Source organism: Streptomyces sp. NPDC002926, from assembly GCF_053591755.1.
In genome coordinates, this window is record NZ_JBSFUK010000001.1 from 1 (window position 1) to 55,885 (window position 55,885).

At 70.2% G+C, this 55,885-nt stretch carries 47 protein-coding genes and 1 tRNA gene; 17 read left to right on the forward strand and 31 right to left on the reverse strand.

What is annotated here, in order from left to right; translation table 11 throughout:
- Window positions 1-27: 27 nt before the first annotated feature.
- Together ACWDZ6_RS00005 and ACWDZ6_RS00010 are read right to left on the reverse strand one after the other, a co-directional pair.
- Window positions 28-1,188, reverse strand: coding sequence for a hypothetical protein (locus tag ACWDZ6_RS00005; RefSeq protein ID WP_451501016.1), 1,161 nt, complete (start codon window positions 1,186-1,188; stop codon window positions 28-30).
- Entirely contained in the window at window positions 1,118-1,996 is an 879-nt protein-coding gene (locus ACWDZ6_RS00010; protein ID WP_451501017.1) for a phosphatase PAP2 family protein, read from the reverse strand. The genes ACWDZ6_RS00005 and ACWDZ6_RS00010 overlap by 71 nt, the downstream gene beginning before the upstream one ends.
- A gap of 188 nt (window positions 1,997-2,184) precedes the next feature.
- Between ACWDZ6_RS00010 and ACWDZ6_RS00015 the strand changes: the two genes are divergently transcribed.
- Complete coding sequence (locus tag ACWDZ6_RS00015; RefSeq protein WP_451501018.1) at window positions 2,185-2,781, forward strand: histidine phosphatase family protein; 597 nt, start codon at window positions 2,185-2,187, stop codon at window positions 2,779-2,781.
- A 135-nt stretch (window positions 2,782-2,916) separates the two neighbouring features.
- Here ACWDZ6_RS00015 and ACWDZ6_RS00020 read toward each other — a convergent pair whose 3' ends face one another.
- On the reverse strand, window positions 2,917-4,308 hold the full coding sequence (locus ACWDZ6_RS00020) for a tetratricopeptide repeat protein (protein ID WP_451501019.1): 1,392 nt from the start codon (window positions 4,306-4,308) through the stop codon (window positions 2,917-2,919).
- A 239-nt stretch (window positions 4,309-4,547) separates the two neighbouring features.
- On the opposite strand from ACWDZ6_RS00020, the gene ACWDZ6_RS00025 reads away from it, so the two are divergent.
- On the forward strand, window positions 4,548-5,003 hold the full coding sequence (locus ACWDZ6_RS00025; protein WP_451501020.1) for a hypothetical protein: 456 nt from the start codon (window positions 4,548-4,550) through the stop codon (window positions 5,001-5,003).
- A 79-nt stretch (window positions 5,004-5,082) separates the two neighbouring features.
- Window positions 5,083-5,958 carry a spermidine synthase gene (locus ACWDZ6_RS00030; RefSeq protein ID WP_451501021.1) on the forward strand — a complete coding sequence of 292 codons (876 nt, stop codon included), beginning with the start codon at window positions 5,083-5,085 and terminating at the stop codon, window positions 5,956-5,958.
- Here ACWDZ6_RS00030 and ACWDZ6_RS00035 read toward each other — a convergent pair.
- Window positions 5,955-6,491, reverse strand: coding sequence for a hypothetical protein (locus tag ACWDZ6_RS00035; protein WP_366730759.1), 537 nt, complete (start codon window positions 6,489-6,491; stop codon window positions 5,955-5,957). The genes ACWDZ6_RS00030 and ACWDZ6_RS00035 overlap by 4 nt on opposite strands.
- A gap of 78 nt (window positions 6,492-6,569) precedes the next feature.
- Here ACWDZ6_RS00035 and ACWDZ6_RS00040 point away from each other — a divergent pair, with 78 nt between their 5' ends.
- The 3 genes from ACWDZ6_RS00040 to ACWDZ6_RS00050 all read left to right on the forward strand — a co-directional run bounded on the left by ACWDZ6_RS00040 (window position 6,570) and on the right by ACWDZ6_RS00050 (window position 10,445).
- Window positions 6,570-7,316 carry a response regulator transcription factor gene (locus ACWDZ6_RS00040; protein ID WP_451501022.1) on the forward strand — a complete coding sequence of 249 codons (747 nt, stop codon included), beginning with the start codon at window positions 6,570-6,572 and terminating at the stop codon, window positions 7,314-7,316.
- Complete coding sequence (locus tag ACWDZ6_RS00045) at window positions 7,313-8,713, forward strand: sensor histidine kinase (protein ID WP_451501023.1); 1,401 nt, start codon at window positions 7,313-7,315, stop codon at window positions 8,711-8,713. Before ACWDZ6_RS00040 ends, ACWDZ6_RS00045 begins: the two co-directional genes overlap by 4 nt.
- Window positions 8,714-8,957: 244 nt before the next feature.
- Window positions 8,958-10,445, forward strand: coding sequence for a glycoside hydrolase family 18 protein (locus ACWDZ6_RS00050; RefSeq protein WP_451501024.1), 1,488 nt, complete (start codon window positions 8,958-8,960; stop codon window positions 10,443-10,445).
- 86 nt (window positions 10,446-10,531) lie between these two features.
- Here the strand turns inward: ACWDZ6_RS00050 and ACWDZ6_RS00055 are convergent, their stop codons facing one another.
- Window positions 10,532-11,947, reverse strand: a complete 1,416-nt coding sequence (locus ACWDZ6_RS00055) for a S41 family peptidase (protein ID WP_451501025.1) — start codon at window positions 11,945-11,947, stop codon at window positions 10,532-10,534.
- 159 nt (window positions 11,948-12,106) lie between these two features.
- On the opposite strand from ACWDZ6_RS00055, the gene ACWDZ6_RS00060 reads away from it, so the two are divergent.
- Together ACWDZ6_RS00060 and ACWDZ6_RS00065 are read left to right on the forward strand one after the other, a co-directional pair.
- The gene (locus ACWDZ6_RS00060; RefSeq protein ID WP_366730755.1) at window positions 12,107-12,553 is read left to right on the forward strand and encodes an HAD family hydrolase; all 447 of its coding nucleotides are present in this window, start codon (window positions 12,107-12,109) and stop codon (window positions 12,551-12,553) included.
- A gap of 124 nt (window positions 12,554-12,677) precedes the next feature.
- Window positions 12,678-13,631, forward strand: a complete 954-nt coding sequence (locus ACWDZ6_RS00065) for a trypsin-like serine peptidase (protein ID WP_451501026.1) — start codon at window positions 12,678-12,680, stop codon at window positions 13,629-13,631.
- Here ACWDZ6_RS00065 and ACWDZ6_RS00070 read toward each other — a convergent pair.
- From ACWDZ6_RS00070 to ACWDZ6_RS00085, 4 genes are read right to left on the reverse strand one after another with little or no spacing between them, the layout of a single operon-like run.
- Entirely contained in the window at window positions 13,608-15,035 is a 1,428-nt protein-coding gene (locus ACWDZ6_RS00070; protein WP_451501027.1) for a GH1 family beta-glucosidase, read from the reverse strand. The two genes, ACWDZ6_RS00065 and ACWDZ6_RS00070, sit on opposite strands and share 24 nt — an antisense overlap.
- Before the next feature lie 46 nt (window positions 15,036-15,081).
- Window positions 15,082-15,927 carry a carbohydrate ABC transporter permease gene (locus tag ACWDZ6_RS00075; RefSeq protein WP_451501028.1) on the reverse strand — a complete coding sequence of 282 codons (846 nt, stop codon included), beginning with the start codon at window positions 15,925-15,927 and terminating at the stop codon, window positions 15,082-15,084.
- A 9-nt stretch (window positions 15,928-15,936) separates the two neighbouring features.
- The gene (locus ACWDZ6_RS00080) at window positions 15,937-16,977 is read right to left on the reverse strand and encodes a carbohydrate ABC transporter permease (protein ID WP_451501446.1); all 1,041 of its coding nucleotides are present in this window, start codon (window positions 16,975-16,977) and stop codon (window positions 15,937-15,939) included.
- Between the two features lie 8 nt (window positions 16,978-16,985).
- A complete protein-coding gene (locus ACWDZ6_RS00085) occupies window positions 16,986-18,305 on the reverse strand; it encodes an ABC transporter substrate-binding protein (RefSeq protein WP_451501029.1) in 1,320 nt (439 codons plus the stop codon).
- 224 nt (window positions 18,306-18,529) lie between these two features.
- Between ACWDZ6_RS00085 and ACWDZ6_RS00090 the strand changes: the two genes are divergently transcribed.
- Window positions 18,530-19,579 (forward strand): LacI family DNA-binding transcriptional regulator, encoded by a 1,050-nt coding sequence (locus tag ACWDZ6_RS00090; protein WP_451501030.1) that lies wholly within the window; start codon window positions 18,530-18,532, stop codon window positions 19,577-19,579.
- Window positions 19,580-19,756: 177 nt separating this feature from the next.
- Here ACWDZ6_RS00090 and ACWDZ6_RS00095 read toward each other — a convergent pair.
- From ACWDZ6_RS00095 to ACWDZ6_RS00110, 4 genes are all read right to left on the reverse strand, one after another.
- A tRNA-His gene (locus ACWDZ6_RS00095) sits at window positions 19,757-19,829 on the reverse strand.
- Window positions 19,830-19,898: 69 nt separating this feature from the next.
- A complete protein-coding gene (gene orn, locus ACWDZ6_RS00100) occupies window positions 19,899-20,546 on the reverse strand; it encodes an oligoribonuclease (RefSeq protein ID WP_366730748.1) in 648 nt (215 codons plus the stop codon).
- 10 nt (window positions 20,547-20,556) lie between these two features.
- Window positions 20,557-21,774 (reverse strand): helix-turn-helix domain-containing protein, encoded by a 1,218-nt coding sequence (locus tag ACWDZ6_RS00105; RefSeq protein ID WP_366730747.1) that lies wholly within the window; start codon window positions 21,772-21,774, stop codon window positions 20,557-20,559.
- A 386-nt stretch (window positions 21,775-22,160) separates the two neighbouring features.
- Entirely contained in the window at window positions 22,161-22,424 is a 264-nt protein-coding gene (locus ACWDZ6_RS00110; protein WP_366730809.1) for a hypothetical protein, read from the reverse strand.
- Window positions 22,425-22,991: 567 nt separating this feature from the next.
- Here ACWDZ6_RS00110 and ACWDZ6_RS00115 point away from each other — a divergent pair.
- Window positions 22,992-23,513 carry a universal stress protein gene (locus tag ACWDZ6_RS00115; protein ID WP_326655207.1) on the forward strand — a complete coding sequence of 174 codons (522 nt, stop codon included), beginning with the start codon at window positions 22,992-22,994 and terminating at the stop codon, window positions 23,511-23,513.
- A 248-nt stretch (window positions 23,514-23,761) separates the two neighbouring features.
- Window positions 23,762-24,334 (forward strand): acetate uptake transporter, encoded by a 573-nt coding sequence (locus ACWDZ6_RS00120; RefSeq protein ID WP_366730746.1) that lies wholly within the window; start codon window positions 23,762-23,764, stop codon window positions 24,332-24,334.
- Between the two features lie 140 nt (window positions 24,335-24,474).
- Here the strand turns inward: ACWDZ6_RS00120 and glmS are convergent, their stop codons facing one another.
- From glmS to ACWDZ6_RS00135, 3 genes are all read right to left on the reverse strand, one after another.
- The gene (glmS, locus tag ACWDZ6_RS00125; protein WP_326650049.1) at window positions 24,475-26,292 is read right to left on the reverse strand and encodes a glutamine--fructose-6-phosphate transaminase (isomerizing); all 1,818 of its coding nucleotides are present in this window, start codon (window positions 26,290-26,292) and stop codon (window positions 24,475-24,477) included.
- A gap of 46 nt (window positions 26,293-26,338) precedes the next feature.
- Complete coding sequence (locus ACWDZ6_RS00130; RefSeq protein ID WP_389175674.1) at window positions 26,339-26,626, reverse strand: hypothetical protein; 288 nt, start codon at window positions 26,624-26,626, stop codon at window positions 26,339-26,341.
- A 66-nt stretch (window positions 26,627-26,692) separates the two neighbouring features.
- Complete coding sequence (locus ACWDZ6_RS00135; protein ID WP_451501031.1) at window positions 26,693-27,577, reverse strand: DUF4429 domain-containing protein; 885 nt, start codon at window positions 27,575-27,577, stop codon at window positions 26,693-26,695.
- A 225-nt stretch (window positions 27,578-27,802) separates the two neighbouring features.
- On the opposite strand from ACWDZ6_RS00135, the gene ACWDZ6_RS00140 reads away from it, so the two are divergent.
- Complete coding sequence (locus ACWDZ6_RS00140; RefSeq protein WP_451501032.1) at window positions 27,803-29,404, forward strand: beta-N-acetylhexosaminidase; 1,602 nt, start codon at window positions 27,803-27,805, stop codon at window positions 29,402-29,404.
- Window positions 29,405-29,589: 185 nt separating this feature from the next.
- Here ACWDZ6_RS00140 and ACWDZ6_RS00145 read toward each other — a convergent pair whose 3' ends face one another.
- From ACWDZ6_RS00145 to ACWDZ6_RS00190, 10 genes are all read right to left on the reverse strand, one after another.
- The gene (locus ACWDZ6_RS00145; protein WP_451501033.1) at window positions 29,590-31,371 is read right to left on the reverse strand and encodes an IucA/IucC family protein; all 1,782 of its coding nucleotides are present in this window, start codon (window positions 31,369-31,371) and stop codon (window positions 29,590-29,592) included.
- Window positions 31,368-31,940 carry a GNAT family N-acetyltransferase gene (locus tag ACWDZ6_RS00150; protein WP_451501034.1) on the reverse strand — a complete coding sequence of 191 codons (573 nt, stop codon included), beginning with the start codon at window positions 31,938-31,940 and terminating at the stop codon, window positions 31,368-31,370. The genes ACWDZ6_RS00145 and ACWDZ6_RS00150 overlap by 4 nt, the downstream gene beginning before the upstream one ends.
- Complete coding sequence (locus ACWDZ6_RS00155; RefSeq protein ID WP_451501035.1) at window positions 31,937-33,244, reverse strand: lysine N(6)-hydroxylase/L-ornithine N(5)-oxygenase family protein; 1,308 nt, start codon at window positions 33,242-33,244, stop codon at window positions 31,937-31,939. Before ACWDZ6_RS00155 ends, ACWDZ6_RS00150 begins: the two co-directional genes overlap by 4 nt.
- Window positions 33,228-34,733 (reverse strand): pyridoxal phosphate-dependent decarboxylase family protein, encoded by a 1,506-nt coding sequence (locus ACWDZ6_RS00160; protein WP_451501036.1) that lies wholly within the window; start codon window positions 34,731-34,733, stop codon window positions 33,228-33,230. The genes ACWDZ6_RS00155 and ACWDZ6_RS00160 overlap by 17 nt, the downstream gene beginning before the upstream one ends.
- Before the next feature lie 146 nt (window positions 34,734-34,879).
- On the reverse strand, window positions 34,880-35,800 hold the full coding sequence (locus ACWDZ6_RS00165) for a siderophore-interacting protein (protein WP_451501037.1): 921 nt from the start codon (window positions 35,798-35,800) through the stop codon (window positions 34,880-34,882).
- Window positions 35,801-35,802: 2 nt separating this feature from the next.
- Complete coding sequence (locus ACWDZ6_RS00170) at window positions 35,803-36,837, reverse strand: ABC transporter substrate-binding protein (RefSeq protein ID WP_451501038.1); 1,035 nt, start codon at window positions 36,835-36,837, stop codon at window positions 35,803-35,805.
- Window positions 36,838-37,035: 198 nt separating this feature from the next.
- On the reverse strand, window positions 37,036-38,196 hold the full coding sequence (locus ACWDZ6_RS00175) for an acyl-CoA dehydrogenase family protein (RefSeq protein ID WP_366730737.1): 1,161 nt from the start codon (window positions 38,194-38,196) through the stop codon (window positions 37,036-37,038).
- Between the two features lie 2 nt (window positions 38,197-38,198).
- Window positions 38,199-39,140: a hydroxymethylglutaryl-CoA lyase gene (locus ACWDZ6_RS00180; protein ID WP_326650039.1), complete on the reverse strand. Its 942-nt coding sequence runs from the start codon at window positions 39,138-39,140 to the stop codon at window positions 38,199-38,201.
- Window positions 39,137-41,149 (reverse strand): acetyl/propionyl/methylcrotonyl-CoA carboxylase subunit alpha, encoded by a 2,013-nt coding sequence (locus tag ACWDZ6_RS00185; RefSeq protein ID WP_451501039.1) that lies wholly within the window; start codon window positions 41,147-41,149, stop codon window positions 39,137-39,139. Before ACWDZ6_RS00185 ends, ACWDZ6_RS00180 begins: the two co-directional genes overlap by 4 nt.
- Window positions 41,150-41,157: 8 nt before the next feature.
- Window positions 41,158-42,774: a carboxyl transferase domain-containing protein gene (locus tag ACWDZ6_RS00190; protein ID WP_351447846.1), complete on the reverse strand. Its 1,617-nt coding sequence runs from the start codon at window positions 42,772-42,774 to the stop codon at window positions 41,158-41,160.
- A 121-nt stretch (window positions 42,775-42,895) separates the two neighbouring features.
- Between ACWDZ6_RS00190 and ACWDZ6_RS00195 the strand changes: the two genes are divergently transcribed.
- Together ACWDZ6_RS00195 and ACWDZ6_RS00200 are read left to right on the forward strand one after the other, a co-directional pair.
- Entirely contained in the window at window positions 42,896-43,489 is a 594-nt protein-coding gene (locus tag ACWDZ6_RS00195; protein WP_326650036.1) for an SACE_7040 family transcriptional regulator, read from the forward strand.
- A gap of 101 nt (window positions 43,490-43,590) precedes the next feature.
- Window positions 43,591-44,370 (forward strand): phosphatase, encoded by a 780-nt coding sequence (locus tag ACWDZ6_RS00200; protein ID WP_351447852.1) that lies wholly within the window; start codon window positions 43,591-43,593, stop codon window positions 44,368-44,370.
- Here the strand turns inward: ACWDZ6_RS00200 and ACWDZ6_RS00205 are convergent.
- The 4 genes from ACWDZ6_RS00205 to ACWDZ6_RS00220 form a co-directional block, all read right to left on the reverse strand.
- Window positions 44,340-45,341: a cation diffusion facilitator family transporter gene (locus ACWDZ6_RS00205; RefSeq protein WP_451501040.1), complete on the reverse strand. Its 1,002-nt coding sequence runs from the start codon at window positions 45,339-45,341 to the stop codon at window positions 44,340-44,342. The two genes, ACWDZ6_RS00200 and ACWDZ6_RS00205, sit on opposite strands and share 31 nt — an antisense overlap.
- Before the next feature lie 20 nt (window positions 45,342-45,361).
- Window positions 45,362-46,234 carry an acyl-CoA thioesterase II gene (gene tesB, locus ACWDZ6_RS00210; RefSeq protein ID WP_451501041.1) on the reverse strand — a complete coding sequence of 291 codons (873 nt, stop codon included), beginning with the start codon at window positions 46,232-46,234 and terminating at the stop codon, window positions 45,362-45,364.
- A 19-nt stretch (window positions 46,235-46,253) separates the two neighbouring features.
- The gene (locus tag ACWDZ6_RS00215) at window positions 46,254-47,411 is read right to left on the reverse strand and encodes an acyl-CoA dehydrogenase family protein (protein WP_451501042.1); all 1,158 of its coding nucleotides are present in this window, start codon (window positions 47,409-47,411) and stop codon (window positions 46,254-46,256) included.
- Window positions 47,412-47,575: 164 nt separating this feature from the next.
- Window positions 47,576-49,114 (reverse strand): PucR family transcriptional regulator ligand-binding domain-containing protein, encoded by a 1,539-nt coding sequence (locus tag ACWDZ6_RS00220; protein ID WP_451501043.1) that lies wholly within the window; start codon window positions 49,112-49,114, stop codon window positions 47,576-47,578.
- 124 nt (window positions 49,115-49,238) lie between these two features.
- Between ACWDZ6_RS00220 and ACWDZ6_RS00225 the strand changes: the two genes are divergently transcribed.
- Genes ACWDZ6_RS00225 through ACWDZ6_RS00235 form a run of 3 tightly spaced genes read left to right on the forward strand, consistent with a single transcriptional unit; the run spans window position 49,239 to window position 53,397 of the window.
- Window positions 49,239-50,708: a sodium:solute symporter gene (locus ACWDZ6_RS00225; protein ID WP_389175703.1), complete on the forward strand. Its 1,470-nt coding sequence runs from the start codon at window positions 49,239-49,241 to the stop codon at window positions 50,706-50,708.
- A gap of 41 nt (window positions 50,709-50,749) precedes the next feature.
- Window positions 50,750-51,718, forward strand: coding sequence for an agmatinase (speB, locus tag ACWDZ6_RS00230; protein WP_366730729.1), 969 nt, complete (start codon window positions 50,750-50,752; stop codon window positions 51,716-51,718).
- A complete protein-coding gene (locus ACWDZ6_RS00235; RefSeq protein WP_389175705.1) occupies window positions 51,715-53,397 on the forward strand; it encodes a thiamine pyrophosphate-binding protein in 1,683 nt (560 codons plus the stop codon). Before speB ends, ACWDZ6_RS00235 begins: the two co-directional genes overlap by 4 nt.
- Window positions 53,398-53,543: 146 nt before the next feature.
- Here the strand turns inward: ACWDZ6_RS00235 and ACWDZ6_RS00240 are convergent, their stop codons facing one another.
- Window positions 53,544-55,577, reverse strand: coding sequence for a TerD family protein (locus ACWDZ6_RS00240; protein ID WP_451501447.1), 2,034 nt, complete (start codon window positions 55,575-55,577; stop codon window positions 53,544-53,546).
- Window positions 55,578-55,885 lie beyond the last annotated feature (308 nt).

Sequence of the window (55,885 nt, forward strand, 5' to 3'; positions counted from 1 at the left end):
CCTCCCCCACCCCCCGCTTCTCCTTTTCTACGCCCCCCCCCCCCGCCCCGCGCCCGGGCCCTGCGGCCCCGTGGTCCCGCCCCCCACCGCCGGATCGTGCGCCGGATCGTCCTCCGGGGCTCCGGCGGCGGTCTCGCCGGAAGGCACGGCGGCGGCCGAGCCCCGTGCCGCCGCCAGCACTTCGCCGATCGTCGTCAGTCCGCCCAGCTCGCCGCGCACCCCGCGCCCCAGCGCCTCCACGGCTCCGGCTTCGCGGGCCCGGTCGCGGCAGTGGAAGGCCAGCTCGCAGGCGGCCAGGCACTCGGGCGCATACGCCGCGGACACCGACTCGACCGCCGCCGTCAGCTCATCGGCCGGGCGCTCCAGGTCGAAGGTGGTGCCCTCGGGCAGCGCGGCGGCGATGTCCTCGATCCGCGTCAGCCGGGCCAGCTGGCGGCGGGTCACCGAGAGCTGCTTGCGCACGTCGACGACGGACGCCGTCGGCAGGTTCGAGAAGTCCTTCGGGCAGACCAGCAGAATGCTGTGCGCGACCCGCGCGCCGTCCGTCAGCGCGGCGACCCGCTCCAGCGCCAGTACGTACACCGCGGCCTGTCGCGCCGCCGCGCCCACCTTCGCCGCGTCCGCCGAGCCGTCGATCATGGGGAAGGACTTGATCTCGACGACCGTCCACCGTCCGTCGGGGTGCACGACCACCGCGTCAGGCTCCAGATAGGCGGGGGAGCCCGCGACCTGCAACGCCAGCATCGGGTGGTCGAGCAGCGTCCACTCACCGGCCGCGGTGGCCTCGCGCAGCGCCAGTGCCGTACGTGCCGCGCGGCCCTCGGGACCGGCCGCCGACAGATCGGGCACCCGGATCTCCGCCGCGGTTTCCACGCCGAGGAGTCGCGTCAGTTCCTTGCCGCCGTCGGCCTTGACCTTCGCCTCGAAGGCGTTGCCGCGCATGAAAGCGAACTGCGACTGCCCGAACGCGGCAGGAGACCCCAGCGCGGAGGCGAGCGCCGCCTTGTCCACCCCGGCGCCGTCCAGCAGCGCGCGGCGCTTGCAGCCGGGGTTGGCGGCGAGGGCGGCCAGCGCCCGGGCGTCGAGCGGATGGGGCTGGGCGGCGGGGCCGCGCAGCTCAGCGAGCCGCTGCCGGAGTGCTGTCGTCGGCGCCTGCGGGGGAGGTCCGCTGCCCAGGGATTCGCTCACCCGCGGAAGTCTCGCATCCGGCACTGACAATCGGGGACTTCGAGCCGGAAGCGGCGGCGGTGAAGCGCGTACGCATCCGGTCGGCGAGGCGCAGCGCGGGGCGGGTCAGCAGCAGGCCGATGCCCATCACGGCGCAGCCGGCGACCGCGTCCAGGAAGTAGTGGTTCGCCGTTCCCATCACCACGAACGTGGTGAGCAGCGGGTAGGCGACGCCGAGGAACCTCATCAGCGGCGTACGGCCGTGCCGCCACAGCATCACCCCGCACCACAGGGCCCAGCCGACGTGCAGACTCGGCATCGCCGCGTACTGGTTGGTCATTGAGCCCATACCGCGCGGCGCACTCGCCTCGCCACCCCACCAGCCGTACGAGCTGTACTGGGCCATCGTGTCGACGAAGCCCTGGCCGGCGTCGAGCAGCCGCGGCGGGCAGGTCGGCAGCAGCGTGAAGCCGACGAGCCCGAGGAGCGTGGAGAGCATCAGCCATGTGCGGGCGGCCCGGTAGCGGGCGGGGCGGCGCCGGAAGAGCCAGACCAGGATGGCCGGAGTGACCAGATAGTGCAGGGAGGCGTAGGCGAAATCGGCGGGAACGCCGAGGGCCGGGGTGTTGCTGAAGAGGCGGTTGAGCGGGTGTTCGGCGTTGAGCAGGAGTGCCTTCTCGGCCCGGAGTATCGCCAGACCGTGCTCGACCGCGGCTGCCTCGTTGCCGCGTGCGAGCAGCCGGCCGGCCGAGTAGGCGGCGTAGACCACGACGATGAGCATCAGTTCGGTCCACCAGCGGGGCCGATGACGAGGCGCGGTGTGCGGCATCCGAACCGATCTCCATTGTGTGTTCAGGCGGCGGTCGGCCGCCGCTCAACCGTACGGTGTACAAGAAGGCGCGCGTTCATCGGGTACCCGACCTCTACGAGGACGTCGAGATCGCTCGGGAGGTTGCCCTGCGTTCAGGTGCGCGATGATGGAACGCCACCGAATGTGAACCTCAGGGAGAGCCCTTCATGGCACCGCGCATCCTGCTGGCCAGGCACGGCCAGACCGAATGGTCCCTGCTGGGCAAGCACACCGGCAGGACGGACATCCCTCTCATCGACGAGGGCCGGCGCGGTGCGAAGCTGCTGGGCGAACGGCTGCACCGGGCGCCGTGGTCGGGCATGGAGGGTGTCGAGGTCCGCACCAGTCCACTCGTACGGGCCAGGGAGACCTGCGCGCTCGCGGGCTTCGCGGACCGGGCCACCGACTGGGGGGCGCTCATGGAATGGAACTACGGGGCGTACGAGGGCCTGACGCAGGCGGAGATCCAGGCGGACCGGCCCGACTGGTTCATCTGGCGCGACGGGGTCCCGGACGGCGAGACACTGGCCGACCTCGGCGCCCGCGCGGACAAGGTCGTCGAATGGGCGCGCTCGGCCGACCGAGATGTGCTGGTCTTCGGGCACGGCCACATCCTGCGGGTCCTCGGCGCCCGCTGGCTGGGCCTGGACCCGTCCTTCGCGGCCCGTATCCGCCTGGACCCGACGAGCCTGTCGATCCTGGGCTGGGCCTACGGCTCCCCGGCGGTGGACCGCTGGAACGACACGAGCCACCTGGAGGTCTGAGCCGCGGGCGGGGCCCCTGCGCCACTCCTTGCGACGAGGCGCAGGGGCCCCGGCCCTGTGCCCCGCGACGAAGTCCCGGCGCCCCGCCCCACGACCGGGGCGCCTGCGCCCACGCCCCGCGACGAGGCCTCTGCGTCATGCCCTGCGGAGTGTCTCCGCATGCCGGTCCAGGAACGCCCCTACGCCTTCCGCACGCCGCTGCGGCAACAGCACCCTCGCCGTGTCCGACAGCATCGACTGGATGCGCGAGGACTGCACCCCGTCCAGCAGGTCCAGCACCTGGTGGCCCGCCTCCGCCGCCTCGTCCGGTGCGCCCGCCCGCGCCAGGTCCGCCGCCAGTTCCGCCCGGTACAGCGCCAGGTTGCGCGTGAAGCGGCGGTCCTGGAGCGCCGCCGCCCGGCGTGCGTGGCGGGCCGCCCGGGACCATGCGCCGAGCGCTGCCCAGCACTGTGCCTGGAGCGCCTCCAGCTCCGGCTCCCCGAAGAACGACATCCACTCCGGGTCCGCGTCCGAAGCACCCCGGTCGAAGTACGAGTGCGCCCGGGACAGCGACTGCTCGCAGCCCGCGCGCTCGCCGAGCCCCGCCCAGCCGCCCGCCTGGCGAAGCGAGAGCAGCGAGAGCAGTCGTGGCGAGGCCAGCTGCCGCGCGGCGCGCTCGCCCGCCTGCGCCGAGCGCACCGCCTCCCGGTACCGCCCCGCGTCCCGCGCCAGGAACGACGTATTGCAGAACGCGTGTGCCTCCAGCGCCGGGTCGCCCGCCACCCGCGCCGTCGCCAGCGCCTCCGCGTAGTGCGAGCGGGCATCGTCGAAGCGGCCCGAGTCATGGGCCAACCAGCCCACCGAGATGGCGAGTTCACCCGCTCCGGCGTGCAGTCGGCCGGCGGTCGAGGCGCGGGCCGTCGTCCCCGCGTCGAGCAGCGCGTACGCGGCCCGCAGCGGCTGCGCGGCCCGCCGGTAGAGACCGTCCGCGCCGTGCCGGTCGTCGAGCAGCCTGATCCGCCGTACCGCCTCTTCGACGGCGCTCACCTCCGCCTCGCCGACTCGCCGCTGATCGGGCACGGAACCGGAGATGCCGGGGCCGGGCCTGCCGGGTGCGGACCCGAGTCCGAACCCGAGGGACGCGGCCGCCACCGTGGCGGAGCCGCTCGTCATGAATGCGCGACGCAGCACGTCGCTCTCCTCGTCGATGTCGCTGTCACTGTTGCCGTCGAAGGGACAGAAGGGTTGATCCGGCGCATGCGGCCGGCGCCGGCCGCCCCGCACCTGTTCCCGCGCAGTGAAGCCGAGATCCGACAGCGTCAGACCGGGGAACATGTGCAGGAACACCCGCTCGTACGCGTAGTTCGGACAGCGGATCTCGCCGGCCTCGACGCGCCCGATGTAGCGGGCGTCGCACGAGACCTGCTCGCCGATCTCCCGAGCGGCCTTGCGTACCGCCGCCGCGAACTCGCCGGGTGAGCGTTGCCCGCGCAGCCCGCGGAAGGCGAGGTTGGGAACTGCCCGTGATGCCTGTGACGACGACGCCATGGCCGAGCCCTCTCTTGGTGCAGCCGTGTTCCGGCGGAGCAAGAACGTACCTGCTGTGACAGGCCGCGCACACAGAGTTTGGCTACAAAAGGGATATCTCCACCACGATCTGCCATGAACTGCCATCCTTTGCGGCGGCGTGCCGCCGTTGCCCTTGACGCGTACGGGCGTTGAACCATTCGGAGGCCCGCTACGTGTCTCCACTCGAGCGAGGAGGGATCCCCTTGTTGGAGGTCGGCATGGAGACCAGCGTCAACGGCGCCCCAAGGACGACTGAGACGACGGCGACGACTGCTCAGCACAGGCCCACCCAGGACAGCAGCGCACCACCCGGGGACGGCGCCGTCGCCGGACCCTGTGATCTGGTGACCGTCCCCGCCCGGCAGGGCCTCGAGGCGGTGGACATCCTGCGCCGGGCAGACGCTCCGGCCGTCGGCCCGGTTCTTCATGACGGCGCCTGCGACACTCTCGGCTTCCTCGTGCCACCCGGCACCGCAGACGGCTGGGACATGCCGGGCAGCGCCTGTACGCAGACGTCGGGACGCGGTCTGCGGATCCCGGCCGAGCCACCGGTCACCGGCAGCGGCTGGCTGCTGCCGCCGGACGACGCCGATCCGGTCACCGACCCCGCGGTCCTTCGCGAGGCGCTCGGCGAGGCGGCCCGCCTCATCGAGGCCGCCGACAACTGCAGCTGAACCACGGCCACCGCCGAGGCGTCCTTCCCGCTGAGCCCTGCGCGGGCAGCCCACCCGGATCGGTGCCGATAATGGGCTGATGGCAAAGAGCAAGCGGCGCGGCCGTACGGGCGGGGGCGGCAGCCCCGAACCCGTCGTCGAGCAGGTGGACGGCGGGCTGGCCGAGCTGATACCCGACCGCGAGCGCCCCCGTGCCTGGACGCTGGTCCTCGGTGGCGCGCCGCAGTCCCATGTCGACCTCGACGACCCCACGTATCTCTCCTTCGAGTACCAGCGCCGCCTCGGCCACATCGCCGATCTCGTCGCCCCGCCCGGCCGCCCTCTCCAGGTCGTCCATCTCGGCGGCGGAGCCTTCACGCTCGCCCGCTACATAGCCGCCACCCGCCCCCGATCCACCCAGCAGATCGTCGAGTTGGACGCGGCGCTGGTCCAACTGGTCCGCAGACAGCTGCCGCTGGATCCCGGTGCGCGCATACGGGTCCGGTCCTGCGACGCCCGCGTCGGCCTCGGGAAGATCCCCGACGGCTGGGCGGACCTGGTCATCGCCGATGTCTTCAGCGGCGCGCGCACGCCCGCCCATCTGACCAGTACGGAGTTCCTCGCCGAGGTGCGAAGGGCCCTGAAGCCGGGCGGGCACTACACGGCGAACCTCGCCGACGGTCCGCCGCTCGCCCATATCCGCGCCCAGGTCGCCACCGCCGCCACCGTCTTCCCCGAACTCGCACTCGCCGCGGACCCGACCGTGCTGCGCGCCCGCCGCTTCGGCAACGCCGTGCTGCTCGCCTCGGACGTACCGCTGCCCGTCGCCGAACTGACCCGCCGCGTCGCGAGCGATCCGCACCCCGGCCGGGTCGAGCACGGAAGGGCACTCGCCGACTTCACGGGCGGCGCGGCCGCCGTCACCGACGCGAGCGCCAAGCCCTCACCCGTACCGCCACCGGCCGTGTTCCGCTAGCGCTCGTCGAACTCGACCATCGGCGGATGGCCGTTCCAGGTGCAGAACACCGACGCCTCGCGGCCGTTCTGAGTGAAGGTCACCCGGATCCACTCCGGCTGCTTCCACACCTGCATCTGCCAGGCCGCGTCCGGGGTCGCCGAAACCAGCTCCGCCGAGACCTCGCCGATGTCGAAGACGACCCGGCCGCCGTCGACTGTGTAACTCTTCACATTCCCGGATGCCGGCGTCGAAGAGGGCGACGACGACGGCGGCTTCGCCCTGCTCGGCTTCGGGGCGGGAGACGTGGCGGACGGCTTACGGCTCTTCTCCGGCGCGGACGGGTTGGACGCCGAGGGAGTCGGCGGCCGTTGCGTGGAGGAGGACTGCGGCCTCGCTCCCTGCTGGGTGGCGCTGTCCGCGCTGATCGGCAGCGCGCGAGGCCGGTCGTACGCCGTCCCGGACATGACGGTATGAACGCCCCACCACGACAGCGTCACCGCCGCGCCGGTGGACAGCGACCACGCCATGGCATGTACGAGTCCTCGGTGCATCCCGGCCATACTGCACCACGCGCCCCACGTCTGTCCTTAGGGGGACCCTGGTCCTCCGAATGGCGTACGGTGCCGCCCATGGCAAGTGTGCTCGTGGTCGAGGACGACCAGTTCGTGCGCTCCGCCCTCATCCGGCACTTGACCGAGGCCTCCCACACGGTACGGAGCGTCGGCACGGCCCTCGAGGCGCTGCGCGAGGTGGCCCATCTCCGCTTCGACGTGGTCATTCTCGACCTCGGACTGCCCGATCTGGACGGGGCCGAGGCGCTGAAGATGCTGCGCGGTATCACCGACGTGCCGGTCATCATCGCCACCGCGCGCGACGACGAGGCGGAGATCGTCCGGCTGCTCAACGACGGCGCCGACGACTACCTCATCAAACCCTTCTCGGTGGAGCATCTTTCGGCGCGCATGTCCGCCGTACTGCGCCGTTCGCGCGCCGCCGCCGGAGAGGCCCCGCCCTCGCGCGTCATCCAGGTCGGCGGGCTCTCCATCGATCCGCTGCGCCGTCAGGCCGAGCTGGACGGTGCCGCCCTCGACCTGACCCGCCGCGAGTTCGACCTGCTGGCCTTCCTGGCCGGGCGGCCCGGTGTGGTCGTACCGCGCAAGGAACTCCTCGCCGAGGTCTGGCAGCAGAGTTACGGCGACGACCAGACCATCGACGTACATCTGTCGTGGCTGCGGCGGAAACTGGGCGAAACGGCGGCCAGGCCCCGCTACCTTCACACCCTGCGCGGAGTCGGCGTCAAGCTGGAGCCGCCGATCGGACCACAGCCGGGCGGTCAGCAGCCGGGCGGAGCACAGCCGAACGGACACCGGCCATGAGATGGGCGCTCGTCAAGGTCTCCCTGGCCGTCACGGCAATGGTCGTGGTGGCCTTCGCCGTGCCGCTGGGGCTCGTTGTCCAGGAGATGGCCAGGGACAGGGCCTTCTCCAACGCCGAGCGGCAGGCCGCCGCCATCGGCCCCACCCTCTCCATCACCGCCGACCGCGATCCCCTGGAACGGGCAGTCATGTCCACCCAGGCCGGTGCGGCCGGGCGGATGGCCGTGCACATCCCGGCCGCCCCCGATGCGGGCAGCCCGCCGGTCAACATCGGCACCCGCCGGGCCGCACAGGACGACCTGGAGACCACGCAGCGGCTCGGCCGGGCCTCCATCACCGAGGTCACCGGCGGCTCCGCGCTGCTCCAGCCGACCGCCATCAGCACCGGCCAGATCGCCGTCGTCGAGGTCTTCGTGCCCGAGGGTGAGGTCTCCAACGGCGTCGACACCGCCTGGCTGGTGCTCGCCGGCGTCGGCATCGCGCTGATAGTCGGCTCGGTCGCCGTCGCCGACCGGCTCGGCGTCCGGATGGTGCAGCCCGCCCAGCGGCTCGCGGGCGCCGCGCACGATCTGGGCGAGGGAAAGCTCGGCGCGCGCGTCCCGGAGGAGGGGCCGACCGAGCTGCGCTCCGCCGCCATAGCCTTCAACTCCATGGCCGATCAGGTGGTCCAGCTCCTCGCCAACGAGCGTGAGCTGGCGGCCGATCTGTCGCATCGGCTGCGTACGCCGCTCACCGTGCTGCGCCTCAACGCGGCCTCACTCGGCGAAGGCCCGGCCGCCGACCAGACCCGGGCCGCTGTTGCCCAGCTCGAGCGCGAGGTCGACACGATCATCCGTACGGCGCGGGATGCCAAACCACAGACCGCGGCAATCGGTCCCGGTGCCGGCTGTGACGCGTCGGAGGTCGTCCGGGAGCGGATGGACTTCTGGTCGGCGCTCGCGGAGGACGAGGGCCGCAAGGTGCGGGTCGCGGGTGTCGACCGTCCCGTACGCATCCCCGTCGCGCGTCCCGAACTGGCCGCCGCGCTCGACGCTCTGCTCGGCAATGTCTTCCGGCACACGGCCGAGGGCACGGCGTTCTCGGTCGACGTACACAACGGCGAGGACGCGGTGATCGTCCTGGTCTCGGACGCGGGTCCCGGCATCGCCGACCCGGAGGCGGCGATGGCCCGCGGCAACAGCGGCGGCAGGGACGGCTCGACGGGCCTCGGTCTGGACATCGTGCGCAGGGTCGCGGAATCGACGGGCGGGGACGTACGGATCGGCAGCTCGGTGCTCGGTGGCACGGAGATACGGATCTGGATCGGGCTCGACGGCCGGGAGGGCGCGAGCGGTGAGCGCAGGCGCGGCCACCGCGGGACGGTCAGGCGCCGCAAGCGCGTGGGCCTGGCGCGGTGACCGGGATGCGTGACCGGGATGCGTGACCGCGAGGCGTGACCTCGATGCGCGACCGGGCCCGTCCGGGCAGCCGGTTCCGCCCCTGACGACCAGCCGAGTGGTCTCGACCATTAATCCGTTCCGATGCCTCCCTTAAGGGCGTCCTAAATAGCTCAACCTCCGCCCCGAACCAGTCATTTGTCCGTTTCCGGGTCGCTAGCGTGCTGCCACACCCCCCACTCCCGTAACGCAGAGGCAGGCAGCAATGGGCAGCACCACGCACCGGCGCAGGGCGAGCGGCAGGACCAAGGCGGTCGGCGCGATCGTCGCGGCCGCGGTGATCGGTGGCGCGGCGTTCGCGCTCACCGGCACGGCCCAGGCCGCCGCGGTAGGCGCCGCGTACACCAAGACCAGCTCCTGGAACGGTGGATACACCGGCCAGTACGTCATCACCAATGACACCGGCAAGGCACAGTCGGGGTGGACGCTCGAATTCGATCTGCCCACGGGGACCACGATCGGTTCGCTCTGGAACGGTGAGCACACCGTCAAGGGACAGCACGTCACCGTGACGCCCGCGAGCTGGAACAAGGAGCTCGCGCCCGGCAAGTCGGTCACCGTCGGCTTCGTGACCTCCGCGAGCGGTACGGCGACGGCCGGCGACCCGACCTCCTGCACGATCGACAAGGTCAAGTGTTCGGTCGACGACGGCGCGACGCCGCAGCCGAGCGGCAGGCCCACCGAGAACCCCACGCCCACCCCGACGGCGACCGCCACACCCACGCAGAAGCCCACCCCCACAGCCACGCCCACCAACCCCACCCCGACGCCGACCGCGACTCCCGGAGGCGGCACCGCGTCGGGCGCCGGCTTCGCGCCGTACGTCGACACCTCGCTCTACCCGGCGTACGACCTGGTGGACACCGCGACCAAGGCCGGGATCAAGGAGTTCAACCTCGCCTTCATCACCTCCGGCGGCAGCTGCGCCCCGCTCTGGGGCGGAGTCACCGACCTCGCCAGTGACAAGGTGGCCTCCCAGATAGGCGCGCTGCGCGCCAAGGGCGGCGACGTCCGGGTCTCCTTCGGCGGCGCGGCGGGCTCCGAGCTCGGGCTCAAGTGCACCTCCGCCGACGAGCTCGCCAAGGCGTACGGCAAGGTCATCGACGAGTACAAGCTCACCAAGGTCGACTTCGACATCGAGGGCGCGGCCCTGCCGGACACCGCCGCCAACACCCGCCGCTCGCAGGCGATCGCGCAGCTGCAGAAGTCCCACCCGGGGCTCGATGTCTCCTTCACGCTTCCGGTCATGCCCGAGGGTCTGACCCAGCCCGGCGTGGATCTGATCGCCGACGCCAAGAAGAACGGCGTGAAGGTCGACGCGGTCAACATCATGGCGATGGACTACGGACCGGCGTACAGCGGTGACATGGGCGACTACGCGATCCAGGCCGCGACCGCGACCCAGGCGCAGATCAAGGGCGTGCTCGGTCTCTCCGAAGCCGCCGCGTGGAAGACCGTCGCCGTCACGCCGATGATCGGCGTCAACGACGTCGCGACCGAGATCTTCAAGGTCGACGACGCCACTCAGCTGGTCGACTTCGCGAAGTCGAAGGGCCTCGGCTGGCTGGCGATGTGGTCTGCGGCCCGCGACAAGGCGTGCCCGGGCGGCGCGAAGAACACCGCGGACGCGACATGCAGCTCGATCGTCCAGGAGCCGCTGGCCTTCACGAAGGCGTTCGCCGCCTTCAAGTAGGCACCACGGATCCACCCGCCCCCCACCCGCGCGTCCCGGCCGGCCTTCCCCCACCCCGGCCGGGACGCGTGCCCTTGCGGTGTCAGTCAGCGGCCGAGTACGGCGACGGCCCGGTCGAAGGCCGAGTCGCGGCCCTTGGCGAACTCCTCCTCGGTGAAGACCGGTTCGGGCAGCTGCGGCGGGATTCCGGGGCCGTCGAACGTGCCGCCCGAGCGGGTCAGGAACTCCTCGTTCGGCAGCCGGATCTGCCAGCCTCCGGGCAGCTCGCGCTCCATCGCGTCGGAGAACACGCCCTGCGTGTTCTCGCCGATCCGTACGGTCCGGCCGGGCCGCTCCATCAGCGCCTGGACGAAGGTCTCTCCGGCACTGATGGTCGAGCCTCCGGTCAGCACCGCGACCGGGCCGGTGTACCGGGGTGCGGCCGCGGGCCGTACGTACTGCGGCTGCGGGCGGGTGAACCGGCTCGCGTCGGAGGGGTCGTTACGGGCCCGCTTGGCGTAGGCGAAGTACGGGCGGCCGGTGAGGCGCCCGGCGAGCTGGAGCCCGAGTGAGTCGGAGCCGCCGCCGTTGATCCGCAGATCGATGATCAGGCCGCGCAGCCGGGCGGTGCTCGCGCGGGTGAAGACCGTGTCCAGGGTCTCGTCCAGCACGGCGCTGTTGGCGGCGAAGTCGTTCGCCTCGGCGTAGCCGCCGAAGCCGGATATACGCAGGTATCCCTGGCCGCCGGGCAGTTCGGCGTATCCGATCCGGCCGCCCGCGAACTTCCTGAGCTCGGCGCCCAACAGATCGCGCTTCTCGATGTACGAGGTGACCTTGGTGTCCAGCTTCTCGCCGGGCATCTCGGTGCCGGGCCGGGTCGAGCCGAAGCGGCCGGTCTCGCCGGCGAGCACGGCGACATGCGCGTCATGCAGCGGCGAGACCATCTCCCGGAAGACCGCGAAGAGTTCGGCGTCGGTGGTGCGTGGGCCGATCTGGGGGCGGTAGCGGTCCCGGACCGCCTGCCAGTCGATGCCCTTGGCAGCGAAGAAGGGGTAGTTCTCCTCGAAGGTCTGCCAGAAGACGTCGAAGGCGGCCACCGGCCCGCCGGGCGTCTCCTTGAGGCAGTCGGCGGGCAGAGCGGCGATGCGCCGCAGACCGCGGTCGCCCGGTGAGCCGTCGATATGCATCGCGGCCCGGTCGGGACCGCCCGTGGACCGTACGGTGAAGACATCGCCGTGGGCGTTGGCGTACCGGGCGGTTCCCGCCTGCCCGCCCGCGCGCCCGGTCGCAACGCCCTTGATGCAGCTGACGCCGGTGACCTGGTACTCCTGCAGCCGGCTCCCGTCCAGCGAGAACACCTCGCCGTAGCCGTCGACCTGCCACACACCGACGGGCGGCTGCGGCGGTTGCGACGGCCGCGCGCCGGCGGGGGCGAGCGGCAGGGCCACGCTCGCGGTCACGGCCAGCAGCGCCGCCGCCGCGATCGTCCTGCAGATGGTGCCCGAACCACTCCTGAGCTGCATGATGGTGCCTTCCCCTTACGTCGTCCCACGTCGTCGATCACGTACCACCACGATCGACCGTCCGACCTGCCGGGGACATCCCGCTGTCCGGTCACTCCGGGGTGGGGAAAACCCCCACGACTTTTGAGTGATGCGGGGCGGCACTTCGTACTGATGGGCATGAGCGACACGGTTGCCCCGATCACTCCCATCACCGCAAAAACCCGCCAAGTCCCGCGCAGGGCCGCTTTCTTCGACGTGGGAGGCACGCTGGTGCGGCGGGCACTGTGGAACGAGCCCGGCCTCGCCGCGTATGTGCGGCACGCGGTGGCGGGCGATCTGATGGTGCTGGTCTCCAGCTCTCCGCTGCCCGTGGTGGCGCCACTGGCCGCGCGCCTGGGCGCGGACGAAATGCTGACGTGCATGCGGGGCCGGGGGAAGGGGTACGCCGCGCGCACGCTGATGCGGGAGTACGGCTTCGACCCGGCGGACTGCTCGGCGTACGCGGACGAGGCGGCCGACCTCGCCCTGCTGACCGAGGTCGGCAATCCGGTGGTCGTGGGCGACGATCCGGTGCTGCTGCGTCGCGCCCGACGGAGTACGTGGCCAGTGCTCGGCGACGACTGAGGTTGCCGGCGGTGCTCGGCGACGACTGAGGTCGCCGGCTCCGACGGGTCCTGGAATGTCTCCGGACCCCATGGGTACAAGTATCGCCTCGTCACGGCCGTTGCCCCTCCAGCAGAGAGACAGTGTGTTGCGCTCACGTTGGCTTCCTGTACTCGCTCTGATCGTCTTCGCGGGAGTACTCCGCCCCGGTCCCGCTTCGGCAGCGCCCCGCACCGAGGGCGAGAGGTTCTGGACGGCCGAGCGCATGGCGGACGCCGTACCTGTCGACTCGGACCGGTACGGGCCGAAGCGGGCGGAAGCGCCCGGCGGCACCAAGCAGGGGACGTACTTCGGCGGCCTGCCGATGGTGGGCACGTTCTTCTACGACGGCAAGCCGTTCGGCGGCAGGGAGACGTCCTGCACGGGCAGCGTCGTCCACAGCCGCGGCAAGGACCTGGTCCTCACCGCCGGTCATTGCGCCATCGGCCTCAGGAGCGCCACGCACCCCGTCTTCGTACCGCAGTACCGCCACGGATCCTCCGCGGCCAATCAGCCCAGCGGTGTCTTCGAGGTGAAGCGGATCTTCGTGGACCCGAGGTACCGGCAGAACACCAAGCAGCCCGTTTCCGACCTGGACTTCGCCTTCGCGCAGCTCGCGCCCAACGGCAGGGGCAAGGCCGAGAACGTCACCGGTGCACTCACCTTCACCCGGGCGTCCGGCTATCGCCACACCGCCACCGTGATCGGCTATCCCGGCGGCGAAGACGTCAACAAGCAGCACCAGGCGCTCCGTTGCGATGCCAACACCTCCCCTCTGCCTGGCCTCCGGCAGATGCGGATGGTCTGCGGCGGCTTCCACGGCGGGGTCTCCGGCGGCCCCTGGATCACCGACTACGACCCCCGGACCCGCACCGGCAAGGTCATCGGCAACACCGGCGGCTACAACGGCGGCGGCAACGACCAGAACGTCGACTGGATCACCTATTCACCGCTCTACGGCGCGGACGCGCAGGCCCTCTACAACGACGCCGTCGCGGGCACGAAGGACGCGGACATCAAGCGTCCGCCCTATGTGTCAGGCCTCGGGGAGCCCCGGTAGCCCCGGCAGCACTCCGGTCCGTGCCAGCGCTGCGTACCAGTGGGCGCTGGACTTGGGCGTACGGGTCTGCGTCCCGTAGTCGACATGGACCGCGCCGAAGCGTTTGCCGTAGCCGTAGGACCACTCGAAGTTGTCCATCAGGGACCAGAGGAAGTAGCCGCGTACGTCCGCGCCGTCGGCGATCGCCCGGTGGACCGCCGCGAGATGGCCGTGCAGATAGCGGATGCGGTCGGGGTCGTGGACCGTACCGTCGGCGGCCGGCTTGTCGTCGTACGCGGCGCCGTTCTCGGTGATCACCAGCGGCAGTCCCGGCGCCTCGCGGGTGTAGTGGAGCAGCACGTCGTAGAGCCCGGTCGGGTCGACCGACCAGCCCATCTCGGTGCGTTCGCCCGGCGGCCGGTGGAAGGCGACCGCGTCCGCGCCCGGCCACGGCGAGTGCTCGCTCGCGCCGTGGCCGTCGCTGCGCTCGCCGTGACTGTCAGTGGCGTCCGATACAACTGCAGGTGCGTAGTAGTTCAGTCCGAGCGAGTCCAGGGGGTGCTTGATGACGGCCAGGTCGTCGCCGTGGACGAAGGACCAGTCGGTCAGAGCCGCCGTGTCCGCGAACAGATCCTGTGGATACGCGCCCTTGAGCAGCGGGCCCGCGAAGATCCGGTTCGCGAGCGCGTCGATACGGCGCCGGGCGTCCAGGTCACCGGGGCTCTGGCTCCTCGCCCTGACGACGCTCGGGTTGAGGCTGATGGAGAGCTTCGCGTCGGCGGGGAGCACGGAGCGCAGTGCCTGGGCGGCCAGGCCGTGGCCCAGGTTGAGATGGTGGGCGGCACGCAGGGCGTCGACCGGATCGGTGCGGCCGGGTGCGTGGACCCCGGAGCCGTATCCGAGGAAGGCGCTGCACCAGGGCTCGTTGAGGGTGGTCCACATATCGACACGGTCGCCGAGCGCCTCCGCGACGATACGGGCGTAGTCGGCGAAGCGGTGCGCGGTGTCCCGCTCCGGCCAGCCGCCCGCCGTCTCCAGCTCCTGCGGCAGATCCCAGTGGTAGAGGGTGAGCACGGGACGGATGCCGTGGTCGAGCAGATCGTCGACGAGGCCGCGGTAGAAGTCGAGGCCGCGCTGGACGCCGGGGCCGCGGCCGGTGGGCTGCACGCGCGGCCACGAGACCGAGAAGCGGTACGCGTTGACACCGAGGCCGGCCATCAGCTCGACGTCCTCGGCCCGGCGGTGGAAGTGGTCGACGGCCGTGTCCCCGGTGTCACCGCCCTCCACCTTGCCCGGCGTATGGCTGAAGGTGTCCCAGATCGACGGGGTGCGGCCGCCTTCGCTCACCGCGCCCTCGATCTGGTACGCGGCGGTGGCGGTGCCCCACAGGAAGGCGGGAGGAAAGGTCACAGGCCTGACGGACATGGGTGTGCTCCCAGCATGTGTGTGGATACGGGACTGTGAGGAGACGTCAGCCCTTGACCGCGCCCTGCATGATGCCGCCGACGATGTGCCTGCCGAAGACGACGAACGCGATCAGCAGCGGCAGCGTGCCCAGCAGCGCGCCGGCCATGATCACCGACTGGTCGGGTATATAGCCGCGGCCGAGTCCGGTCAGCGCCACCTGCACCGTGGGGTTGCCGTTCTGGGTCAGCGCGATGATCGGCCAGAAGAAGTCGTTCCACGCCATCACGAACGTCAGCATGCCCAGCACCGCCATCGCGGGGCGGGCCGCCGGGAAGACGACATGCCACACCACGCGCCAGCTGTTCGCGCCGTCCACCCGGGCCGCCTCGATCAGCTCGGTGGGCAGCGCCTCGATCAGGTACTGCCGCATGAAGAACACCCCGAAGGCGCTGGCCAGGGTGGGCAGGACGACGGACTGCAGCTGATCCGTCCAGGACAGCTCGGCGATCAGCATGTACAGCGGTACGACGCTGAGCTGAGGCGGCACCATCATCGTGCCGATCACCAGCAGCAGCAGGAGGTTCTTGAAGCGGAAGCGGAGTTTGGCGAAGGCGAAGCCGGCGAGCGTGGAGAAGACCACGGTCCCGGTCGCGACCGACCCGGCGACGATCGTCGTATTGAGCAGGGCGGTGCCCATATTGGCGTCGGTCCAGGCGATCTCGAGATTCCCCAGGAGATTGCCGCCGAACCAGAACGGCGGGGGAGTCTGCGCGAGCCGGGAGTTGTTGCGGGAAGCCGCGATCGCGGTCCACACCAGCGGAAAGAGCGAGCCGGCAGTGAACACGATCAGTACGGCATGGGTGATCCGGCCACCGTGGAGCCGGCGTCCGGCACGTTCGGCGCTGAACATCTCGTCCCCCTACGCGCTCTTGCTCAGACGGCGGGCGAGCAGCCAGTTCACCGCGCCGATCACCAGCAGGATCAGGAACATCGCCCAGGCGATCGCCGAGGCCCGGCCCAGGTGGAGATTGACCCAGCCCTGCTCGTACAGATAGAGCCCGAGCGTCTGGAACTGGTGGTCGGCTCCACCGGTCGCGCCCGCGCTGCCGTTGAACAGCAGTGGCTCTCCGAACAGTTGGGTCGCGCCGATCGTCGAGACCACACAGGTGAACAGGATGGTCGGCCGCAGCGAAGGGACCGTGACATGGATGAACTGCTGCCGGCGCGAGGCACCGTCCAGCGCGGCCGATTCGTACAGGTCATGCGGGATGGCCTGCATGGCGGCGAGGTAGATCAGCGCGTTGTATCCCGTCCACCGCCAGATCACGATGGTGGAGACGGCCAGCTGGGAGGTCCATTCGCCGTTCTGCCAGTCGACGTTGTCGAAACCGGCCAGCCCCAGCGTCCAGTTGATCATCCCGTAGTCGCGTCCGAAGAGGAGCACGAAGACGAGCGTCGCCGCGGCCACCGACGTGGCGTAGGGAGTCAGCGCGGCGACGCGGAAGAACATCGAGCCGCGCAGCCGGTAGTTGAGCAGATGCGCGATGCCCAGCGCCATCAGCAGTTGCGGCACCGTGGAGATCAGCCCGATGGTGACGGTGTTCCGCAGCGCGTTCCAGAAGAACTCGTCCTCGAGCAGCCGCGAGAAGTTCCGCAGCCCCACCCACTCCATGTCGGTGGGCGCCGTCAGCTCCACCCGGTGCAGCGAGGCCCAGCCGGTGTAGAGCAGCGGGAAGAGCCCGAAAGCCAGGAAGAAGACGAAGAACGGCATGACAAAGGCGTACGGGCTCCACTTCACATCCAGCCGGTATCGGCGGCTGCGCCGGGCGCGGCGCCGCTCCTCGGCCGTGGACGGCGCCGGGGCGAGCGGCGGGGCCGCGCCCTCCTCCCCCGGGAAGGGCGCGGCGGCTTCCGCCGTGGTGCTGTGTCCTGCCGGGGGACGCCCCCCGGGCCCCAGCATGCTCATGCTCACTGGTCCAGAGCGTTGTCGATCGCCTTCACGGCCGCGTTCCAGCCCTCCTTGGAGGAACGGCCCTTCTGGTCAACCTGAAGCATGCCGATGTCCGCGAGGTTCTGCGCGATGATCAGATCCTTCGGCCCGATGATCTGGACCGGCACACCCTCGGCGGCCTTGGAGAAGATCTGCCCGATGGGCGCGCCCCCGAAGTAGGCGTGCTTGGCGCCGGAGACGGCAGGCAGGGAGTACGCGGCCTTGGCGCTCGGGAAGCTGCCGCGCTCGGCGAAGAGCTTCGCCTGCTGCTCGGGCGCGGTCAGCCAGGCCGCGAGCTTCGCCGCCTCGGCCTTGTTCTTGCCGGCTTCGGGGACGGTCAGGAACGAGCCGCCCCAGTTGCTGGGCTTCGGCGCCGCGGCCACGTCCCACTTGTCCTTGCCCGGCGCCCCGGCCTTGTCCTGGATATAACCGAGCATCCAGGCCGGGCAGGAGACGGTCGCGAAGGTGCCGTTCGAGTAGCCCTGGTCCCAGGCGGGCGTGAACTGCTGGAGCCTGCCGGTGAGGCCTTCCGTCGCGAACGCCGCGGCGATGTCCCAGGCCTCCTTCACGGACGGGTTGGTCTTGTAGACGACCTTGCCGTCCTTGTCGTAGAAGCGGTTCTCGTTGCTGCCGGTTATCGCCGCCATCACGCCGGACGCGGAGTCCACGAACGCCGTTCCCTTCGGCGCCTTGGCCTTGAACTGCTTGCCCGCGTCCAGGTACTTGTTCCAGTCGCCGGCCCACAGCCTGCCGACCGCCTCACGGTCGGTGGGCAGTCCGGCCTTGGCGAAGAGGTCCTTGCGGTAGCAGATGCCCTGCGGTCCGATATCGGTGCCCAGCGCGATCGTCCTGCCGTCCTTGGTGGTGGCCTGCGCCAGCTTCCACGGCAGGAACGCATCCTTCCGGACCCCGTCGGTCCTGCCCAGATCGACGAGCTTGCCGGCCTGAGTGGCGGTTATCTCGGCGATGTTGTTGACCTCGACGGCCTGGATGTCGGCGAGTCCGCTGCCGCTGCCCAGATGCGTCAGCAGCTGCGGGTAGTAGTTCTCGTTCCGCTCGATCGAGGTCTGCTTGATCACGATGTTCTTGTTGAGCTTCATGTACTCGTCGTAGAGGCCGGCCTCCTTGAGGCCGAACGCGCCGAAGACCCCGACGGTGAGCGTCGTTGTCCCCTTGCCGCCACCGCCCCCGCCGGCCTTCGAGGAACTGCCGGCGGGTTCGTCGCTGTCCTTCGCACAGCCGGCCAGCAGACCGGCGCCGAGCGCGGTGACGACCGCGAGGATTACTGCCCTGCGCATTGCGTCCTCCTTGTGCCCTGACGTGCCGACCTCCCGGCCAACCGGCTTGCAGCGCCGTTGTGTTGACGTTCTGCGGCTCGGGCGGGGAACGTGCGGGTCGTGTATGAGTCAGGTACGGTGGGAGCGCTCCCATATGTGATGTGTTGAAGGGTCGCGGCTCCCTGAGGGGGTGTCAAGGCACCCGGCGCGTTATGTTCTCGGCCTGGGAAGCCTGGGGAGGTGGCATGGTGTCTCGGACAATCCGTACGCGCGGCGGCGGGCGTCGCACGGGCAGGCCGACCCTCGAAGAGGTGGCCGCACGCGCCGGAGTCGGCCGCGGCACGGTCTCGCGCGTGATCAACGGCTCGCCACGCGTCAGCGACCGCACCCGCGCCGCCGTCGAGGCGGCTGTTGCCGAACTCGGTTACGTACCCAATCGCGCGGCCCGCGCGCTCGCCGCCAACCGCACCGACGCCATCGCGCTCGTCGTCCCGGAGCCGGAGGACCGGTTCTTCGCGGAGCCGTACTTCTCCGAAATGGTCCGCGGCGTGGGCGCGGCCCTTGCCGACACGGAGGTGCAGCTGCTGCTCACGCTGGCCGGCAGCGACCGCGAGCGCCGCCGGCTGGCCACGTATCTGGCCGCCCACCGCGTGGACGGCGTCCTGCTGGTCTCGGTGCACGCCGACGATCCGATCCCCGACATGCTGGAGCAGCTCTCCATCCCGGCCGTCATCAGTGGCCGCAGGTCCGGGCGCGAGACGCTCGCCGCGGTCGACTCCGACAACTTCGAGGGCGCGCGCAGTGCGGTCGCCCACCTGGTGGCGCGCGGTCGCCGCACCATCGGGACGATCACCGGACGCCTCGACGTGTACGGCGCCCAGTGCCGACTCGCCGGCTACCGTGCCGCCCTGGAGGCGGCGGGGCAGGCCCGCGAGGCCCGGCTGACGGCCCCCGCCGACTTCACCGAGGAGGGTGGCCGCCGCGCGATGCGGGAGCTCCTGGAGCGCTGCCCGGACCTGGACGCGGTCTTCGCGGCCTCGGACGTGATGGCGGCAGGCGCGCGCCATGTACTGCGGGAGGCGGGCCGCCGGATACCGGACGATGTGGCGCTCGTCGGCTTCGACGACTCGGCGGTGGCGCGCCATATGGATCCGGCGCTCACCAGCGTCCGTCAGCCGATGGAGGAGATGGGCCGCACGATGGCCCGGGTGCTGCTCCAGGAGATCGAGAGCGGCTCGGCGGAGCGGCCGCAGATCGTGCTCCCGACGGAGTTGGTCGTACGCGAGTCGTCGTAGGCCAGGCGGACAGAGGTCACGCGGGGGACAGGGATCACGCGGGGAGAGACCACCCGGGGGACAGGGATCGCCCGCGAACGAAGATCACCCAGGGCGAGGATCACGCGGAGATGAAGATCACGCGCGCAGAAATAATCAAGGGCCCCGGTCCGAAGACCGGGGCCCTTGATCGTTCAGGGTGAGTAACGGGACTCGAACCCGCGACATCCTGGACCACAACCAGGTGCTCTACCAGCTGAGCTATACCCACCACGACCGGTCTTTCTCCCGACCGGCCGAGAAAAAGTGTACAGGGTCGGAGAGGGTGCTCGCGCCGGGGTTATTGCGGCCCTGGCGCGGGACTCACCGCCGCGTCCTTCCCGCTTTGCTCCGCGGGCAGGACGTGCTTGGCCGCGATCGCCTTCGCGGTGTCCGAGTCGGGTCCGGGCTGCGGTACGAAGACCGCCTCGCGGTAGTAGCGCAGCTCCGCGATGGATTCGCGGATGTCCGCCAGCGCCCGGTGGTTGCCGTTCTTCTCCGGACTGTTGAAGTACGCCCTCGGGTACCAGCGGCGAGCCAGTTCCTTGATCGAGGAGACATCGACGATCCGGTAGTGGAGGTAGTCCTCCAGTGTCGGCATGTCCCGCAGCAGGAAGCCGCGGTCGGTGCCGACCGAGTTTCCGCACAGCGGGGCCTTGCCGGGGTCTTTGACGTGCTCGCGTACGTACGCCAGGACCTGCGCCTCGGCGGCCGCGAGCGTGGTGCCGCCCGCGAGCTCGTCGAGGAGGCCCGAGGCGGTGTGCATCTGCCGCACCACCTCGGGCATCGTCTCCAGCGCAGCGTCCGGCGGGCGGATCACGATGTCCACCCCTTCACCGAGCACGTTCAGTTCCGAGTCGGTGACCAGTGCGGCCACCTCGATGAGTGCGTCTTCCGTCAACGAGAGCCCGGTCATCTCGCAGTCGATCCACACCATGCGATCGTTCATGCGTCCTACCTTATGGCGCACTCCGCTGGCCGGGCAGGCTCGGGCGGCCGTGACCTGTCGCGTACGCGTCGGAACTGGGCTTGCCGAGCTCCGGTGGCGCGGCCGAGAGCGCGGTGTGACCGGACGGTCCCGCCGCCGCGGCCGCACGTCTGGCCTGCGGTGAGGCCTGCGCCGGTACCACCGGCTCCACCACCGGGGCCGGTGCGGACTCACTCTGCGGGCGGCGCACCCGGTAGGCGGCCCGGTACGCGGCCGGGGATGAGCCCAGCTGGCGCCGGAAATGGCCACGCAGGGCCACCGGGGAGCGGAAACCGCAGCGGCCGGCGACCTCGTCGACCGAGTAGTCGGAGGTCTCGAGCAGCCGCTGGGCCTGCAGCACCCGCTGGGTGATCAGCCATTGCAGCGGCGCGCTGCCGGTGAGCGAGCGAAATCGCCGGTCGAACGTCCGGCGGCTCATGTACGCCCGAGCGGCCAGGGTCTCCACATCGAACTGTTCATGGAGATGCTCCAGCGCCCACGAGACGACCTCGGCCAGCGGGTCCGACCCGATTTCCTCTGGTAAAGACCTGTCCAGATAGCGCTCCTGTCCGCCACTGCGCCGCGGCGGTACGACCAGCCTGCGGGCGAGTGCCCCGGCCGCCTCGGTGCCGTGGTCCGTACGCACGATGTGGAGGCAGAGGTCGATTCCGGCCGCCGTGCCCGCGGAGGTGAGCACATCGCCGTCGTCGACGAAGAGCTCGCGCGGGTCCACATGGACGGACGGATACCGTTTGGCGAGTGTCGGCGCGTACATCCAGTGCGTGGTCGCCGGCCGGCCGTCGAGCAGACCGGCCGCGGCGAGTACGAACGCACCGGTGCACAGTCCTACGATTCTGGCTCCCTCCTCATGCGCTCTGCGCAAGGCATCGAGTGCCTCGACCGGCGGTGGTGAAGTGATCGACCGCCATGCCGGCACAACGACGGTGCCTGCTCTCCCGATCGCCTCCAGGCCGTAGGGCGCAGTCAGTTCGAGCCCGCCGGTGGTCCGCAGCGGGCCCTCCTCGCCACCGCAGACAAGCAGTCGATAGCGGGGAACTCCGGCGTCCTGACGGTCAATTCCGAACACCGAGAGCGGGATGGAACTTTCAAAGATGGGGCCGCCGCTGAACAGCAGCACTGCGACGACTTCCCGGCGCCGGCGCCCGGAGAGCTTACGTGCCACCTCCGGTGCGGCGGAGTCCTGACTCATGACGCTAAGCCCCCCTCGGTGTTCGCGTCTCCCCGTTCGTTTCGGGCCTTTCGCTCCTGCACGTTTCCCCTCGGTTTTGCACGAGTCCCCAGCCTTAGATACTCATGATCGAATCTACTGCGTCCCGTGGCGCCGCCGTGACAAGTTCGGCATGCCCCGCTATGTCGACATGGCAACTTGGCGCGAAGCATTCGATCACGAAGCGTTCCACTCACAGGCCGCGCAGGGAAGTGTGCATCTCCTGCATGGCCCGTCCCCGTAGGGTGCACGGGACGCGAATGGTCCTTTCTTCCCTGGTGGCAAGGGGGTTGGCAGGCCATTTCGCCAAGGAGAGGCTACTAGCGCGAAGTTGGCTGAAAACATACGGGTGCCAGTGTGGGAACCCGTCAGTCTCCGGGCGCACTTCCCGTCCCGTGCCGACCGCCCCGGTTCGCCCCAGGCGCGATCCTGGCGCGCCGGCCGCGGGGCGGCGCCGATTCGGCCGCGCGGGCGCGGGCCGCGGTGCGCTCGGACTGTCGCAGCAGCACCCGGCAGGCGGCGGTCACGGCGGCGAGGCCGAGGGCCGCGGCGGCGGCCCCGCCCACGGATGTGCCGTACACGACCAGCACGACAGGGACCAGCAGGCAGCTGAACGCCGCCCAGCGGACCACCTCGCTCGCCGACTCGGATGAGGGGGATGAGGGTGATGAGGGGTGTGGGGCGCGTGAGGGACGTGACGAGTGCGGAGTGTGCTCGGCCGGCGCGGCGGCCGCGTCCGGCGACTGGCGAGGCGCCCGGCGCCGTCCGTGCTGAGGGGCCGGGGAGGGTTCGGAGGCCGGGGCGGACGGTCGTGCGGGCACGGAAGCTCCCTGGAGGCGGCGGGGTGACCGAGGTGCCAACGACGGGCGGAGCCTTCCGGTCACTGGGGCCGACGTCCGTGAACGCCTGTGGACGCCGCCGGGACGCCACGGGGACCCCGGTGGGACGCCTGTGGGGCCTGTGGCGGCCGGTAGACGGCTGTAGCCACCAAGCGGCATTGCCATCCGGGGCGGGCTCGGGCATGCTCCCTGGAACGCCGCGTATGGGCGGGCAGGCTCTGGGCAGGAGAGGAGTGTCGCCGTACCCTTGGGGGTATGGGGTTGGGAAGATGATTCCCGGACACAGCTCCGCCGCCATGCCAACCGACGCACCCTCCCTTGACGATCCCTCTCAAGAGGACCTTCTTCGCCGAGACACCGATGGCCGGTCACGAAATCCCCGAACCCGCGGACCGCAAGCAGGTAGCCGACCCCTTGTCGGACCTGCAAGCGGCAGAAGAGACATGTCATTCCTGCGACCCAGCCTTCCGGCACGGAGTCGTCGTCGGCTTCGACGGATCGACCTCCAGTGAGCGGGCGCTCGCGTACGCCATCGGTATGGCGAGACGGTCCGGCTCGGGCCTGATCATCGTCCATGTGGCCAATCGGCTGCCGACCACCGTCTGGGCGGGCTGTGAGCCCCCTGTCTTCGTGGACGTCCCCGATCACCGCACCGAGGTGATCGGTCTGGAGCTGGCATGCGCGGACTACCTCACCGAGGTGCCGTGGATCCTGGTCGAGCGCGGTGGTGACATCTGCCATGAGCTCGAAGAGGTCGGCAAGGAGTATTCGGCCGACGCGATCGTGGTCGGCTCCACGCACGGCATCGTCGGGCGCATCTTCGGTTCGGTGGCGGGACGGCTGGCGCGGCGCGCGCAGCGCCCCGTCGTCGTGATCCCGTAGCCCGCACCCCGTAGCCGCCGTAGCCCCCCGTGACCCGTCCACCCGGGATCACGCAGATCGGTGTTGCCCCGCGTACGCCCCGTCGTGGCCGTCCCGTAATCGGGGCGTCGGCGCAGGTGAGGCGACGTCAAATCCCTTGGCATGGACGGAAATCTACTGGTGCGTAGAGGTGGATTGTGCGCTTGTGAAGGGTACATAGCGGTCGCTGGGTAGCAGCACAATTTCACAGGACACGAAGGGAGCCCGCCGTGGACAACGACGTCTCTGCGGGAAGCGCTACTTCTACTTCGACTCTCGGTCATCTCGCCCTCGGGCTCACCCTGCTGGCCTTCGGCGTCGGCAACACCGGTGTGATCGACAATGTCACGGCGGCCGATGCCTCCTCACTCGCCACCTGGGTCGGCGGGGTCGCGCTCTTCATCGCCGGCCTGCTCGAGTTCCGCGCGGGCAACGCCGGTACGGGCACGGCGTTCTCGGGCCTCGGCGCCTTCTGGTTCACCTGGGGCACCGGCGTCGGCACAGAGGTGTCCGCCGAGGCGGCCGGGCTCTTCCTCCTGCTGTGGGCGCTGCTCGCACTGACCCTGACAGCCGCGTCCGCGGGGAGCGGAATGTTCGGACAGGGTGTGTACGGGCTGCTGTTCGTCTCGCTGCTGCTGCTCGGCATCGCCTCCTTCGCGGAGAACGACGGGCTGGCGAAGGCGGGCGGCTGGATCGGCGCGGTCGGAGGTCTGGCGGCCTGGTACGGCGCCACGGCCGCACTCGCCAAGTGGCCCACGTTCTCAGGACGCGCTGCCGGCCGGGGAGTGACGGCCACCGGCTGAGGCAGCCACAAGCCGGTGCCCAAGGGCTGCACCGGCTTACGAAAAGGCGGTCCCCCCGCGCGTATCGGTGGCAACGCGCGGGGGGACCGCCTGTGTCCGTCCGCGTCCGGGGCAGCTGTGTCCCGGGGCGAACGGCTCGACTACTCGACCGTGACGGACTTCGCCAGGTTGCGCGGCTTGTCGATGTCACGTCCCATGGCCAGCGCCGTGTGGTACGCGAACAGCTGGAGCGGGATGCCCATCAGGATCGGGTCCAGCTCGTGCTCGTTCTTCGGTACGACGATGGTGTGGTCGGCCTTCTCCTGCTCGCGGTGGGCGACCGCGAGGATCTTGCCGCTGCGGGCCTTGATCTCCTCCAGGGCGGCGCGGTTCTTCTCCAGCAGGTCGTCGTCCGGCACGATCGCGACCGTCGGCAGCGCCGGCTCGATCAGCGCCAGCGGACCGTGCTTGAGCTCCGAGGCCGGGTACGCCTCGGCGTGGATGTAGGAGATCTCCTTGAGCTTCAGGGAGGCCTCCAGCGCCACCGGGTAGCCGCGCACCCGGCCGATGAACATCATCGACTTGGCGCCCGCGTACTCCTCGGCCAGCTTCTTGATCTCGGCCTCGGACTCGAGGATCTCGCTGATCTGCTCGGGCAGCCTGCGCAGGCCCTCGATGATCCGCTTGCCGTCGGTGACGGAAAGGTCGCGGATGCGGCCGAGGTGCAGGGCCAGCAGCGCGAAGGCGACCACGGTGTTGGTGAAGCACTTGGTGGAGACGACGCAGACCTCCGGACCGGCGTGGACGTACACGCCGCCGTCGGCCTCGCGGGCGATCGCCGAGCCGACGACGTTCACCACGCCGAGGACGCGAGCGCCCTTGCGCTTGAGCTCCTGGACGGCGGCGAGTACGTCGTACGTCTCACCCGACTGGGAGACCGCGATGTAGAGGGTGTCGGGGTCCACGACCGGATTGCGGTAGCGGAACTCGGAGGCCGGCTCGGCGTCCGCGGGGATGCGGGCGAGGCCCTCGATCAGCCCGGCGCCGATCATGCCGGCGTGGTACGAGGTGCCGCAGCCGAGGATCTTGATCCGGCGCACGCCGCGCGCCTCACGCGCGTCCAGGTTGAGGCCGCCCAGGTGCACGGTGGAGAACCGGTCGTCGATGCGGCCGCGCAGTACGCGGTCCACGGCGTCGGCCTGCTCGGAGATCTCCTTGTGCATGTACGTGTCGTGGCCGCCCATGTCGTACGACTCGGCCTCCCACTCCACGGTGGTCGGCGTGGCCGTCGTCCGCGAACCCTCGGTGGTGTAGGTCCGGAAGTCGTCGGCCTTCAGGGTGGCCATCTCGCCGTCGTCCAGGGTGACGATCTGGCGGGTGTGGGCGACCAGCGCGGCGACGTCGGAGGCGACGAACATCTCCTTCTCGCCGATGCCGAGGACGACCGGGGAGCCGTTGCGGGCGACGACGATGCGGTCGTTGAAGTCGGCGTGCATCACGGCGATGCCGTAGGTGCCCTCGACCACCTTCAGCGCCTGGCGGACCTTCTCCTCCAGGGTCTCGGCCTGGGAGCGGGCGATGAGGTGGGTCAGCACCTCGGTGTCCGTCTCGGAGAGGAAGACGACGCCGTCGGCGACGAGCTTGGCGCGCAGCTCGGAGGCGTTGTCGATGATGCCGTTGTGGACGATCGCGACCTTGTTCTCGGGGTCGAGGTGGGGGTGGGCGTTCTCGTCACTCGGGGCGCCGTGGGTGGCCCAGCGGGTGTGGGCGATGCCGGTGGTGCCGGCGAAGCGCTTGGGGACGCGGGCCTCGAGGTCACGGACCCGGCCCTTGGCCTTGACCATCTTCAGCCCGGTGGACTTGGGGCTGGTGATCACGATGCCCGCGGAGTCGTATCCCCGGTACTCCAGCCGCTGCAGGCCCTCCAGCAGCAGCGGTGCCACGTCACGCTTGCCGATGTAACCGACAATTCCACACATAAAGTCTTGCCCCTCCATAGATCAGTGGGTGTGCCCGGTCGCCCGGTCAGCCGTACACGATGCGGCGCAGCTGGCGGAGCGAGAGCTCCTGCGGCGCCACGGCGCGGTGCGGCAGTTCGGCCGCGATCCGCTCGAAGATCTCCGTGTTCGCCAGGCCACCGGACTGCAGCTCGCGGTGGCGTCGGCGGACGAATTCCTCGGTCTTCTCGTCGAAGTACGCCAGCACGTCGAGCACCACCCGGGCTGCCTCACCGCGCTGGAGCGCGGTGCTGCGCACCAGATGGTCGATGAGCTCGTCGTGTGACAGACGATTGGGCTGGCGAGGTTCGAGCACCCGTAGATATTGCGGGGTGACCTACGGTGTTTGCAAGAATTCTGCCCGATTCCGGGCACATCTCACTCAGAGGCGCTTCAGAACGGCCTGTTTGGCGGTCGCGAACTCCTCGTCCGTCAGTATCCCGGCCTGATGCAGCTCGCCCAGTTCACGCAGTCGGCGCAGCAGCGCGTCATGATCGTCGCCTGATGGCGCGGCGGGCGCGAGTGCGGCGGGCGCGAGCTGCGGGGGAATGCCGACGGGCGCGGGGGCGTACGGATGCGGCATACGGGCCACCACGGCCGCCGCGACCAGCGCCATCAGCGGGTCCTTGCGGAAGCCCCACAGCTCCACGGCGTGCGGGTCGTACTTGGGCGGGGCCTTCGTCGGGGCCTTGGCCACGGAGAAGCGCAGATAGCCGTTCTCCAGGCCGACGGAGGGCAGCCACTCCACCGACTCCACATCCTCGAGCGCGAGCGTGCGCGCGCCGCCCGAGGACTTGGACTCCTCGGTCTTCCAGTTCCACTCCAGACGGATCCGCTCCCCGTCGAAGGTGGCGGTGCCGTCGCCCGCGCCGACAGTGATCGGGAGGGCGGGCCCGGGCAGCAGATAGCCGGCGACAGGGCCGGTCTCCACCTGGTCGAGCAGCAGGGCGTTGCGCACCTCGTCGACGAAGTACTCGGCGACACCGGTCCGGTCGTTCTCCACGGTCAGCCGGTAGGGGTCGGAGCTGTCCTCCAGCTTGCCGCCGGTGATCTGGAGGAGCGGGTCGGCGCCGTTGCGCAGCCGCAGTCGCAGCCGCCCCGACTTCTTCCCGGGCTCGAAGGAGATCCCGGCGAGCGCCGCCAGGGGTACGGCGACCTCACCGAGGGTCTTGCGCAGCAGGCTCACGGCTTTGTCGCTGCCGGGCACGATGCGCACCGTGTCCCCGTCGAAGGTCCAAGTGCCGTCCTTCTGGATGATTTCCGCCATGCGGGGGATTCTCGCACCGGGGTGTGGGGTGTGTGGGTGGAGTCTCGGCCGAGGACGGGGGGCTGTCCCCGGGGTGGCGTCGGCCCCCCGTGCGGGGATTTATTCATTGGCGGGGCGAGTAAGTGGTCTACACCTTGACCGGAGTTGGGGCTCGCGGTACGCATGATGACTGCCGTTCGGTTGCTCAGCACCACAGTTGCGACGCCCGTCGAAGGGACCCAGCCTGTGAGTCAGCCCAGAACGTTTCCCCGTCTGTTCGGTTCGCTCCTGCTCGTCGTTGCGGCAGGCGTCTCCAGCGTCGGGGCCGTGCCCGCGGCCCCGACCCCCGCCGTCCGGCCGCTCGGGCAGATCGTTCCCGCCCCCGCCTCCGTGCAGCCGGGCGGTGCGCCGTACACCCTCACCCCGTCGACCCGCATCCGCGTCGACGACCACTCCCGCGAGACGCGGCAGATCGGCATCTACCTCGCCCGGATCCTGCGGCCGTCCACCGGCTACGCCCTGCCCGTCACCGAGGACCGCCTCCCGGGCGGCATCCGTTTGCGGCTCAGCCCGCAGGACCAGGGCCTGGGCGAGGAGGGCTACCGGCTGGAGTCCTCTCGCGGCTCGGTCACCCTCACAGCCCGCAAGCCCGCCGGTCTCTTCCACGCCGTCCAGACGCTGCGGCAGCTGCTGCCGGCCTCGGTGGAGAAGGACAGCCAGCAGAAGGGGCCGTGGAAGGTCGCGGGCGGCACCATCACCGACACCCCGCGGTACGCCTACCGAGGTGCGATGCTCGACGTCTCACGGCATTTCTTCACCGTCGACCAGGTCAAGCGCTATATCGACCAGCTGGCGCTCTACAAGATCAACAAACTGCATCTGCATCTCTCCGACGACCAGGGCTGGCGGATCGCCGTCGACTCCTGGCCGCGTCTGGCCACGTACGGCGGCTCCACCCAGGTCGGCGGCGGACGCGGCGGTCACTACACCAAGAAGGACTACAAGGAGATCCTCGACCACGCCGCCTCGCGCTATCTGGAGGTCGTTCCCGAGATCGACATGCCGGGACACACCAACGCGGCACTCGCCTCGTACGCCGAGCTGAACTGCTCCGGCGTCGCGCCGCCCCTCTACACCGGCACCGACGTCGGCTTCAGCTCACTCTGCGTGCCCAAGCCCGTGACGTACGGCTTCGTGGACGACGTGATACGTGAGCTGGCCGCACTCACCCCCGGTGAGTACCTCCACATCGGCGGCGACGAGGCCCACTCCACCAGCCACGCCGACTATGTGGCGTTCATGGACAAGGTGCAGCCGATCGTCGCCAGGTACGGGAAGACCGTGGTCGGCTGGCATCAGCTGACCGGCGCCGCACCGGCGAAGGGGGCGCTGGCCCAGTACTGGGGCCTGGACGACACGAGCGACGCCGAGAAGGCGCAGGTCGCGCGGGCCGCGCGGAACGGCACCGGGCTGATCCTTTCGCCCGCCGACCGGGTCTACCTCGACATGAAGTACAACAAGGACACCCCGCTCGGCCTGGACTGGGCCGGCTTTGTGGAGGTGCGGCGCTCCTACGACTGGGACCCGGCGACCTATCTGCCGGGCGCGCCCGCATCGGCGGTCGCGGGTGTCGAGGCGCCGCTCTGGTCGGAGACGATCTCCACCAGCGACCACATCGAGTTCATGGCCTTCCCGAGGCTGCCGGGGGTTGCGGAGCTGGGGTGGTCGCCGGCAGCCACGCACGACTGGGAGGCGTACAGGGTGCGGCTGGCGGCGCAGGGGCCGCGGATGGCGGCGCTGGGGATCGACTTCTACCGCTCGCCGCAGGTGCCCTGGCCTTCGGGCTGACCTCGCGGACATAGCGGGCGACCCGCGGATGTCGGCCCCTCCGTCCCGGCAGCCGTCCGGGACGGAGTCCGCACTGGCGGAGCTCAGGTGATGCGCGGCCCGCCTCGGGGCCTGCGCCCCGCAGAGGGGCGGGCGCCCGCGAGGGACCGTGGTCGCGGGCGCCCGCCCGTCCAGTGGGAGAACCGCTAGTGGGAGAAGCGCGCGATCGGGTTCGCCAGCGTGCCGATGAGCTGGAGAGCACCGGCCGGGTCGGCGAGGTCCACCATCTGCTCGTTGTTGCGCAGCTGAAGCCGGTTGAGGCAGGAGAGCGCGAACTCGCCCGCGAACATGTCGTACTCCTGGAACCTGTCGGCCAGCTGCGGGACCGATGCCTGGTAGTCGGTGACGGACTCGGCGACCGTCCGCCAGAACGTCTCCTCGTCCAGTCGGCCCTCGCCGGCCAGCGCGGCGGCCAGGAAGCGGAGGAAGCAGTCGAAGACATCCGTGAAGATCGACAGCAGCTTCATGTCCTCGGGCACGTCCGCGCGGATCCGCTCGACGGCGGGCGGCAGCACCGCGTCCGGGTCCATGACCGCGATCTCCTCGGCGATGTCCTTGAAGATCGCCCGCTGGACCGTGCCGTCCTCGCCGATGACGAGGATGACGTTCTCGCCGTGCGGCATGAACACCAGGTCGTAGGCGTAGAAGCTGTGCAGTACGGGCGTGAGATACGCGTCCAGATAGCGGCGCAGCCACGCGGCCGGAGCCAGGCCCGACTCGTCGATCAGCGCACCCGCGAACGAGGCGCCCGCCTGGTCGACATGGAGCAACGACGCCATGGTGGCCAACCGCTCGCCGTCCTCCAGCGAGGGCACCGGGCTCTCGCGCCAGAGCGCGGCCAGCATCTTGCGGTACGGCGAGTAGCGGTCGGTCGCCCGCTCGTACTGGCGGTGGTGGTAGCCGATCGCCGCCCGCTCCCTGATGATCGAGAAGCGGGCCGCCTTGAAGACCTCGTCGCTGTCGATCAGAGCGGCGAGCCAGTCGTTGATCGCGGGCGTCGCCTCCATGTACGCGGCCGAAAGGCCGCGCATGAAGCCCATGTTGACGACGGAGAGCGCGGTTTTGACGTAGTGCTTGGCCGGGTCGCTCGTATTGAAGAAGGTGCGGATCGACTGCTGGGCCAGGTAGTCGTCGTCGCCCGCTCCCAGGCAGACCAGGCGCTGCTGGGCGACTTCGGCGGCGAAGGTGACGGAGAGCTTGTTCCACCACTGCCAGGGGTGGACGGGCAGCAGGAAGTAGTCGGCGAGGTCGAGGCCGAGGTCGCTGAGCCGGCGGCCGAAGCGGGCGAGTGCGGCTTCCCCGAGCTCGGCGCGGACCAGCGACTCGTAGTCGAGTCCCGCTCCCGCCGTGAAGGTGGCGACATCGCGGCGGGCGGCGAGCCAGACGAGGCGCACCTCGCTCGCGGTCTCGGGGGCGTAGGAAAGGTACTCGTGCACTCCGAAGCCGAGGCGGCCGTTGTTGGCGACGAAGCAGGGATGGCCCTCGGTCATCCCCGTCTCGATCGCCTGGAACCCGGCCGTGGCCAGTTCGGCGGAGGTCACCGGCTTCTTGCCGAGCTTGAACGCCGTACCGGAGAGCGTGGAGGAGATCTCCTCCAGATAGACCGGCAGGATCCCGTCGCTCAGGCCGAGCGCGCCGCGCAGTTCGATGAAGAACTCGAGCGCGTCGAGCGGCTGCCGGGTGCCGTCCCGGTGCCGGCTGATGGAGTCGGCGAAGACCTGCCAGTGGTCGAGCGCGAACCGGCGCGCGGAGAAGCGGTACTCGGTGGCGGAGTCGTCGCTGAGAACGCGGTAGTGGTCCTCGCCGAGCGACTCGGGGACCAGCAGCCGTTCGTGGGAGAACTCTGCCAGCGCTTTGCGGATGAGCAGCCGGTTGGACTGTTCCCACAGTTCGGGCGTCAGATGCGATACGGCGCCGATGAGGCTCATCGGGTCACTCCCCGGGCAGCCGCGCCGCGGCTGTTCAGAAACTGCTCCCGTGTGCAGAAGCTCAGGTAGGCGTCCTTCTCCGGCTTCTCGATCCGGGCCGCGATCTCGAAACCGACGGCGTCGTTGAGCGCGTGGACCGCTGTGTTGCGTACGTCGGGCTCGACGACGACGCGCCGGGTGGCCGGGTCCGCGAACAGCGTCTCCATCACCGCGGTGATCACCTCGAGGGTGAAGCCGTGCACCGGCGTGTCGGTCGGCGCGACCAGGAAGTGCATACCGACATCGCCGGGCTCGGCTTCGTAGAGACCTTGCAGCTCGACGTGCGCCGGGTCGTAGCGCTCCATCAGGAAGACGGGGATCCCGTCGCTGAGCCCGATGAAGGCGTCGTGGTGCTCATGTGCGGCTATCGCCATGTACTCGCGCTCGACGTCCTGCAGTTTCGCGTCCTGCATCAGCCAGAAGGCGGCCTTGGGGTGGGTGACCCAGCCGTGCACCAGCTCGCAGTCGGAGACAGAGGTCTCCCCGGCGAAGTCGGGGGAAGGGTCAAGAGGGCGGACGGTGAACGTCATACGGCGAACTCCTGGAACGCGATGGACTTTTCGACGGGGTAGTACTCGGATCCGAGCAGCTCGCCGATGATGTAGGCGTTGCGGTACGCACCCATGCCCAGGTCGGGCGAGGTGATGGAGTGCGTGTGCACGGCAGCGTTCTGCAGGAAGATCTCGCGCCCCGCGGTGTCGATGGAGTAGTTGCGGGCGACGTCGAAGCGGCCCTGACCGTCCCGGCGGATCCGGTCGCCGACGGGCCGGAGGAATGCGGGGGCGGCGTAGCGGTAGCCGGTGGCCAGGATCAGGCCCTCGGTGGTCAGCTCGAAGTCCTTGCCCTGTTCCTCCTGGCGCAGCCCGAGGGTGTAGCCGCCGTCCTCGTAACGCGCGCTGTGCAGAGCCGCGTTGGTGAGCAGCCGGGTCGGGACCGGCCCCTTGAGATTCTTCTGGTAGAGCAGATCGAAGATCGAGTCGATCAGCTGCGAGTCGATGCCCTTGAACAGACCCTTCTGCTGCGACTCGAGTCTGTAGCGGGTCGCCTCCGGCAGCGCGTGGAAGTAGTCGATGTACTCCGGTGAGGTCATCTCCAGCGTGAGCTTGGTGTACTCCAGCGGAAAGAACCGCGGCGAGCGCGTGACCCAGTTCAGGCGGTAGCCGTGCACGTCGATCTCGGAGAGCAGGTCGTAGTAGATCTCCGCGGCGCTCTGCCCGCTGCCGACGAGGGTGATCGACTCCTTCTGCTGCAGCGCCTCCTTGTGGTCGAGGTAGCGCGAGTTGTGCAGGAAGTCGCCGCCGAGGTCCCGGCAGGACTCGGGTACGAACGGCGGGGTGCCGGTGCCCAGGACGATGCGGCGGGCGCGGAACCGCTCGCCGCCGGCGGTGTGGACGTCGTACACCTCGTCCTCGGTCGCGTACTCGACCCGGGTCACCGTGGTGCTGTAGCGGACGGAGCTGAGCTTGGCGGCGGCCCAGCGGCAGTAGTCGTTGTACTCGGTCCGCAGCGGATAGAAGTTCTCGCGGATGTAGAAGGAGTACAGCCGCCCTGATTCCTTCAGATAATTGAGGAAGGAGTACGGGGAGGTCGGATCGGCCAGCGTCACCAGGTCCGACAGGAACGGCGTCTGGAGGTGGGCGCCTTCGAGGAACATCCCCGAGTGCCACTCGAAGTCCGGCTTGGACTCCAGGAAGAGGCCGCTGAGTTCGGCTATCGGCTCGGTGAGGCAGGCGAGGCCGAGATTGAAGGGCCCGAGCCCGATGCCGATGAAATCAAGAGGCTCAAGAGACTCGCGGGGCTCCAGAGACTCACGGGGCTCAAGAGGCTTGGACAAGGTTCTCTCCCAGGTACTGCTCGGCATGGCCGGCGATCAGATCGAGTACGGCGGCGAGGTCATCGGTGGTGGTCTCGGGGTTGAGCAGGGTGAACTTCAGGTACTGACGACCGCCGACCTTGGTGCCGGCGACCACGGCCTCGCCGGACGCGAACAGTGCCTTACGGGCATGGAGATTGGCCCGGTCGATCTCGGTGGGGCCGACGGCGGACCCGGGGATGTAGCGGTAGACCAGGGTGGACAGCTGCGGCTGCACGACGACGTCGAAGCGCGGGTCGGCGGCGAGCAGCTCCCAGCCGGCGGCGGCCAGGTCGCAGACCTCGTCGAAGAGCTGTCCGACGCCGTCGGCGCCCATAACGCGCAGCGTCATCCACAGCTTGAGCGCGTCGAAGCGGCGCGTGGTCTGCAGGGACTTGTCGACCTGGTTGGGGATGTTCGCCCGTAGCCCTTCGGGCCCGGGCGGGGGTCCCCCCGGCGACGCCGCCAGGGGGAGTGCCCCCGTCTCGACGGTGGGCCGCGGATTGAGGTAGTCCGCGTGGTACGTGGCGTGCCTGAGCGTGGCTCCGTCCCGCACCAGCACGGCGGAGGAACTCACCGGCTGGAAGAAGGACTTGTGGTAGTCCACAGTGACCGAGTCGGCGTGCTCGATGCCGTCGAGGAGCCGGCGGCGGGTGCGGGAGGCCAGTAGTCCGCAGCCGTACGCGGCGTCCACATGCATCCATGTCCCGTACTGCTCGGCCAGCTCGGCGATCTCGGGCAGCGGGTCGATGGAGCCGAAGTCGGTGGTGCCGGCGGTCGCGACGACGGCCATCGGGACCAGGCCCTCACGGGCGCAGCGTTCCAGCTCGGCGGCGAGGCTCACCGTCTGCATCCGCTTGTTGCGGTCGACGGGAATCGAGACGACGGCGTCCGGGCCGAGCCCGAGCAGTGTCGCCGATTTCTGCACGCTGAAGTGGCTGCACTGGGAGGAGAAGACGCGCAGTTTCGCGAGGTCCGCGGTCTTGGCCTCCTGGCGGGCGAGCAGCAGCGCCTGGAGGTTGGACTGGGTGCCGCCGCTGGTGAAGACGCCGTCGGCCGCGGGGCCGAGGCCGATCCGCTGCGCGGTCCAGTCGATGAGGCGGCGCTCGATGAGGGTGCCGCCGGCGCTCTGGTCCCAGGTGTCGAGCGAGGAGTTGACCGCGGAGAGCACGGCCTCGGCGAGGACGGCCGGGATGACGACCGGGCAGTTGAGATGGCCGAGATAGCGCGGGTGGTGGAAGTAGACGGCGTCGCGCAGATAGACCTTCTCCAGCTCGTCGAGGGCGGCGGAGGCGTCGCCCAGCGGCTGGTCGAGGTCGACCGCGGAGATCAGCGGAGCGAGCTCGTCGGCGGTCACGCCGGTGAACGGCCGCCGGGTTGTGGCGAGTCGGTTCGCCACCCGCTCGACTCCTTCGGTCACGGAACGCCGGTAGCTCTCCGCCGTTACGTCATTGAGCAGGTGCGAGCGCATGCGATGTCCTCCCGGATGCGGGGACTTGGCCGGCCCCTCAGGACAGGAAGAGGGGGCGAGGGGCGGCGTTGAAGTTAGGTTAGCCTAACCTAACTTCTCGGCCAATAGTCCCTCGCCCCCTGGGGGCGCACCTGTTATGGCGTTGTTCACACGTCGGCGGACTCGGACTCCGCGGTCCCCTCGGCCACGGCGGTCCCGGCCTCCTCGCGGAGTCCGTCCTCGCTCACGCCGCGCTTCCAGTAGCCGACGAACGTGACGCGTCGGCGGTCGAGTTGACGGTCACGCACGAGATGGCGGCGCAGCGCCTTCACGCTGCCCGACTCGCCCGCGATCCAGGCGTACGCCGTGCCCTCGGGCAACTCGGCGGCGCTGACCGCCTCCAGGGCGGACGGCGCGCCCTCGTCCCGTACCAGCCAGGTGATCTGGGCGTCCGCGGCGGTCCTCAGCTCCTGGCGGTCGTCGCCGTGCTGCACCTCGAGCCAGACCCGGGCCTTCAGGCCGGCCGGCAGCCACTCGAGGATCGCCGCGGCGGCCGGCAGAGCCGTCTCGTCGGCCCAGATCAGCACCCACTCGGTGTCCTCGGGCGGCCGGCAGCGTACGGCGGTGTTGTCGGCGACGGCCGGACCGAGCACCATCACTCGGTGGCCGGGCGCCGCCCGGCTCGCCCAGCGGCAGGCCGGTCCGACGTCCGCCGCCCCGGCGTCCGATGTCACAGCGTCCGACGTCGCACCGTGGAGCGCGAAGTCGATGTCCACCTCGCCCGCCTCGCCCGGGAGTCGGCGCTGCTCCCGCACCGTGTACGAGCGCATCACGGCCCGTACATCGTCGGGCAGCGCCCGCCAGGCTGCGAAGACGGCGCTGCCGTCACCGGCGTCGACGGGAACGACGGGCGCGTCCTGGCCCGGCTGGGGAAGGAAGAGCGAGAGGGACTGGTCGCGGCCTCCGGCGGCGAAGTCCTTGAGGTCCTCACCCCCGAAGGTGACGCGGACCATGGACGGGCCGAGCCGCCGGGTCCGTATCACCTGAAGGTCGAAGAAGCGGAACGGGGCGGGCTCGGCCGTCGTCATGGTCAGGCGACCTTCTTCGCGGTCTCGATGGCCTTGGCCAGGTCCTCGAGGATCGGCGCGCACTTGTCGTAGGAGTAGATCGGCTCGGTGACGCGCGGCAGGACCTGACCGGCCTTGACCGCGGGCAGCCTGGTCCAGGTCGGCTTGGAGGTGAGCGCGGCGGGCTGCAGGGCCGAGGAGCGGTTGTCCATGATGATGATGTCGGCGCCGTACTTGCCGACGTTCTCCCAGCTGAGCTCCTCGAAGAAGCCCTGGGCGTTCGCCTTCGGCTCGACGAACTTCACGCCCAGTTCCTGGAAGTACAGGGTGTCGGCCGACGTCTTCGGCACGGAGACGTAGAAGAGGTCCTGGCTGGCGGAGCCGATGAGCACCTTGATGTCCGGCTTGGCCTTGGCGGCTGCGCGCAGCCGGGCCGCGGCCTTTTCGAAGCGGGCCTTGGCGGCCGTGGCCTGCTTGCCCCTGACGTCACCGCCGAGGGACTCGGCGAGCTCGGCGTGGCGCTGCAGCGCCTTCTGCATCGTGGTCCCGGCCGCCCACAGCAGCACGCTGGGGGCCAGCTTCATGATCTTGTCCTTGGACTGCGGCGGAACGTACCACGGGTCGTCCTTGGCCCACATGTTGGTGATCAGCAGCTCGGGGCTCAGGGCCGCGTACTGCTCGATGTTGAACTCGCCGTAGACATTGCCGATGATCTCGACCTTGTTGATGTCGAGGTCGCCGGCCTGGACGTCGGGCTTGCCGTCCTTGCCCTTGGTCGGGCCGAAGACGCCCTTGACCTCGACCCCGTAGTCGTACAGCGCCGCGGCGGTGCCGGTGAACGCGACGATGTTTCTCGGGGTCGTCTTCAGCCGGATCTTCGTATCGCGGTCGTCGGTGAAGGACCAGGGGCCGGACTTCTCGGCGGCCTTGCCCGAGCCGCCCGAGCCGCCCTTGGCGTCGCTCTTGCCGCAGGCGGCGAGCGCGGCGCCGATTCCGAGGGCGCCGCCCGCGGCGAGCAGACCGCGACGGGTGAGATGGGAAGGGCGGGCGTTGGGCATGATGATGTCCGCTTTCGTCCGTGCCGATTCGGCCACTGGGCAGTTCAAAGGTAGGTTAGCCTAACCTTAGTTTCTGTCCAGAGGGTGCCTCCCCGGAGCGGACACCGGGGTCGGGGACGGCTCGCGGCCGGCCCGGAACCGGGCCCGAACGCCAACAGGGGGCGACCCTTTCCGGGCCGCCCCCCGTTCATGCGCGTATCAGCCCGACAGGCCCAACTCCCGCGCGATCAGCATCCGTTGAACCTCACTCGTGCCCTCGCCGATCTCCAGGATCTTGGAGTCCCGCCACATCCTGGCCACCGGGTACTCGTTCATGAAGCCGTAGCCGCCATGGATCTGGGTGGCCTCGCGGGCGTTGTCGACGGCGACGGTCGACGAGTACAGCTTGGCGAGCGCCGCCTCCTTCTTGAACGGCTCGCCCTGGACGAGACGCGAGGCCGCGTCCCGCCAGCCGACCCGGGCCATGTGCGCCCGCATCTCCATGTCGGCGATCTTGAACTGGATCGCCTGGTTGGCGCCGATCGGCCGGCCGAATGCCTGGCGCTCCTTGGCGTACTTCACGGATTCGTCCACGCAGCCCTGCGCGAGTCCGGTCGCCAGCGCCGAGATGGCGATGCGGCCCTCGTCGAGGATCCGCAGGAACTGGGCGTATCCGCGGCCCTCCTCGCCGAGCAGATTTGCGAGCGGCACCCGGACGCCGTCGAAGGAGAGTTCGCGCGTGTCCGAGGCGTTCCACCCGACCTTGGAGTAGGGCGCGGCGACCGTGAAGCCGGGAGTGCCGGACGGGACGATGATCGAGGAGATCAGCGGCTTGCCGTCGGAAGTGCGGCCGGTGACCGCCGTGACCGTCACCAGACCGGTGATGTCCGTGCCGGAGTTGGTGATGAAGCACTTGGAGCCGTTGATGACCCACTCGTCGCCGTCCCGGACGGCCGTGGTCCTCGTGCCACCCGCGTCCGAGCCGGCGCCGGGCTCGGTCAGCCCGAACGCGCCGAGCAGCTCGCCCGAGCAGAGCCGCGGCAGCCACTCCTGCTTCTGCTCCTCCGTGCCGAAGCGGTAGACCGGCATCGCGCCGAGCGAGACGCCGGCCTCGAGGGTGATGGCGACGGACGAGTCGACGCGCGCCAGCTCCTCGAGGGCGATGCCGAGGGCGAGATAGTCGCCGCCCATGCCGCCGTACTCCTCGGGGAAGGGCAGTCCGAACAGGCCCATACGGCCCATCTCGCGGACGATCTCGTAAGGGAACTCGTGGCGCTCGTAGAAGTCGCCGATCTTCGGCGCGACGACGTCGTGCGCGAACGCCTCGACGGTGCGGCGCAGTTCCTCGTGTTCAGGGGTGAGGCGATGGTCGAGCGACATTGCTACGACTCCTTGTGGGAGAGGGCACGCACGGTGCGGGACGGGCTGGGACGGCCCAGCTGTTCGGCCATCCACACGCTGGTGGCGGTGAGCCGGCCGAGGTCGACCCCGGATTCGATGCCGAGGCCGTCGAGCATCCACACGAGGTCTTCGGTGGCGAGGTTTCCGGTCGCGCTCTTCGCGTACGGGCAGCCGCCGAGGCCGCCCGCGGAGGCGTCCACGGTGGTCACACCGTGCTGGAGCGCGGCCAGGGTGTTGGCGAGGGCCTGGCCGTAGGTGTCGTGGAAGTGCACGCCGATCGCGGAGGTGGGCACGCCCTCCTCGTTGAGCTCGGCGAGCAGGTTCTGCACATGGCCCGGCGTGGCCACGCCGATGGTGTCGCCGAGGCTCAGTTCGTCGCAGCCGAGGTCCATCAGCCGCTTGGCGACCCGGACGACCTGGTGGACGGGGACCGGGCCCTCCCACGGGTCGCCGAAGCACATGGAGAGATAGCCGCGGACATGGATCTTGTCGGCGCGGGCCTTGGCGACGACCGGCTCGAACATCGCCAGCGACTCGTCGACGGTGCGGTTGAGATTGCGCTGCGCGAAGGTCTCGGTCGCCGATCCGAACACGGCGATCCGGCGCGCACCGAGGGCCGTCGCCCGCTCGAGCCCGCGTTCGTTCGGTACGAGGACGGGCAGCGCGACGCCTTCGATGTCGCCGAGCAGCGGGAACAACTGCTCGGCGTCGGCGAGTTGGGGCACCCACTTGGGGTGGACGAAGCTGGTCGCCTCGATCGTGGCCAGACCGGCGTCGGCGAGCCGGTGGATGAACTCGGCCTTGACCTCGGTCGGAACGACCGTCTTCTCGTTCTGCAGCCCGTCGCGGGCGCCGACCTCGTGGATACGGACGCGGGGCGGCAGATCCTGCACGGGAACGGCCATAGGCAGCCCGTCGGTCATGCTTCCTCCCTCGGGGTGACGACCGCCAGGATCTGGTCCATGGCGACGGTCGAGCCGGGTGTGACGTCCAGTTCCGTGACGGTGCCGGCATGCGGGGCGGAGATGACGTGCTCCATCTTCATCGCCTCGACGACCAGCAGACTCTGGCCCGCGTCGACCTCGTCCCCGACGGCGACCTTCACCACGGTGACGGTGCCCGGCATCGGTGCCGCCAGGGTGTCGGCGCCGGCGTGCGCGGCGCCGCTGAGAGAGGCCTCCACCGGGTCGTGGTCCAGCACGTGCCAGCTGTCGCCGTCCCGGCCGAGCCAGCTGCCGGAGCGGTGGAAGGTGTGGGTGACGCCGTCGAGTTCGACCGTCACCCGCCCGGGCTCGAGCGCGACGAGCCGGGCGCCGGACCACCGGCCCGGCAGCTCCGCACCGTCCGCGGCTTCGCCGAGCGCGATTTCCGTGGCTCCGGCCACCGTGCGCGTGCGCAGCTGCACCGGATCGTGGCCGGGAACACGGAAGTCATGGACCGTCCAGGCGGGGGTGCCGCCCAGGCGCCAGGCGTTCGACACCGAGAAGGGGTCCACCCAGCCCGCACTCCGCTGCGGGGCCGGCCCGGCGAGCCGTACCGCCGCGGCTGCCGCGTACACCTCGTCCGGGACACCTTCCGGGACCAGGTCGTCCGCCTCACGCTCCACCAGACCCGTGTCCAGGTCGCCGGAGACGACCGATTCGTGGGCCAGCAGGCGGCGCAGGAAGCCCGCGTTCGTCGGGACGCCGAGGGTGACCGTGTCGGCGAGGGCCGCGCGCAGTTGGCGCAGGGCGGTCGGCCGGTCGGGGCCGTACGCGATGACCTTCGACAGCATCGGGTCGTACAGGCTGCCGACCTCCGTGCCCTCGGACAGGCCCGAGTCGGTGCGCACCCCGTCGCCCTGCGGCTCGTGCAGCGCGAGGACCGTGCCGCCCGAGGGCAGGAAGCCGCGTGCGGGGTCCTCGGCGCAGATACGGGCCTCGACCGCGTGGCCGGTGAGGCTGATGTCCTCCTGCGCGAAGGGCAGTTGCTCGCCCGCAGCGACCCGCAGTTGCCACTCCACCAGATCCAGGCCGGTGACGAACTCCGTCACCGGGTGCTCGACCTGGAGGCGGGTGTTCATCTCCATGAAGTAGTACGCGGACGGGTCGTGGCCCGGGACGATGAACTCCACCGTGCCTGCGCCCCGGTAGCCGCACGAACGGGCCGCCTGGACCGCCGCCTCGCCCATCGCGGCCCGGGTCTTCTCGTCCAGCAGGACGCTCGGCGCCTCCTCGATGATCTTCTGGTGGCGGCGCTGCAACGAGCACTCACGCTCGCCGAGGTGGACCACCTGGCCGTGACCGTCCGCCAGAACCTGGATCTCGATATGCCGGGGCCGGTCGATCCACCGTTCCACCAGCAGTGTGTCGTCACCGAAGGAGGCACGCGCCTCACGGCGGGCCGCCGCGATCTCCTCGAGCAGCGCGGACTCGACCCGGGTGAGCCGCATGCCCTTGCCGCCGCCGCCCGCCGACGGCTTCAGCAGCACCGGCATGCCGATCTCCCGTGCGGCAGCCGCCAGTTGATCGTCCGTCAGTCCGGACCCGGACGAGCCGGGCACCACCGGGACGCCCGCCGCCTGCACCGTCTCCTTCGCGCGGATCTTGTCGCCCATCAGCGAGATCGCCGAGGCCGGCGGGCCGATGAAGACCAGGCCGGCGTCGGCGCAGGCCTGCGCGAAGCCCGCGTTCTCGGCGAGGAAGCCGTAGCCCGGGTGGACCGCCTCGGCGCCGGTGCGGGCCGCGGCCTCCAGCAGGCGCTCCACGCAGAGATAGCTCTCCGCCGCGGGCGCGGGGCCGATACGGACCGCGGTGTCCGCCTCCCGTACGTGCCGCGCGTCCGCGTCCGCGTCACTGAAGACGGCGACCGATCGGATGCCCATCGCGCGCAGGGTGCGGATGACCCGTACCGCGATCTCGCCTCGGTTGGCGACCAGGACAGTGCTGAACATGGAGGTCCTCACATCCGGAAGACGCCGAAGCCGGGCTCACCCAGCGGGGCGTTGGCACACGCGGTCAGGGCCAGACCCAGCACCTGCCGGGTCTCCATCGGGTCGATCACGCCGTCGTCCCACAGCCGTGCCGTGGCGTAGTAGGCGTTGCCCTGCTGCTCGTACTGCGCGCGGATCGGCTCCTTGAAGGCCTCCTCCTCGGCGGCGGGCCACACCTCGCCCCGGCCCTCGAGCTGGTCGCGCTTGACCGTCGCCAGCACCGAAGCGGCCTGCTCGCCGCCCATCACCGAGATCTTGGCGTTCGGCCACATCCACAGGAAGCGCGGGGAGTACGCCCGGCCGCACATCGAGTAGTTCCCCGCGCCGTAGGAGCCGCCGACGACGACCGTCAGCTTCGGCACCCGGGTGCAGGCCACGGCCGTGACCATCTTCGCGCCGTGCTTGGCGATGCCGCCCGCCTCGTAGTCCCGGCCGACCATGAAGCCCGAGATGTTCTGCAGGAAGAGCAGCGGGATACCGCGCTGGTCGCACAGCTCGATGAAGTGCGCGCCCTTCTGGGCGGATTCGGAGAACAGGATGCCGTTGTTGGCGACGATGCCGACCGGGTGACCGTGGATCCGGGCGAAGCCGGTGATCAGCGTCGTGCCGAACTCGGACTTGAACTCGGCGAACCGGGAGGCGTCCACGATCCGGGCGATCACTTCGCGTACGTCATAGGGGGTGCGCGAGTCCACCGGCACCGCGCCGTACAGCCCGGCGGGGTCCACCTTCGGCTCCTCGGCCGGCTCGACCGACCAGGGGAGCGGGCCGCGCTCGGGGAGCGTGGCCACGATGTTCCGTACGATCCGCAGCGCGTGCGCGTCGTCCTCGGCGAGATGGTCGGTGACGCCGGAGATCCGGGAGTGGACCTCGCCGCCGCCCAGCTCCTCCGCCGTGACGACCTCGCCGGTCGCGGCCTTCACCAGGGGCGGACCGCCGAGGAAGATCGTGCCCTGGCCGCGAACGATGACGGCTTCGTCGCTCATCGCCGGGACGTACGCCCCGCCGGCCGTGCAGGAGCCGAGCACCGCCGCGATCTGCGGGATACGCGCGCCGGACATCCGCGCCTGGTTGTAGAAGATCCGTCCGAAGTGCTCGCGGTCCGGGAAGACCTCGTCCTGCATGGGCAGGAAGGCGCCGCCCGAGTCCACCAGATACACACAGGGCAGGCGGTTCTCCAGCGCCACCTCCTGGGCGCGCAGGTGCTTCTTGACCGTCATCGGGTAGTACGTGCCGCCCTTGACCGTGGCGTCATTGGCGACGACGACTACCTCGCGGCCGCTGACCCGCCCGATACCGGCGATCACTCCGGCGGCCGGGGCCTGCCCGCCGTACATCCCCTCCGCCGCGAGCGGCGCGAGCTCCAGGAAGGGCGAGCCCGGGTCGAGGAGGGTGTCCACACGGTCGCGCGGCAGCAGCTTCCCGCGCGCCGTGTGCCGGGCGCGGGCCTTCTCACCGCCGCCGAGGCGGGCTGCCGCCAGCCGGCCGCGCAGACCGTCGGCGAGCTCCTGGTGCGCCGCCTCGTTGGCCTGCCAGGCCGCCGAGGCGGGGTCTGCCGCGCTCGCCAGCACGGGTGCCTGCTGCATCGTCTTGAGCCCCCTTGCCCGTACGACTCCGTTGTCGCTTCCGTACGAGGATCAGTTAATGAGCGTTAACGCGTTTCCACCAGGTTAACGAGCGCTAACAGCCTTGTCTAGAATCAATGCCATGAGCACCAGGACGGATGCCCCCAAGCGCCGCGAGCAGATCCTCAAGGAGGCCGCCCGCCTCTTCGCCGAGCGCGGCTTCCACGGCGTCGGCGTCGACGAGATAGGGGCTGCCGTCGGCATCAGCGGACCCGGTCTCTACCGGCACTTCGCGGGCAAGGACGCCATGCTCGCCGAACTGCTCGTGGGCATCAGCGAACGGCTGCTGAGCGGCGGCCGGCTACGGGTGGAGGAGGCCGAGGCCGACCCCCGGGCGCTGCTCGCCGCCCTCATCGACGGGCACATCGACTTCGCGCTCGACGACCGCCCGCTGATCACCCTCCACGACCGTGAGCTGGACCGGCTGCGCGACAGCGACCGCAAGCTGGTGCGGCAGCTGCAGCGGCAGTACGTCGAGCTGTGGGTCGCGGCCGTACGGGAACTGCATCCGGAGGTCCCCGAGTCGGAGGCCCGGGTGGCCGTCCACGCGGTGTTCGGTCTGCTCAACTCGACGCCGCACCTCGGCTCGTACGGCAGCGGCCTGCCCGGCCGGGCGGCGACGGAGACACTGCTGCGGCGCCTGGCGCACGGGGCGTTCGCGTCCCTGACGGTCTGAAGGCACCCCGCCGCGCGCGCCCGCCGCAGGTCATCGGCCGGGTGCGTCCAGCGTTCGGGACAGCGGGCATCGTCGGTGCCCCTGACGGCACAATGGGGCTCATGCCGATACCCAGCCGCGCCGCCCTCGTCGACCACCTCGTCCGCTCACGTATCGCCGGAGACGTCGCCACGCCCCGCGACAACAACCTTTCCCACTACCGCAAGCTCGCCAACGGCGACCGGCACTACTGGCTGGGTCTCGAGCTCGGCGACCGCTGGACCGATGAGCAGGACGTGCTCGCTGTCATGGCCGAGCGGTGCGGCGTCAGTGACGATCCCGGGCACCGGCAGGGCCAGGACACCATCGACCCGGAGCTCACCGTCGACGCCCTGGAGCGGATGGCGGCCCGGCTGCGCAAGGCCGTCGCCGGGCAGCAGCGGGTGCTCTTCGCGACCGGTCACCCGGGTGGGCTGCTGGATGTGCACAGACAGACCGCCGACGCACTGCGGGCCGCCGGCTGCGAGATCGTACGGATTCCGGGCGGGCTGACGGCCGACGAAGGCATGGTCTTCCAGTTCGCGGACGTCGCGATGCTGGAGCGCGGCGCGACCCTGTGGCACACCCACTCACCGGCGCCCATGGCCGCGATCCTCGACGGGCTCGAGCGGGAGGGCCGGGAGCTGCCCGATCTGGTGGTGGCCGACCACGGCTGGGCCGGGTGCGCGGGGCAGCGCGGTCTCGACTCCGTCGGATACGCGGATTCCAATGACCCGGCGCTGTTCATCGGAGAGGCGGAAGGCACCCTCCAGGTGACCGTCCCGCTCGACGACCATGTCACCGATCCGCGCTTCTACGACCCGATGACCGCCTACTTGCTGGACGCGGCCGGCCTCTCCTGACCGAGGCCCGGTGTCGGATCCAGATACACCCGCCGGATCGCCGGGAAGCGCTCCCGCAGCTGCTCCTCCGCCTCCTCGCACGCCCACTCGACCTGCCGGGCGCTCGAGGCGTCCCGGAAGTCGACCTTCGCGGCGATCAGGATCTCGGCCGGACCCTGGATGAGCGTGGTCAGCTCCAGCACGTCCACGATGTGCGGGACGGTGAGGATCTCCTCCCGTACGGCTTCACGCACCGGTTCGGGGAGCGGGCGGCCGATCAGCAGCTGGGCGTTGCTGCGGCCCAGTACCCAGGCCACGAGCACCAGCAGCACGCCGATCAGGACCGACGCGACACCGTCCCAGACGCCGGAGCCCGTCAGCTGGGCGCCGAGCAGTCCGCCGGCCGCGAGCAGCAGACCCGCCAGCGCTGCGGTGTCCTCCAGGACGACCGCCTTGACCGCGGTGTCGGGCGTCAGCCGCAGATAGCGGCCGACCGGCGCCCCCAGCCGGGCGGCCTCGGCGCGGACCTGCCGGACGCCCGTGCGCAGCGAATAGCCCTCCAGCAGGAAGGCGATGCCGAGCACGATGTACGAGACGAGCGGATCGCCCGGATTCTCGCCGTGGATGAGGGTGTGGATGCCGTCGTAGACGGAGAAGACCGCGCCGCCGACGAACGTCGCGACGGCGGCGAGCAGCGCCCAGATGTAGCGCTCGGGGCCGTAGCCGAGCGGATGGTCCTCGTCGGCCGGCTTCGCACTCCGCTTGAGGGAGGTGAGCAGCAGCAGCTCGGTGACCGTGTCGGCCACCGAGTGCGCCGCCTCGGAGAGCATGGCGCTGGAGCCGCTGATCACGCCGGCGACGGCCTTCGCCACGGCGATGCCGAGATTCGCGACCGCCGCGACGATCACCGTGGAGGTGCTCTCACCTGTGCTCGGGGGCTGTTCGCTCGTGCTCGCGGGCTGTTCGCCGGTGCTCGCAGGCTGTTCGCTCATGTACCGGACCGTATGTCCGATCAGTGGGGTACGCGAACGACGCCTTCCTGGATGACGGAGATGGCAAGCCGCCCGTCCTGGGTGTAGATCCGCGCCTGGCCGAGGCCCCGGCCGCCGGACGCCGACGGTGACTCCTGGTCGTACAGCAGCCACTCGTCGGCCCTGAAGGGCCGGTGGAACCACATCGCGTGGTCGAGCGAGGCGCCGACCACGTCGCCGACGGCCCAGCCGCCGCGGCCGTGTGCCAGGAGGACCGAGTCGAGCAGCGTCATGTCGGAGACGTACGTGGCGAGGCAGACATGCAGCAGCGGGTCGTCCGCGAGCTTGCCGTTCGCCCGGAACCACACCTGTGAGCGCGGCTCGCGCGGCTTGCCCACGCTGCCGTACGGCGGAGCGTCGACATAGCGCAGATCGACCGCGGCCCGTGCTTCGAGCATCCGCTCCACGGTGCCGGGGTCGACGAAGTCGCCCGCGTACCGCGGCAGGATCTCGGCCGCCGTCGGCAGGGTCTCGGGGGCGGGCGCCGACGGCATCGCCGCCTGGTGCTCGAGTCCCTCCTCGTACGTCTGGAAGGACGCGGAGAGATGGAAGATCGGCTGTCCGTACTGGACGGCGACGACCCGGCGTGTGGTGAACGAGCGGCCGTCGCGGATGCGGTCGACCGTGTAGACGATCGGCGCGTCCGGGTCGCCCATGCGCAGGAAGTACGCGTGCAGGGAGTGGGCCGTGCGGTCCTCGGGGACGGTGCGGCCCGCGGCGACGAGCGCCTGGGCCGCGACCTGTCCGCCGAAGACACGCGGCACGAGGGCGGAGCGGGACCGGCCCCGGAAGATGTCCTGCTCGATCTGCTCCAGGTCGAGCAGATCGAGCAGGTCGTCAAGTGCTGAGCTCATGGGAGGAAGGTAACTGTCCTTACAGGCCCATGGACTTGGCGATGATCGTCTTCATGACCTCGCTGGTGCCGCCGTAGATGCGGTTGACGCGGTTGTCGGCGTAGAGACGAGCGATCGGGTACTCGTTCATGTAGCCGTAGCCGCCGTGCAGCTGGAGGCACTTGTCGATGACGCGGTGGGCGACCTCGGTGCAGAACAGCTTCGCGGACGCGGCCTCGGCGGGCGTGAGTTCGCCCGCGTCCAGAGCCTCCAGCGCGCGGTCGGCCACGGCCTCGGCGGCGTCCACCTCGGCCTGGCAGGCGGCCAGCTCGAACTTGGTGTTCTGGAAGTGCGCGACCGGCTTGCCGAAGACCGTCCGGTCCTGCACGTACTGCTGGGCGAACCGGACGGCGGCCTTGGCCTGCGCGTACGCGCCGAACGCGATGCCCCAGCGCTCGGAGGGAAGGTTCGCGCCGAGGTAGTAGAAGCCCTTGTTCTCCTCGCCGAGCAGGTCCTCGGCCGGGACCTTGACGTCGACGAAGGCGAGCTCGGCGGTGTCGGAGGTCTTCAGGCCGAGCTTGTCCAGCTTGCGGCCGACGGAGTAGCCCTCGGACTTGGTGTCCACCGCGAACAGGGAGATGCCGAAGCGGCGGTCGTCCTCGCGCGGGGCGGACGTGCGGGCGCACACGATCACGCGGTCGGCGTGCACTCCACCGGTGATGAAGGTCTTGGCGCCGTTGAGGACGTAGTGCGTGCCGTCCTCCGAGAGCTTGGCGGTGGTCTTCATGCCCGCGACGTCGGAACCGGTGCCCGGCTCGGTCATCGCCAGCGCCCACATCTCCTCGCCGGTGACGAACTTCTCCAGGTAGCGCTTCTTCTGCTCGTCGGTGGCCAGCATCTGGATGTACGGCAGGGCGAGCAGCACATGCACACCGGAGCCGCCGAAGTTGACGCCCGCGCGGGCCGTCTCCTCGTACATCACGGCCTCGTACTTGTGCGACTCGATGCCGGCGCCGCCGAACTCCTCGTCGACCCGGATGCCGAAGACGCCCAGCTCGCCGAGCTTGTAGTAGAAGTCGCGGGGCGCCTGGCCGGCGGCGAACCACTCGTCGTAGACAGGCACGACCTCGGCCTCGATGAAGGCGCGGATGGTCTCGCGGAACGCCTCGTGGTCCTCGTTGAAAACGGTACGGCGCACGGGACGCCCCCTTCCCTTTGTGGCTGACCGCCGCCGCTCTCGCGGAGGTGGTTCACCGCCATTGCTCACATGGTGGACTAAGCGCTTGCTCACATTGAAGTTACCCGTGGGTCACAGAGGCTGTCCAGAGTCGGGGATGGTCATCCGCGTCACAGCCGGCCCGCTCACAGCGAGCGCAGCGCGAACCACAGCTCCATCCGTACGTCGGCGTCGTCCAGGTCCTCGTCCAGCAGCGACGCGCAGCGGGCGATGCGCTGGCGGACGGTGTTGCGGTGGACCTCCATCGCCGCCGCCGTACGGTCCCAGCTGCCGTGCAGGGAGAGCCAGCTGCGCAGGGTCTCGACCAGGGCGGGGGAGTCGGCGAGCGGTGCGAGACGCATCCGCGCGTGGGCGGCGGCCTCGTCGGGCGAGAGCAGCGCGGTCAGCGAGGTGCCGCGGTGTCTGACCAGATCGGTGCGGGTGGCCGCGGCCCGGTGGACGGCTCTGGCCGCCTGGGTGTCGGCGGCAGCGAGCTCCTCGGGGCCGACGGGGGCGCTCACGCCGAGCACCCAGCCCGGCTGCGGGGTCACCTCGCGGTCGGCCGGGAGCAGGATCCGTACGGTGCCGTCATCGGCCGGGTCGAGGAGCGCGCTGCCGAGCCCGGCGCCGAGTGCGGACGCGGCGAAGGGGGTGCCGCGTTCACCGCGCGCGTGCACGACGATCCAGCGCTCGGCTCCCAGCAGCGGCGCGGCCTCGGCGGGCCGCGCGCCGAGCAGCAGCCGTACGAGCGCGGCACTGCGCCCGGTGCTTTCGGCGCCCTGGTGGGGCGCGGTCAGCAGCGAGAGCAGCACGACGGCGACGCCGGCAACGGTGTGGTCGCCGGGCTCACGGAGGGGAGTGGCGAGGCCGAGGACGAGCCCCTGGCTGCCGCCGAGGGCGTAGGCGGAGAGATGGGTCCCGCCGACGGCGTCACTGGCGGACGCGGGCGCGAGCCGGCCGGCTTCCCCGCCGTCCGCCGGGCCCCGCCGCGCGGCGGGGTCGGGGCGTGTCCCCTCGGTGCGGGCGGGCGTGGGGTGGGTGCCTTCCTCGGTGGCCGCCGGCGACGGGTTCACCACCTGGGCCAGCCGTGTCAGCGCCGCCCGGGCCTCCGGGCCCGGGGCGCGGCCCGCGGCCGACAGCTCCGTGCCCGACGCGTCGAGCAGCACCGCCTGACCGCCCAGTCGGGCCGCCAGCTGATGGAGGACCGCCGGCACCGGGTCGGGGCGGGCCGCCGCCGTGGCGAGGCCCTGCTGGGCCTGGGTCACCCGGCGCAGCTCCCGGTGGCGGGCCTCGGCCATCAGCCGCCACACCGCGCGGGCCACCGCCGTGAACGTCGTCTTCGGGGGGATCTCCAGCAGCGGCAGCCCGTGCCGGTCGCACGCCTCGATCAGCGCGTCCGGGACGGTGTCGTACACCGGCGCGACGCCGAAGCCGAGGGCCGCGGCGCCCGCCTGCACGATGCGCGACACATACCTGTCGGGGTCCTTCAGCAGCACCCCGGCGCTCATCAGCAGCTCGCCGCCGAGGAGATACGGATAGGGGTCCTCCATCTCCGAGGTGTGCACCCAGTGCAGCACCGTGCCCGCCTCCGGCCCGGCGATCTGGCGAAGGCCGAGATCCTCGCGGGCGATCAGTGCGGCGAGGGGGACAGGTGTGGTTGGTGGGGCTGCTGCAGACTCCGGCATGGATGGTCCATCCATCGGTGGCGTTGAGAATGGATAAAACGTACACTTCAGCGTTGCTTTCCAGCCACCTAGCGTCGTCTCGCACAAGGACTGAGGACCCGGGGGACGAGACGGAAGGAAGCCGATGGCTGTCGACTACGCAGTGATCGTCGTTTATCTGGCCGGCATGCTCGGCATGGGCTGGTGGGGCATGCGCCGCGCCAAGTCCAAGAGTGAGTTCCTGGTTGCGGGCCGCCGACTCGGCCCCTCGATGTACTCCGGCACCATGGCGGCCATCGTTCTGGGTGGCGCCTCCACCATCGGGGGCGTCGGCCTCGGCTACAAGTTCGGTCTCTCCGGCGCGTGGATGGTCTTCGCCATCGGCCTCGGTCTCCTCGCCCTCTCGGTGTTCTTCTCCGCCCGCATCGCCCGGCTGAAGGTCTACACCGTCTCCGAGATGCTCGACCTGCGCTACGGCGGCAAGGCCGGCCTCATCTCCGGCATCGTGATGTGGGCGTACACGCTGATGCTCGCGGTCACCTCCACGATCGCGTACGCCACCATCTTCGACGTCCTCTTCGACCTCAACCGCACCGCCTCGATCATCCTCGGCGGCGCGATCGTCGTCGCGTACTCGACGCTCGGCGGCATGTGGTCGATCACCCTCACCGACATGGTTCAGTTCGTCGTCAAGACGGTCGGTGTGCTCCTGCTCCTGCTGCCCATCGCGGTCGTCAAGGCCGGCGGCTTCAGTGAGATGAAGGCGAAGCTCCCCACCGAGTACTTCGACCCGCTGGGCATCGGCGGCGAGACGATCTTCACGTACGTCCTGATCTACACCTTCGGCATGCTGATCGGCCAGGACATCTGGCAGCGGGTGTTCACGGCGCGCAGTGACAAGGTCGCGCGGTACGGCGGCACGGTCGCCGGTACGTACTGCCTCGTCTACGCCCTGGCCGGCGCCGTCATCGGCACCGCCGCCAAGGTCATCTACCCGAAGCTGCCCAACGCCGACGACGCCTTCGCGACCATCGTCAAGGACGAACTGCCCATGGGCGTACGCGGTCTGGTGCTGGCCGCGGCCCTCGCCGCCGTCATGTCGACGTCCTCCGGAGCGCTCATCGCCTGTGCCACCGTCGCCAACAACGACATCTGGTCGCGAGTGCGGGGACTGGCCTCCCGCAGGGGCGACGACCACGACGAGGTGAAGGGCAACCGCGTCTTCATCCTGATCATGGGCATCGCGGTCATCTGTACCGCCATCGCGCTCAACAACGTCATCGAGGCGCTGACGGTCGCGTACAACCTGCTCGTCGGCGGTCTGCTGGTGCCGATCCTGGGCGGCCTGCTGTGGAAGCGCGGCACCGTGTACGGCGCGCTGGCCTCGGTCACCGTCGGCGGCCTCTCGGTCATCGGCCTGATGGCGTGGTACGGAATCCTCGCCAACCAGCCCGTCTACTACGGCCTGCTGCTGTCGCTTGCGGCGTACGTGATCGTCTCCCTGGCGACCCGGCCGACGGACGAGGCGACCCTGGCGAACTGGCGCGAACGACTCGCGGGTCGCGGCGCCGACGAGGAAGAGGCCCCGGCCGAACCCGTCGCCGTCAACAGCTAGAGTCGAAAGCGCAACGAAGCGTAGGAAAGAAGGCAATTGATATGAGCAGCAACGAGCAGCCGCGCGGCCCGATCGACTCGTCCCGTATCCCGCGGTACGCCGGACCCGCGACGTTCGCCCGGCTGCCCCGGCTCGACGAGGTCGGCAGCGCCGATGTCGCCGTGGTCGGCGTTCCCTTCGACTCCGGGGTCTCCTACCGTCCCGGAGCGCGCTTCGGCGGCAACGCCATCCGCGAGGCGTCGAGGCTCCTGCGCCCGTACAACCCGGCGCAGGACGCCTCGCCCTTCGCACTCGCGCAGGTCGCGGACGCGGGTGACATCTCCGCGAACCCGTTCAACATCAACGAGGCCGTCGAGACGATCGAGGCCGCGGCCGATGACCTGCTGGGCACCGGCGCGCGGATGATGACACTCGGCGGCGACCACACCATCGCGCTGCCGCTGCTGCGCTCGGTGGCCAAGAAGCACGGCCCGGTCGCGCTGCTGCACTTCGACGCGCACCTGGACACCTGGGACACGTACTTCGGCGCCGAGTACACGCACGGCACCCCGTTCCGCCGGGCCGTGGAGGAGGGCATCCTCGACACCGAGGCGCTCTCCCACGTCGGCACGCGCGGTCCGCTGTACGGCAAGCAGGACCTCACCGACGACGCAAAGATGGGCTTCGGCATCGTGACCTCGGCCGACGTCTACCGGCGCGGCGCAGACGAGGTCGCCGACCAGTTGCGCCAGCGCATCGGCGACCGGCCGCTCTACATCTCCATCGACATCGACGTACTGGACCCGGCGCACGCGCCCGGCACCGGAACCCCCGAGGCCGGCGGCCTCACTTCCCGCGAACTCCTCGAGATCCTGCGCGGCCTGGCCTCCTGCAATCTCGTCTCGGCGGACGTCGTCGAGGTCGCGCCCGCGTACGACCACGCCGAGATCACCTCGGTCGCCGCGTCCCACACGGCGTACGAGCTGACCACGATCATGTCCCGCCAGATCGCCGAGGGGCGCGCCAAGTGACGCACGATCACGACCTCGTACTGCGCCCCACCGAGGCCCAGACCGCGGCCGCGCTGAACCCGGCGCCCGGCCGCAACGGCGGCGACCTCGTCGTGGAAAGCCTGCAGGGCCTGGGCGCGACCACGATCTTCGGCCTCCCGGGCCAGCACGCGCTCGGCATGTTCGACGCGTTGCGCCGCTCGCAGCTGGAGTACGTCGGGCTGCGCGTGGAGAACAACGCCGGCTTCGCCGCCGACGCGTACGGCCGGGTCACCGGCCAGGTCGCACCGCTGCTGCTCTCGACCGGTCCCGGCGCGCTGATGTCGCTGGCCGCGCTCCAGGAGGCGGCGGCGGCCTCCGCGCCGGTGCTCGCCATCGGCAGCCAGGTCCCGACGCCCGGTCTGGGCGGCGGCCGCCACGGCTATCTGCACGAACTGCGCGACCAGCAGGCGTCGTTCCGCGACATCGTGAAGTCCGTGCACATCGTCCGTACTGCCTCACAGATCCCGTCCGCGATCGCCGCGGCCTGGCAGTCGGCGCTGACGGCCCCGCACGGCCCGGTCTGGGTCGAAATCCCGCAGGACGTGCTGCTGGCCGAGACGACCCTGCCGGTCGTCACGGCCATGGACGCCACGCCGCAGGAGGTCGTACCGCGCCCCGAACTGACGGCTGTGGCGGCGCACTTGCTGTCCAACGCATCACGACCGGCGATCATCGCGGGCGGCGGGGTCGTACGCTCCGACGCGTGCGGCAAGCTGCTCGCCCTGGCGGAGAAGATCGACGCGCCCGTCGTCACCACCTTCGGCGGCAAGGGCGCCTTCCCCTGGGAGCACCCGCTCTCGCTCCAGTCCTGGCTGGAGGACCGCCACACCACGGACTTCCTCGAATCCGCGGACGTCCTGCTCGTGGTCGGCTCCGGTCTGGGTGAACTGTCCTCGAACTACCACACGTTCGCGCCGCGCGGCCGGGTCATCCAGATCGAGGCGGACGCGGGCAAGCTGGAGTCCAACCACGCGGGCCTCGGCATCCACGCCGACGCGCGCCTCGCGCTGTCGGCGCTGCTGGAGACGGTGGCGGAGCGCGAGGACCCGGCCGCGGCCGAGTCCGTACGCACGGTCCTGACCCAGGTCCGGGCCCGCATCGCGGCCCAGGAACTCACCCTGGAACAGCAGCTGCTGGCTTCCGTCCGCGAGGCCCTGCCGGACACGTCCCCGAGCTTCTGGGACATGACGATCCTGGCCTACTGGGCCTGGTCGGCCTTCGACGCCCGCTTCCCGAACACCATGCACTCGGCCCAGGGCGCGGGCGGCCTCGGCTACGGCTTCCCGGCGGCGCTGGGCGCCGCGGCGGCGGACCGTACTCGTCCGGTCCTCGCGGTCTCCGGCGACGGCGGCGCGATGTACTCGATCGCGGAGCTGGCGACGGCCCGCCAGTACGACCTCCCGGTCACCTGGCTGATCGTGGACGACGGCGGCTACGGCATCCTGCGCGAGTACATGGAGGACGCGTTCGGCGAGGCGACGGCGACGGAGCTGTCCCGCCCGGACTTCGTGGCACTGGCGGAGTCCTTCGGGGTCCCTGCGGTCCGTACGACTCCGGAGTCGCTGACCGAGGACCTGGCCAAGTCCTTCACGGAGCCGGGCCCTTCGGTGGTGGTGCTCCCGGCGGTCCTCCGCATGTTCGCCCCGACGCACCTCTGAACTCCCTGCCCGCCCCCTGGACTCCTGCGCCCCGCTGCTCCTCCCCCCGTGGACCGGCGGGGCGCAGGTCTGCCCCGGCCACGGACGGACCTGAGCGAACGGGACGGATGCGCCGTCGTACGCGTCGTCCGCGCCGAAGACCGGGATCAGCCGACGGCAGCGGGTTCCGCGGGCTGTGGGCGGCTTCCCGGGCGTCGTTCGAAGGAGATCAGCTGAGCGACGACGCTCGCGTAGAACCGGTCCACGGACTCGTCGACGCTGCGGATGAACCCGGACTCGGCGCTGCCACGAGTGGCACCCATGCCCTTGAACAACGACAGCCGGAAACCGGTCGTCCGTGCGCCGTCCTTGGGCAGCATGTCGGCCGGTTCGGGCCGTAGCCGTTCCAGGGTGCCGCGTGGACCGTTGCCGGCCTCGACAAGAGTCTCGACATGGAGGTCCGCAGGTGCCTCGGCCAGCAGCCGGATCAGGCGCTTGGCCGAGGTGAGGGGATAACTCCCCTCCGGGGCCTGGATTTCGATGGATGTACGAAGTCTGGCGGTCCGCAGATCTGCCGTGATCGCGAGAACACCCGGCGTACCGTCGATGCGCAGCTCGGCGGTCAGACGGCCTTCGTCGCACAGCCGGTCGGCGAGTACCGCACGCCGGGAGTGCGGGTCCGAGCCGCGCTTGGCGCGCTGTACCGGCAGGGCCTTCTGGCCGAGTTCGCCGCCGAGGCGCAGACAGACCTGGCGGATGAGCCGCTCCCAGCTCTCGACGACCTCCACGGCACGTCGGTCGCCCTGGCAGAGGGTTTCCGTATCGATGCCGTTCCGTACGGGCACCCATGCCGGCCCCATGTTCTGAAAGCCGTGGCAGCCGGAATTCTCGTGCTGGAGGTAGTGCAGCAATTCCTGCAGGAGCCAGGCATGGGCGGCATTGCCGACGCCCTCATGGCGGATCAGCATCTGTGCCTGGTGGGCCACTTCGGCCCAGGACAGATGCCAGAGTGCGACCTTGTGCTTGCGCCGCCCGTCGGTTCTGACGTCCACCAGCGGACTGCCTTCCAGGGCAACGTCGTTGGAGAGAGTGATGACTGCTTCGTATCCGCGGCGGGCGGCAATGTCCATGTAGTTCTGGACCTGGTCCGCCTTGAGCGCGTTCCCGTTGGTCTTGGTCTCGACCAGCGCGGTCCACAGCTTGCCCGCTCGCTCCACACGGATGACACCGTCCGGGCGCTTGGGGGTGTCTCCGTGCGGCAGCGTGACCTCGGTGAAGGTCTGCATACGCCCGGCGGGTGCTCCGAAAGCAGCGGTGAGGCGACGCCCCAACTCCGGCACTTCGGCCATCACCGAAAGCAGAACCGAAGTGGCCCTTAGCTCGCGCTCCTTGTCGCTCTTGAGCGACGGCACGGGGAAGAGCCGGGCAGGCCTCCACGAGTCGTTCTCGGCGAGGGATTTCTTGGCCACCTTGGGCAATGTGACCTTCTTCTTGGCGGTGCGAGGGCCGCGGGTCCTCCGTGTCGGCGGCTCGACCCCGACCGGCTCCGCCCCGCTTGCCGACTGCGTGGGGAACGCCGCCGTCGACTCGACGGCGGGCGGCCGGGGCTCATCGGCCTCCGGTAGCTGCTCCACCGCGGGTCCGTCCACGGCGTCGTCATCGTCACCGGCATCGATATCGATGCCGAAGTCCGTGGCCAGACCTGCCAGACCGGTCTCGTAGCCCTGGCCGATTGCCCGGAACTTCCACTCCTCGCCCCGTCGGTACAGCTCACTGAAGATGAATGCGCTCTCGACGCCGGCGTCGGTGATGGAGAAGCCGAGCAGAGCCTCACCACTACGATCGGCGAGCGTGACCCGCAGGTCGTCCAGTTCACCGAAACAGGAACCGCCGTACTGACTGGCTGCCACCACAATGCGTTCGACATCCCGGGGCACTGCGGTCAGATCGAGGCCGATGCGGTCCTCGCTGCCACTGTCGGTCGGCGTCTTGCCCAACAACTGCACGCTGCCGTCGGCCGCGGCGGGGTTGTTGTAGAAGAAGAAGTCGGCGTCGCTGCGCACCTTGCCGTTGCCGTCCAGCAGCAGCACGGACACATCCGCGTCCCCGTCCCCTGTCGCACTGCTCCAGCGCAGACTCACGATCACCGAACCGGTGTCATCGCTCAGGGCCGCCAGGCCGACATTGGAACCCTTGGCCATTTCGCGCATGCCGTTCCCCCAGACGTGCGGCCGCCTCCGGGCAGGCCCCAGCAGCCGCGACATGTCGATCTGTGACGTAGCTCGCACTCGGTGCGACGAAGGAACCGTAGCGCTCGTAGCCGGCGCACGAGGAGATGATGTGAAGAAAGGGGCGGCCAAGGAACGGGCATCCGAATCTTCGGACTCCCCGTCCGCTGCTGTGCGCCGAGCCGTGGGAACCGGCCAGGCTCACCCGGGCTTGAGTTCCGCCCAGACCGATTTGCCGATGCCGTGGCGACGCGGGCAGCAGCCCCAGCGTTCCGCGAGGG

Excerpts from the sequence above, each read along its gene's own strand:
- ACWDZ6_RS00010 (WP_451501017.1), bottom strand. The coding sequence starts at position 1,996 with ATGCCGCACACCGCGCCTCGTCATCGGCCCCGCTGGTGGACCGAACTG.
- ACWDZ6_RS00015 (WP_451501018.1), top strand. The coding sequence starts at position 2,185 with ATGGCACCGCGCATCCTGCTGGCCAGGCACGGCCAGACCGAATGGTCC.
- ACWDZ6_RS00020 (WP_451501019.1), bottom strand. The coding sequence starts at position 4,308 with ATGGCGTCGTCGTCACAGGCATCACGGGCAGTTCCCAACCTCGCCTTC.
- ACWDZ6_RS00025 (WP_451501020.1), top strand. The coding sequence starts at position 4,548 with ATGGAGACCAGCGTCAACGGCGCCCCAAGGACGACTGAGACGACGGCG.
- ACWDZ6_RS00030 (WP_451501021.1), top strand. The coding sequence starts at position 5,083 with ATGGCAAAGAGCAAGCGGCGCGGCCGTACGGGCGGGGGCGGCAGCCCC.
- ACWDZ6_RS00035 (WP_366730759.1), bottom strand. The coding sequence starts at position 6,491 with ATGCACCGAGGACTCGTACATGCCATGGCGTGGTCGCTGTCCACCGGC.
- ACWDZ6_RS00040 (WP_451501022.1), top strand. The coding sequence starts at position 6,570 with ATGGCAAGTGTGCTCGTGGTCGAGGACGACCAGTTCGTGCGCTCCGCC.
- ACWDZ6_RS00045 (WP_451501023.1), top strand. The coding sequence starts at position 7,313 with ATGAGATGGGCGCTCGTCAAGGTCTCCCTGGCCGTCACGGCAATGGTC.
- ACWDZ6_RS00050 (WP_451501024.1), top strand. The coding sequence starts at position 8,958 with ATGGGCAGCACCACGCACCGGCGCAGGGCGAGCGGCAGGACCAAGGCG.
- ACWDZ6_RS00055 (WP_451501025.1), bottom strand. The coding sequence starts at position 11,947 with ATGCAGCTCAGGAGTGGTTCGGGCACCATCTGCAGGACGATCGCGGCG.
- ACWDZ6_RS00060 (WP_366730755.1), top strand. The coding sequence starts at position 12,107 with ATGAGCGACACGGTTGCCCCGATCACTCCCATCACCGCAAAAACCCGC.
- ACWDZ6_RS00070 (WP_451501027.1), bottom strand. The coding sequence starts at position 15,035 with ATGTCCGTCAGGCCTGTGACCTTTCCTCCCGCCTTCCTGTGGGGCACC.
- ACWDZ6_RS00075 (WP_451501028.1), bottom strand. The coding sequence starts at position 15,927 with ATGTTCAGCGCCGAACGTGCCGGACGCCGGCTCCACGGTGGCCGGATC.
- ACWDZ6_RS00080 (WP_451501446.1), bottom strand. The coding sequence starts at position 16,977 with ATGCTGGGGCCCGGGGGGCGTCCCCCGGCAGGACACAGCACCACGGCG.
- ACWDZ6_RS00085 (WP_451501029.1), bottom strand. The coding sequence starts at position 18,305 with ATGCGCAGGGCAGTAATCCTCGCGGTCGTCACCGCGCTCGGCGCCGGT.
- ACWDZ6_RS00090 (WP_451501030.1), top strand. The coding sequence starts at position 18,530 with ATGGTGTCTCGGACAATCCGTACGCGCGGCGGCGGGCGTCGCACGGGC.
- orn (WP_366730748.1), bottom strand. The coding sequence starts at position 20,546 with ATGAACGATCGCATGGTGTGGATCGACTGCGAGATGACCGGGCTCTCG.
- ACWDZ6_RS00105 (WP_366730747.1), bottom strand. The coding sequence starts at position 21,774 with ATGAGTCAGGACTCCGCCGCACCGGAGGTGGCACGTAAGCTCTCCGGG.
- ACWDZ6_RS00115 (WP_326655207.1), top strand. The coding sequence starts at position 22,992 with ATGGCCGGTCACGAAATCCCCGAACCCGCGGACCGCAAGCAGGTAGCC.
- glmS (WP_326650049.1), bottom strand. The coding sequence starts at position 26,292 with ATGTGTGGAATTGTCGGTTACATCGGCAAGCGTGACGTGGCACCGCTG.
- ACWDZ6_RS00135 (WP_451501031.1), bottom strand. The coding sequence starts at position 27,577 with ATGGCGGAAATCATCCAGAAGGACGGCACTTGGACCTTCGACGGGGAC.
- ACWDZ6_RS00145 (WP_451501033.1), bottom strand. The coding sequence starts at position 31,371 with ATGAGCCTCATCGGCGCCGTATCGCATCTGACGCCCGAACTGTGGGAA.
- ACWDZ6_RS00150 (WP_451501034.1), bottom strand. The coding sequence starts at position 31,940 with ATGACGTTCACCGTCCGCCCTCTTGACCCTTCCCCCGACTTCGCCGGG.
- ACWDZ6_RS00160 (WP_451501036.1), bottom strand. The coding sequence starts at position 34,733 with ATGCGCTCGCACCTGCTCAATGACGTAACGGCGGAGAGCTACCGGCGT.
- ACWDZ6_RS00165 (WP_451501037.1), bottom strand. The coding sequence starts at position 35,800 with ATGACGACGGCCGAGCCCGCCCCGTTCCGCTTCTTCGACCTTCAGGTG.
- ACWDZ6_RS00170 (WP_451501038.1), bottom strand. The coding sequence starts at position 36,837 with ATGCCCAACGCCCGCCCTTCCCATCTCACCCGTCGCGGTCTGCTCGCC.
- ACWDZ6_RS00175 (WP_366730737.1), bottom strand. The coding sequence starts at position 38,196 with ATGTCGCTCGACCATCGCCTCACCCCTGAACACGAGGAACTGCGCCGC.
- ACWDZ6_RS00180 (WP_326650039.1), bottom strand. The coding sequence starts at position 39,140 with ATGACCGACGGGCTGCCTATGGCCGTTCCCGTGCAGGATCTGCCGCCC.
- ACWDZ6_RS00185 (WP_451501039.1), bottom strand. The coding sequence starts at position 41,149 with ATGTTCAGCACTGTCCTGGTCGCCAACCGAGGCGAGATCGCGGTACGG.
- ACWDZ6_RS00190 (WP_351447846.1), bottom strand. The coding sequence starts at position 42,774 with ATGCAGCAGGCACCCGTGCTGGCGAGCGCGGCAGACCCCGCCTCGGCG.
- ACWDZ6_RS00195 (WP_326650036.1), top strand. The coding sequence starts at position 42,896 with ATGAGCACCAGGACGGATGCCCCCAAGCGCCGCGAGCAGATCCTCAAG.
- ACWDZ6_RS00200 (WP_351447852.1), top strand. The coding sequence starts at position 43,591 with ATGCCGATACCCAGCCGCGCCGCCCTCGTCGACCACCTCGTCCGCTCA.
- ACWDZ6_RS00205 (WP_451501040.1), bottom strand. The coding sequence starts at position 45,341 with ATGAGCGAACAGCCTGCGAGCACCGGCGAACAGCCCGCGAGCACGAGC.
- tesB (WP_451501041.1), bottom strand. The coding sequence starts at position 46,234 with ATGAGCTCAGCACTTGACGACCTGCTCGATCTGCTCGACCTGGAGCAG.
- ACWDZ6_RS00220 (WP_451501043.1), bottom strand. The coding sequence starts at position 49,114 with ATGCCGGAGTCTGCAGCAGCCCCACCAACCACACCTGTCCCCCTCGCC.
- ACWDZ6_RS00225 (WP_389175703.1), top strand. The coding sequence starts at position 49,239 with ATGGCTGTCGACTACGCAGTGATCGTCGTTTATCTGGCCGGCATGCTC.
- speB (WP_366730729.1), top strand. The coding sequence starts at position 50,750 with ATGAGCAGCAACGAGCAGCCGCGCGGCCCGATCGACTCGTCCCGTATC.
- ACWDZ6_RS00240 (WP_451501447.1), bottom strand. The coding sequence starts at position 55,577 with ATGGCCAAGGGTTCCAATGTCGGCCTGGCGGCCCTGAGCGATGACACC.